Genomic DNA, 56868 nt, shown 5'->3' with positions numbered 1-56868 from the left:
TAGGATTTCAGGCCGCGGGCTAGGCGCCGCGGCGAAGGTCGGCGCCGAGCCCCAGGTCCGCGGTGCGGACCGGAAGCCCGGACTCGAGGGACGCGTTGCCCGCGATGCCGACCGACACGGAACGAAGTCCGTCCAAATAGCCGGAGGGGCGTCCCAGCGGGTCCTCGCCGGGGCCGTTGAAGAGATCGGACAGGAGGAGCTCATCGCCGCCGCCGTGGCCTCCTTCGCCGTTGACGATGGGCACCTCGTACGCCGCCTCCCAGTGCCGCTGGACCACCAGTCGTTCACCGTTGCGGCGGACCGCGTCCTCTTCTTCGACGGGCGTCGCCGACGGGTCCACCACGGTCTTCTTGTCCGTGCTGTGCAGGACAGCGGCGCGTTCCACCACTTCAAGTTCCGCCCGGCCTTCGGTTCCGTTGACAGCCACCCGGTAGCCTTCCCAGGGGCTGTGCGCGTTGAGCGAATAGCTGAGGACGGGACCGCCCTGGTAGTCCACCACCAGCGCGAGGTTGTCTTCGATGGTGATTCCGGCCGTGAAGACGTCCTGGTCGCGGCGGTAGCCGTCGAAGTGTTCGTTGTCCAGGAAGAGCGCCTTGAGGCGTTCGTCTTCCCGCAGGTCCAGCGCGAAGGGGTCTTTTTCGGCCGGCCCTGTTCCGGCGGCGGAAGCACCGGCGTCGGGCGTTCCCCGTTCCGGGCGCGGGCCCAGGCCGCGCTCAGCGGCGTTCTTGTCGCCGTAGAACTTCAGGCCGCCCGAAGCGAAAACGCGCTCCGGGACGTCGTCGATCCACCAGTTGACCAGGTCGAAGTGGTGGGATGCCTTGTGGATCAGCAGGCCGCCGGAGTTCTTCTTTTCGCGGTGCCAGCGGCGGAAGTAGTCGGCTCCGTGGACGGTGTCCAGCACCCAGCTGAAGTCGATGGAGGTGACCCTGCCGATCACGCCGCTCTGGATAATTTCCTTCAGGGCGCTGTTGCGCGGCGAGTAGCGGTAGTTGAAGGTGACCACAACATTCCGGCCGGTTTCTTCGACGGCCCTGGTGATCCGGCGGCAGCCTTCGGCATCGATGGTCAGCGGCTTTTCCACCACCACATCGGCACCGGCTTCCAGGCCTTCCACGATGTAGTCGGCGTGGGTGTAGTCCGGCGTGGTCACCACAACGCGGTCAATGTCGTTGTCCCGGATGAACGCCGTCAGGTCGGCGGGATCAAACGCTGCGACGGGACCGGGAGCCCCGAGTTCCTGGATGAGCTTCTGGTAGAACTCCACGCGGCCGGGGTTGACGTCGGAGAAGGCCACGAGTTCGGCGGTGTCCGAGTGCTTGCCGAAGATCGCGCGGATGTACATTTCCGAACGGCCGCCTGTGCCGATCAGCGCGATGCGTGCTTTGCGGACCGGCTTGGAGGAGGCGGCGTCGGCAGTGGTGTCGTCGGCGGCGACGGTACCGCCCGGACTAACGGTGTTGGCTGTATTGGCCATTGCGGTGTAAACCCTTTCGGAAGGCAGGAATCCGGCCGCTTGACGGTCGGTGGCGGTGCGGTGAGAATGATGAGAAAGCGTTTTCTCGGAACGTTATAAGCTTTGTATCAAGACTCTGGCGGTCACGTCAACCATCGTCCCGAACGGGAATGCCCGTAGCGGAAGACGGCGAAGGAGTCGGAGAAGCCCGGAAAGGGGCCACTTTGGGCAGGAGAGCCACCACCCGGCGAATCGGCATTGCCGACGTCGCCCTCAAGGCCGGCGTTTCACACGCGACCGTTTCGCGTGTGATGAACGGCAACTTCACCGTTGACCCCACCATCGCCGAGCGCGTCAGGGCTGCCGCCACCGAACTGAACTACCAGCCGAACCCGGTGGGACGCAGCCTGGCGCTGGGAAAGACGGACACCATCGGCATTGTGGTGCCGGACCTCTCCAACCCCACCTTCCAGGCCATCCTCCGCGGCCTCAGCATGGCCGCCGCCCAGGACGGCTACCGGGTCCTGATCGCCGACTCCTCCGAAGTGTCCAGCGAGGAGGCCATCCTCGCCGGCGAGGCCCGCCGCCGCTGCGACGGACTGGTGCTCTGTGCGCCGCGCATGGGCGACGCCGAACTGGAAGAGCTCGCGCCATCACTCCAGCCCATGGTGCTGATCAACCGCACCACTGTGGACACCCACACGCCCAGCCTCATGGTGGACTACGGCCAGGGTATCCAGGAACTGGCCGAACACCTCGTGGGCCTGGGCCATACGCGGCTTGTTTTCCTGGCCGGACCGGAGCGGAGCGCGTCGAACGGCCTACGCCTCGTCGGACTGGAAAAGTTCACGGCGGCCCACCCCGAGATTGAACTCACAATGCTCGACGGCGGCTCCACCTTCGAAGCGGGGCACCAGTCGGTTGATGCGGTTGTTGCCAGCGGCGCCACCGGAGTTTTGGCCTTCAACGACCTCGTCGCCATGGGCCTGCTCAGCGGGCTCCACGAGCGCGGCGTCAGGGTTCCGGAGGACATTTCCGTCACAGGCTTCGACGACATCCCCTTCGCCCGCTACACCACTCCCACGCTCACCACGGCAGCGGTTCCCATCACCGAGCTCGGCCAGCAGGCGTGGCACCGGATGCGGGATCTGATCCGCCACGTCCCCTCGGACGCAGCCGCCGAACGACCCACGGTGTTTCAGCCCCGGCTCGAAGTCCGCGGCAGCACGGGCCCGGCGAAGGGCTAGCCTCTCCTCGGGAGAGTTTTTGTCCAGATAATGGCACCTGGGACCCCTTTTGGGGCCATTATCTGGACGAAAACTCTCAGCCGGACCTAGGCCACGGGCGGCGCAAGCAGCACATCAATCAGCTGCGTCAGCCCGTCCGCCATGTCCACGTCTTTGTCGTAGAGCCACTGCAGCTGCAGGCCGTCAAAGGCGGCCACCACCAGCCGCGCCAGCTTCGTCGCCGGCACGTCCCGGCGCACTTCCCCGGCATCCTGGCGGCGGCCAATGTCTTCGGCCAGGTCCGTCACCACCTGGGCGTATCGCTCCTGGAAATAGGGGTGGGAATCGTGACCCGGATCATTCGCCGTCGCTGATGCCACCGCATACAGCGTGGTGAGCCCTGGCTCCTTGCGGTTGCGCTCAGCGATCGGCGCCATCAGCTGCAGGCCCACTTCCTCGTGTGCACCGGCGGCCAGGCTTCGCCGGTCCCGTTCGGCCAGCACCGCCGTCAGCAGCTCCTGCTTGCCGCGAAAGTAATGGAACAGGGTGGCTTCCTTGACCCCCACCAGCTCGGCTACGCGTTTGAGCGCCGTACCCTCGAAGCCTTCCGTGGCAAAAACATCCGTGGCCGTCTGGATTATCTGTTCGCGGCGTTCGGCTCCCTTTGCGTACTGGCCGCGTGGCTTCGACGTTGACATTGAGACAGTGTATTTCACTTCTTTGAACAAAAATCTAGTCAGACTTGGTTTTTGTCGCTACCATCATTGTCAGGACCCAATGGAGGGTCACTTTTCGTCAGGAGGCAATGTGGCCGTCAAGACCATTCCCCAGGATTCCGCTGCTACTCCGGCCAGCGGAACCCTGCTCAGCAGCATTTCAACCGGCAGCACCACGAACACCGCCACTCCAGGAGGCTTAGCACCAGTCGGGACATCCTCGACGGCACCGTCCACTGCGCCCCGCGCCTACGTCATCGGAATGCCCATCGCGAGTGCCGGCCTCTGGATGGCCGTACTGGCGCCGGCCCTGGTGGTCCTCGCCATCAAGGTTTCCGAGATCACCACGCCGGACACCCGGGCAGGCGCACTGAGCCTCGTGGCAGGAGTCGGCGCCCTGGTCGCGCTGCTCGCCAACCCGTTCTTCGGCAGGCTCAGCGACCGCACCACGTCACGGTTCGGCATGCGCAAGCCCTGGATCGTCGGCGGCTCCCTCGTAGGGCTCGCGTCGCTGTTCCTGCTGGGTTCAGCCACCGGAGTTGCCGGGGTGCTGATGGCGTGGGTGGTGGCCCAGCTCGGTTTCAACGCCGCCCTGGCAGCGCTCGTGGCAACGCTCCCCGACCAGGCCGCCCCGGCTGAGCGCGGGCGCCTCTCCGGCCTGATCGGCATGACCCTTCCCGTGGGCCTCGTTGCCGCGGCGTTCTTTGCGCAAATGTTCGACAACGCGCTGCAGATGGCCGTGGTGCCCGGCATCGTGGGGACCGGGCTTGCCATCGCCTTTGCCTTCACGTTCAAGGACCGGGTCCTGACCGAGAAGCCTGCACCGCTGAACCTCAAGGAGGTCCTGGGGTCGTTCTACTTCAACCCGCGCACCTACCCCGGCCTGGGGTGGGCCTGGCTCACCAAGTTCATGGTCTACATCGGGTACTGTGCCGGGCTGCTCTACCTGCCGTACTTCTTCACGGACCACCTCCACGTGGCTGAAACCCAGGTCACCAGCCTGGTGTTCCAGGCCACCCTCGTCAGCTCGGCCGGCACTGTTGCCACCAGCCTCCTGGGCGGCTGGATCAGCGACCGCATCGGCAAGCGCAAGGGCATGGTGATCATCTCCGCCCTGATCATGATGGTGGGCCTGATCGTCATTGCCACCAGCAGCACCACCGGCCAGGTCCTGGTGGGCCAGGCGATCGCAGGACTGGGCCTTGGATGCTTCAGCGCCGTGGACGTCGCCCTCATCACCGACCTCCTGCCCGGCAGCCAGGGCGACAACGCCAAGACCTTCGGCGTCTTCAACATCGCCCAGGCACTCCCCCAGTCCCTTGTGCCCGCCGTCGCCTTCCCGGTGATTGCGTTCGGCGGCTACCCCGCCCTGTTCCTCGGCGGTGCGGCCATCGGCATCATCGGCGCCGTCCTCGTTATCCGCATCAAAGGAGTCAAGTAAATGAACCCCGCACTCTCGCCTGCCGTCCTGGTCCCGGCGTCGGATTCCCAGGATGCCGAAGCCCGGATCCGCGAACTCGCCCAGGGCCTCACCCTCGAGCAGCAGGTCCAGCTGCTGACCGGAGCGGACGTCTGGGCCACCCATGCCATCCCCGACATCGGGCTGAGCCGGGTGGTCATGTCGGACGGGCCGTCCGGCGTTCGCGGTGAAGACTTCGATGAGCGTCACGACTCCGTCTCCCTGCCGTCGTCGTCCGCTTTGTCCGCCACCTGGAGCGTCGAAACGGCGCGCCGCTACGGCCAGGTCCTCGGCCAGGAGGCGCGCCGCAAGGGCGTGCACGCCGTCCTCGGCCCCACCATCAACCTGCACCGCTCCCCGCTGGGCGGCCGGCACTTCGAATGCATGAGCGAGGATCCGCGGCTGACCGCAACCATGGCCGCCGGGTATGTTGCCGGCGTGCAGTCCATGGGTGTCGGCGCCACCCCCAAGCACTACCTCGCCAACGAGGCCGAGACGGACCGTTTCACCGCCGACTCGGTAGTTGACGAACGTCCGCTGCGCGAGCTCTACCTGGCGGCCTTCGAGGACGCCATCACCGAGGCCCGCGCCTGGCTGGTGATGAGTTCCTACAACTCCATCAACGGCACCACGGCGAGCGAAAACAAGCTGCTCGAAACCCCGCTGTCCACGGAATGGGGATTCGACGGCGTCGTGGTTTCCGACTGGACCGGGGTCCGCTCCGTCGACGCAGCGAATGCGCACCAGGACCTGGAGATGCCCGGCCCGGTGGGCCATTGGGGCCCCAAGCTGCTGGCAGCCGTGAACGACGGCCGGGTCAGCCGCGAGGCCATCCTGGAAAAGGTCACCCGCATCCTGCGGCTGGCGGCCCGCGTGGGTTCCCTCGAGGGGTTCACCCCCGCGGTGACGGAACTTCCCGCCTCGCTGAACGGCGCCGCCGTCGCCCGTGAAGTGGCTGTCCGCGGCGCCGTACTGGTCCGCAACGAAGGAGGCATCCTGCCGCTGGACGCCAGGAAGCTTGGCAGCGTGGCGGTGATCGGCCACAACGCTGAGGAAGCGCGCACGCAGGGCGGCGGCAGCGCCACGGTGATGCCCAAATACACCGTCTCGCCGCTGCAGGGGCTTCGGAAAGCACTGCCCGACGACGTCGACGTCACCTATGTCCGCGGCGCGAAGGTGGCCGAGGGGCTGCAGGCATTCCCCCGTACGTCGCTCCGCAACCCCGTGTCCGGTGTGCCCGGACTCCGCGTCACGTTCCTTGCCCCGGACGGCTCGGAGATTTCCGGCGAAGACCGCCTTGCCTCGCACCTGATCTGGTTCGGCATCGGAATTCCCGACGGCGCCGCCTCCATTCGGATGGAAACGGACTGGACGGCCGAAACGGCCGGCGTCCACCACCTCGGCGTCGGGACCGTGGGCCGGATCCGTCTCGCGCTCAACGGCATCGAAGTGTTCAACAGCGAGATCGAGGACGACACGGACGTCCTGGGCGCCGCGCTGTTCGATCCGCCCAAGACTGTCCATGCCATCGAAACGGCTGCCGGCCAGAGCGTGCGCATCGAAGCCGAGTACCAGCTGCCGAAGGAGCAGGCCATCCCGTTCACCGCCATCCTGCTCGGCGAGGAAACCGTGGTTGCCGATCCGCAGGCCGAGATCGACGCCGCAGTGGAAGCCGCCCGGGCAGCCGACGTGGCAGTTGTGGTGGTGGGGACCAACGCGGCCATCGAATCCGAAGGCTTCGACCGCAAGGACCTGGACCTCCCCGGCCGCCAGAACCAGCTGGTGGAGGCTGTCGCCGCGGTGAACCCGCGCACGGTGGTTGTGGTGAATTCAGGCTCACCCGTCCTCATGCCGTGGCTGGACAAGGTGGGCGCCGTGCTGCTCGGCTGGTTCGGCGGCCAGGAATTCGGCACCGCCATCGCCGACATCCTGCTGGGCGCCGAGGAACCGGGCGGACGCCTGCCCACCACCTGGCCCGCCGCGCTGGCGGATGTCCCCGTCCTCAACACCACGCCGGTTGACGGCAAGGTGGCCTATTCCGAGGGGATCCACATCGGCTACCGGGCCTGGCTCAAGCAGCAGGCAGCGGGCGGAGCGGCCCCGGCCCTGCCATTCGGCTTCGGCCTGGGCTACACCACCTTTGAGCTGGGCACCGCCCACGCACCGCAGTCGGTCCCGGCCGGGCAGGACGTGGTGGTTCATGTTCCGGTCCGCAACACCGGCACACGCACCGGCCGCGAACTGGTCCAGGTGTACCTCGACCGCGCCGACAGCGCCGTGGAACGGCCGGTCCGCTGGCTCGCCGGCTACGCCGGAACACACCTGGCACCGGCAGGCACGGACAGCGTCGAAGTGCGCATCCCGGCGAAAGCCTTCGCGCATTACGACGGCGGATGGCAGTTCGAGCAGGGCACGTTCCGCCTGCTGGTGGGCCGGCACGCGGCTGACGATTTCCAGGTACTGGAGATCGAACTGCGCTGACGCCCCCACCCCTCCTTCCCCTTCCGAGTTTTTGTCCAGATAACGTGAGATAAACAGGCCCTTGGGCACGTTATCTGGACAAAAACGCCAGAGGGCTAAGGCCGGGCAGGGTCCGAATCCTTCGGATCCAGCCCGGCCTCTTTGTAATAACCCTCGATATGGGCTGCCACGAGCCCGGCTGCCCTGCCGCCGTCGTGGTGGTTAATGGCCGCGAGGATCTCGCGGTGCTCGGCGCGGAGCCGGTCGGCAGTGGCCTCCCAGTCGGGAAGGTTGGCCGTCAGCCTACCGGCGTAGCTTTGGATCGCTTCGCGCAGGGAGCCCATCATGGCACTGACCACGGCGTTGCCGGCAGCTTCGGCGAGGGCCAGGTGGAAGCGGACGTCGAGGGCCAGGAATTCGTCGGTGTCCGGGCACGCCTCCATCTTTTCCAGCAGCTCGGCGGCCTCTGCCAGCGCCGGGGAGTCCGTTCGGGCCCGGGCAACCGCCCAGGATTCAAGCAGGACGCGGGTCTGCACAATATCCGCCACGGGCAGGTGCGAGGTGGCCACGTGGAGTCGCAGCGCCGATCCGAGCGCCGCCGTCGGGTCGGCGATGACCACCGTGCCGGCATCGGGACCGGATCCCACCCCGGCGCGGACTACCCCCATGGCTTCCAGGACGCGGATCGCCTCACGGACAGAGGTGCGCGAGACCTGCAGATGTTCGGCCAGCATCCGCTCCGCCGGCAGCCGACCACCCAGTGCCAGTTCGCCGCTGGAAAGCTGGTTCTCGATCCACTGCAGGACCAATTGATGGGTACGCATGGGCCAATGGTACTTGATGTGGTTGGACCACATCCCTTAGAGTGTGGTTAGACCACAGGCCACCTGTCCAGAGCCACCCCAGCCCGATGCCCCGGAGGCAGCAATGACGCACACTATCCAGCCCAACAACCCCGAGGCCACCCCGGCCCCTGACACAACGGACGTTCCGTCCACGGCCGCCGGCGCCGCACCCGGAGTGTCCATAACCGGCGCAACGTTGTCCGGCGCAGTGAACCGGGCCGCAGCAGCAGTCCCGGCCGCGCTCAAGCGCCGCGTGCCGAAGTACTCGGACCTCGCGCCGCTGATGCAGTTCAAGAAGCCCGAGTTCAGCCGCGCCGCGAAGCTGCAGCGCGCCAGCACCATCTGGGAGCTGCGGGACATGGCCAAGCGCCGCACCCCGCAGGCACCGTTCGATTACACCGACGGCGCCGCCGAAGCCGAAATCACCCTGCGGCGCGCCCGTGAAGCCTTCCTGGACATCGAGTTCCGGCCGGGCATCCTCCGGAACGTCTCCAGCATCGACCTGGGCACCGACATCCTGGGTAAGCCGTCCCGCCTGCCCGTCGGCATCGCGCCCACCGGCTTCACCCGGATGATGCAGTCCGAAGGTGAGTACGCCGGTTCGCAGGCCGCTGAGGCCGCCGGCATTCCCTACACGCTCTCCACCATGGGCACGGCGTCCATTGAGGATGTCGCCCAGGCGGCACCCAACGGACGCAACTGGTTCCAGCTGTACCTGTGGACGGACCGCGACCGCTCCCTCGAACTGATCGAGCGCGCCGCCAAGGCAGGAAACGACACCCTGATGGTCACTGTGGACACCGCCGTCGCCGGCGCCCGCCTCCGCGACGTCCGCAACGGCATGACCATCCCGCCGGCACTGACCATCAAAACCGTGCTGGATGCGTCCTACCGTCCGGCCTGGTGGTTCAACTTCCTCACCCACGAGCCGCTGACGTTTGCGTCGCTCTCGCGGTACACCGGCACCGTGGCGGACCTGATCAACTCCATGTTCGACCCCACCCTGACGTTCGAGGACCTGGACTGGCTGCGCGAAACCTGGAAGGGCAAGCTCGTGGTCAAGGGGATCCAGACCGTGGAGGACGCCCGCAAAGTAGTGGACCACGGCGCCGACGGCGTGGTGCTCTCCAACCACGGCGGACGCCAGCTGGACCGTGCGCCCATCCCGTTCCACCTGCTGCCCGGCGTCAAGGAGGCCTTCACCAAGGACAACTCCGACGCCGCCATCATCCTGGACACCGGCATCATGAGCGGGGCGGACATCATTGCCGCGCTGGCCCAGGGCGCCGACTTCACGCTGATCGGCCGCGCGTACCTCTACGGCCTCATGGCCGGCGGCCGGGCCGGCGTGGACCGCGCCCTCCAGATCCTGGAAAAGGACATGACCCGCACCATGGCGCTGCTGGGCGTCAGCAAGCTCTCCGAGCTCACCCCGGACCACGTCCGGATCCTCGGCAGGTAGGCCGGGCCCGTTTTCGGAGACCCGCCCAACTGACTAGCAGTTAACGCTCCCAAAACGCGTTTTCACAGCGTTAACTGCTGGTCAGTTGGGTGAAGCCGGGCTACTTCTTGCGGCCGAACTTGGGCAGGTTCGCGATGAGGTCGGCGGCTTTTGTGGCGGCCCGGCCCACGGTGCGGCCGATCTGCTGCGGGACGGTGTCATCCCCGGCCGTGGCCACCGGAATCGCTACGGCCGGGCTCAGCTGACCGCCTTCCGAGGCACCGGGCACTGCTGCTGACCCGGACGGACGGACTGTGCCCGCAGCCGCGGCCACCGGCGACGGCGTGGCCGCTTCCGACGCCTGCACGGTTTTTTCCTCCAGAATCTGGGCGGCCGGTGAGCTGACGACGGCGGCACGCGGCCCGACGTCGAACGTCTCCAGCCAACTGGCGACGCCGGCAAGCGGTTTGGGGTTCAGCGCGTAGTAGCGCTTCTGGCCCTGGGCGCGCATGCTGACCAGATCGGCCTCGCGAAGCACTTTCAAATGTTTGGAGATGGTGGGCTGGCTGGCGTCCAGTTCCTCAACCAGCTCCCCCACTGCTTTGTCCCCCGAGCGGAGGGATACCAGAATGTCACGCCGGGTTGCCTCAGCAATGACGGCAAATACGTCGTCTGTCACCATGGGATCCACCCTAGCGACATATACGCCGGATGGCATCCACTATTTCCTCCTGCGCACAACGGCCATTGCCCCGCACCTGCCGCAGTGCTACAACGGACTCACGGTTGCCCCGGGCTGTCCGGCTGCGGCCGCTCAAACATGAGGGGTGGGTGGCCATGGATTTCCTGCGCCAGCAGCTGTTCAACATCATCGCGTTTGTGTTTTTGGGCTTGTTTGTGGCGGTCTGGGGATCCGTGCTGCTGCGCGTCGGGTTCTGGGTGCCCGACGGCAGGACGGTCGCTCCGCCCCTCAACGGAGCCCTGGTGACTGCGGCGGGCGTGCTGGCCACGTCCCTGAGCTCCCTGACCGCATCGGCCCTGGGGTTCACCATTGCCGAAGTCCGCCGCGATGAGGAAGCCCGCCGTGACCTGAAACCTGGCCAAGCCGGCGCCACCGTTGCCTTCAACCCGGCCGAGGTCACGGCCCGGCTGTCCGGCCGGATCGTGGCCGCGGTGGTGGTTTACCTGGCAGTGGGGCTGCTGGTCCTGCTGCTCTGGCTGGTCAAGGGAACGGCGTCAACGGACCTCATCGGCGCCTTCGCCTTGTCACTGCTTGGCTGGCTCATCGGCGCCGCCGGGGTGGTTTTCCAGACGGAAAAGCCACTCGCCTAATTGAACCCGGTGCTAGTCGAACCGGGTGCTAGTCGAACCAGGGGTCCAGGCCGTACAGCGGAAACACTTCCTTGCGCGTGGCCATCACGGTTCGGTCCACCTCGTCGTTGGGATCGAAGCCGACCTCCCAGGAGCGCCACCACAGATCAACGTCGTCGCCCATCAGCGCGGGCGCCGTCACTCCATAGATGGCCCCGTACTTGTCCTGGACGTACTGCCGCCAGTCCTCGGGAACGGGCGTCCGGAGCGGCACGGGCCTGCCCGCCGCAACGGCAATGAGGTGGCTCCAGGAGCGCGGCACCACGCTGATCACGTTGTAGCCCCCTCCGCCGGTGGCAATCCACCGGTTGCCGCAGTAGCGGGCCGCGAGATTCCCGACGGCGGTGGCCGCCTCACGCTGACCGTCCACGCTGATGTTGAGGTGCGTCAGGGGATCGAGCCGGTGCGAGTCGCAGCCGTGCTGGCTCACGATCACCTCGGGCTCGAAGGCGCCGATCAGCTGCGGAACCACGGCATGGAACGCCCGCAGCCAGCCGGCGTCGCCCGTTCCGGCCGGAAGGGCCACATTGACCGCGCTGCCCTGGGCGTTGGGGCCGCCGATCTCGTTGGCGAAGCCCGTCCCGGGAAACAGTGTCAGTCCGGTTTCGTGCAGGGAAATGGTGAGGACCCTCGGGTCATCCCAGAAGATGCTCTGCGTCCCGTCACCGTGGTGGGCGTCAACGTCGATATATGCCACCCGCTGCACACCGCCGTCGAGCAGTTTCTGGATGGCCAGGGCGGCATCGTTGTAGATGCAGAAGCCGCTGGCCCGCTCCCTCGCGGCGTGGTGCATGCCGCCGCCGAAGTTGACTGCCCGGACAGCGCTGCCGTCCAGGATCGCGCTGGCCGCCATCAGTGAACCGCCGGCAAGCCGCGCGCTGGCCTCATGCATGCCGGCGAAAGCGGGGTCGTCCTCGGTGCCCAGGCCCCGCTCCAGGTCGGGGACGCCCGGGTTCAGGCTGACCTGCCGGACCGCAGCCACGAATTCGGGGCTGTGGACGGTGCAGAGTTCGTCGTCGCCGGCCACTTCCGGGGCGGCCACGGTGACGTGCCCCAGGTCCAGCAGGCCAAGGCTGCGGGCAAGGCGCGCGGTGAGCTCCATGCGTTCCGGTGCCATCGGATGCCCGTGGCCGAAGTTGTAGGCAGTCATGGCCATGTCCCACACCACCATCGTTGGCAGTGCGGGCTGCGTGAGTCCGGGCAGGAATGTCATCAAGGACAGGCTACCTGAGCCGGGCACCCGGATTTCCCGGTCATCGCGCGGAATATAGTGGTTTACTACTGAAGGAAGCCGATTCAACCGAGGAAAAGCCGCACATGACGCAAAGCCAGCCGAGGTCCCAGAGCCCGGCTAACTGGCATCCCGGCATGCCGGAGCGTGAGGGCCTGTGGATTTTCACGGGAATCCGCGACTTTATCGACAACATCGCCAACACGTCGCCGGCACGGCTGGCGCTGACCGCGTTCGGTGTCGTCATCGTCTTGTTCACGGGGCTTCTGTCCCTGCCGGCGTCCTCTGCCTCCGGCGATTTCACTCCCCTGCACCAGGCGCTCTTCACCGCGGTGTCCGCGGTCTGCGTCACCGGCCTGACCGTCGTTTCCACCGCGGTGCACTGGTCCTTCTTTGGCCAGCTGGTCATCCTGATCGGCATTTTCGTCGGAGGCCTGGGCACGCTGACGCTGGCCTCGCTGCTGGCGCTGATGGTCAGCAAGAAGCTAGGCGTCCGCGGGAAGCTGATTGCCCAGGAAGCCATGAACAACGCCGGCCGCCTTGGCGAAGTGGGCACCCTGCTGCGGATCGTCATCACCACCTCCGTGGTCATTGAGGCTGCCCTCGCCGTTGCCCTGGTCCCCCGCTTCCTTGCGCTGGGAGAGAGCCTCGGCCAGTCGGTGTGGCATGGCGTCTTCTATGCCATTTCGGCCTTCAACAACGCCGGTTTCACGCCGCACTCGGATGGCATCGTCCCGTACGAGACCGATCTCTGGATCCTGGTCCCGCTGATGCTCGGCGTCTTCCTGGGCAGCCTGGGTTTTCCCGTGGTGATGGTGCTGCAGCAGAACGGGCTGAACTGGAAGAAATGGAACCTGCACACCAAGCTGACCATCCAGGTGTCGTTCATCCTCCTGGCGGCCGGAACGGTGCTGTGGGGGCTCATGGAGTGGGAGAACATGCGGACCATCGGTTCCATGGACATCGGCGACAAAATCACCCACTCGCTGTTCGCCTCCGTGATGACCCGGTCCGGCGGCTTCAACCTGGTGGACCAGAACCACATGGAATCCACCACCATGCTCCTCACCGATGCCCTGATGTTCGCCGGCGGCGGTTCGGCCTCAACGGCCGGCGGCATCAAGGTGACCACCATCGCCGTCATGTTCCTGGCCATCGTGGCCGAGGCCCGCGGCGACGCCGATGTGAAGGTTTACGGCCGCACCATCCCGCAGGGAACCATGCGGGTGGCCATCTCGGTGATCGTCGCGGGCGCCACGCTTGTCTCCGTCTCAGCCTTCATGCTGCTGCACATCAGCGGGGCGTCCCTCGACCGGGTGCTCTTCGAAACCATCTCAGCCTTCGCCACCGTGGGCCTCAGCACGAACCTCAGTGCCGAGCTGCCGCCGTCGGGCGTTTATGTCCTGTCCGCGCTGATGTTTGCCGGACGCGTGGGCACCGTAACCCTCGCCGCTGCGCTGGCCCTGCGCCAGCGCAGCCAGCTGTACCACTACCCGGAAGAGAGGCCCATCATTGGCTGATTCCTCAGGCGCCGTAAATCGCCCCGCCCACAACGCCCCCGTGCTGGTGATTGGACTGGGCCGCTTCGGCTCATCCACCGCCGAACAGCTGGTCAAACAGGGTCGCGAGGTCCTGGCGATCGAACGCGACCGCAACCTGGTGCAGAAATGGGCCCCCGTGCTCACGCACGTCGTCGAGGCCGACGCCACCAACATCGACGCCCTGCGGCAGCTCGGCGCGCAGGAGTTCAGCTCCGCCGTGGTGGGGGTGGGCACGTCCATCGAGTCCTCGGTGCTGATCACCGTGAACCTTGTGGACCTCGGAATCCAGCACCTCTGGGTCAAGGCGATCACCCCGTCCCATGGCAAGATCCTGACCAGGATCGGTGCCAACCACGTGATCTACCCGGAGGCCGACGCCGGCGTCCGTGCCGCGCACCTGGTGTCCGGACGGATGCTGGACTTCATCGAGTTCGACGACGACTACGCGATCGTGAAGATGTATCCGCCGCGGGAGACTGTCGGGTTTACCCTCGAGGAATCCAAGGTCCGTTCCAAGTACGGCGTGACCATTGTGGGCGTGAAGACCCCGGGCGAGGACTTCACGTACGCCCGCCCGGAGACCAAAGTGTCATCGCGGGACATGCTGATCGTGTCCGGCCACGTGGACCTGCTGGAACGGTTCGCCGCCCGCCCGTAGCCGGGGGCCCGAGTTTTTGTCCAGATAATGGCACCAAAGCGGTCCCGAAAGGGCATTATCTGGACAAAAACTCGTAGGGTCCGCTCGGTGAGCCGTCAGCCCAGTTGCTTCGTGATTTCGGCTGCGCGGGCGGCCGCGGCACGGGCGCCGGCGGCGATGATCGCCGGCAGGCCCCGTTCATCGAACGTTGCTATGGCGCGTTCCGTGGTGCCGTTGGGGCTGGTCACGGCCTTGCGCAGGGCGGCGGGATCCGCGCCAGGCTCGGCCAGCATCAGGCCGCCTCCGGCAACCGTTTCCCGTGCCAGCAGCAGCGACAACTCCGGATCGAGTCCGAGCTCGACGCCGGCGGCAGCCATCGCCTCGGCCAGGTAGAACACGTAGGCCGGCCCCGAACCGCTGATGGCGGACAGCGCGTCCACTTGTTCTTCGGGCACCTCCACCACAGTGCCGGCACCCTTGAGGATGTCCTTGGCCAGCTGCAGCTGTTCGGCCGAGCAGTTGGTACCCGGCGAGACGGACACGACGCCGCGGCCCAGCTTGGCAGGGGTATTGGGCATTGTGCGGATCACCGGCTGGCCGGCTGGCAGCGCGGCTTCAAGCTGCGCGATGGACACCGCGGCGGCAACGCTGACCACGATGGCTTTCGGGGAAAGCGAACCGCTGATTTCCCGCGCGAGGTCGGCAATTCCCACGGGCTTGACGCCGAGAATTACGACGTCGGCGCCGGTGGCCGCCTGCTTGTTGTTCTCAGGCTCCTCCTCGCCGGCAATGGCCGTGATGCCTGCGTGGCGCTCGGCAAGTTCGGCGGCACGCTCCGCGCGCCGGACTGTGGCCACCACGTCCGCCGGGTCGGTTCCGGCCTCCAGCATGCCGCTCATGACGGCCTCGTTCATGGATCCACAGCCAAGGAATGCGATTCGGTTGCTCATTGGTCCATCATTGCAGTTCGGCGCTCGTTGTCGCATCCGGAGCCTGCAGACCGGACGGCCTCCAGCCGAGCGGCGGCAGCGGACGGGGACAGCCCCGCCCCCATTCACAGCTGGCTCACATGCTCGGCGCAGCTTCCTCACAAAGTCGGCCCCTAACGTAGTTATTACCTCATTGAGGGTGCGAGTGATGCGGCAAGCATGGGGATGTTTGCCCGGCACCGGTGGTCTGCAGCAGGTTTCCCCCATTTTCCTGCGAGGCCGCCGGTGCTTTCTCATTTAAGTCCCGGCGCAGCACTGCGTCCGGCCAGACCAGGCAGTGCCGGGCAGCGGACGTCTTGCCAGCCAACGCACAGGGAAAACTCCCGGAACACCCAAAATGGGTCTGTACCTTGGAAGGTGCCTCACAGGTGCGAGTGATGACAGCCTGTTCTTCGGAACCGGCGGAGCGCCGGGCGGCTGCGGAAGGGTTCCCCCAATTCCTTCGGCAGGACCGCCCGGCGTTTTCTCTTTAACGCGGCCGATCCGCCGCGGGCAGACCGAGGAGCCTGCCTTCCAGGAAACGCCGCTCGGCCGCGTTGCCTGCCAGCCCCAGCGCCATGAGGTATTCCTCCCTGGCTTCGGAGAAGCGGCCCAGGCGCCGGAGCAGATCAGCGCGTACGGAATGGAACACCCCGTAGCCTGCCAGTTCCAGGGTGTCCACCAGCCCGAGGCCTGCCTCCGGGCCGTGCACTTCGGCCACGGCCACCGCGCGGTTAAGGGCCACCACCGGGCCCGGCGACGCGTGCAGGAGCTGATCGTACAACCGCAGGACCTGTTCCCAGTCCGTTTCCTCTGCCGACGGGGAATCGCTGTGCACCGCGTTGATGGCGGCCTGGAGCTGATACGGTCCCGGCTGGTTCCGGCGAAGGCACCGGCGGACCATTGCCTGCCCCTCGAGGATCAGGTCCTTGTCCCACAGCTGCCTGTCCTGGTCCGCCAAAAGCACCATGCCGCCGTCGGGCGTCATCCTGGCTGCGTGCCGAGATTCGATAAGCAGCAGCAGCGCCAGAAGCCCCTGGGCTTCGGGTTCATCCGGCATCAGGGCCACCAGGAGCCGGGCCAGCCTGATAGCCTCCCCGCAGAGCTCGCCGCGGACCAGTGCTTGGCCGGAGCTCGCGCTGTAGCCCTCGTTGAAGATGAGGTAGACGACGGCGAGCACCGCTGTGAGGCGCTCCGGCAGCTCCGCGCCGCGGGGAACACGGTAGGGAATCCGGGCATCCCGTATTTTCGCCTTGGCCCGGACCAGCCGCTGGGCCATGGTCTTTTCCGGCACCATGAAGGCGCGCGCTATCTCCGCGGTGCTCAGGCCGCCCAGGAGGCGGAGAGTCAGCGCCACGCGGGCCGGGTTTCCCAGGGCGGGGTGGCAGCAGGTGAAGATGAGCCTCAGCGTGTCATCGCGCACGCCGGCCTCCTCTCCCAGCTCATCCATCAGCAGCTCCTCGGGCGCCGCTCCGGAGGCATCACCGGTGCGGGCATGCAGCAGGGCTGCTTGGGCGTATTTGTCGTCGCGGGCGGCGTCACGCCGGAGCCGGTCGATGGCCCTGTTGCGGGCAGTGGTGATAATCCATCCGGCCGGGCTGGGCGGGACGCCGCTGGAGGGCCAGCGTTGCACCGCCGCCGTGAACGCGTCCTGGACGGCGTCCTCGGCGACGTCGATGCTGCCGAATACCCGGACCAGCACTGCCACGGCGCGGCCGTATTCCCGGCGGAAGATCCGGGCTATCTCGCCGCTGGAAGCCTCCGAGGCGGAACCCCCGGCAGCGGAACCGCGCCCCGTCATCCGGACGTCTCCGAGGGCTTAGTGCTGGAAGGGGCGGACTTCGACCGGCAACGTCACGATCTTGGCCAGTCGGCGGGCCCAGTTCAGGGCGGCGTCGAGGTCGTCCACGTCGATGACAGTGAAGCCTCCCAGGTGCTCCTTGCCTTCGGTGTACGGGCCGTCGGTGACAAGCACGTCGTCCCCCTGCGGCCGCAGGACGGTGGCCGTGTCCGCGGGATGGAGCCCCGCGGCGAAAACCCAGGCGCCGGCCGCCTTCATCTCCAGGTTCAGGCCTTCCAAACCGCGCATGATGGGCTCCAGGAACTCCCCGTCCGGGACGGGACCGTCAGGCTGGTAGATGCTGAGCAGATACTGTGACATTTGGTTTTCCTCCTTGAGGATCCGGCCGGCGGGGTGCCGGCCTCTCACCTCCTATACGAACGGCTCCCGCCCGTATCGACACACCTCCCCCGCCCCTTTGCGGAGAATCCTGCTACGCCTCGCGTGCACCGACCAGCGGGTGGCTCAGGTGCTGGCGCGCGAACTTCAGGGTTTCGTTAAGCCACAGTTCGCGTTCCCCCGCGAACTTTGCCCGCCGGGTGGAAATTTCCGCCACCACCACGCCGTCGAATCCGCTGCCGGCCAGATGCTGCAGCGCTTCCGCACAGCCCTGGTTGCCGCGGCCTGGAATCAAGTGCTCGTCCCGGCCGGAACCGGATCCGTCCGTGAGGTGGATGTGCCTGAGTTTGCTGCCGAGAGCCTTGATCGCCTCAACACTGTTGGCCCCCGCGGTGGCGGCGTGCGAGAAGTCCCACGTGACGTCGTCGTAATCCTGTCCCAGCGGGTCCCAGTGCGGCAGGTAGGCAACCGTCTCCCGGCCCCGCACGCGCCACGGGTACATGTTTTCGACGGCGATCCGCACCTGGTACATGTCGGCGAGCTGGCGGATGCCTGCCGGGAAGTTCTCCGCGTAGTTGTTCTGCCAGCGGAACGGCGGATGGACCACCACGGTCCCGCAGCCCACTTCACGCGCCATCCGGCAGGACATTTCGATCTTGTTCCATGCCGAACCCCAGACCTTCTGGGTCAGCAGCAGCGTGGGCGCGTGGATGGACACGATCGGCTGCCGGTAACGGTGGCTGAGCTCCAGGAGGGAGTGCGGGCTCTGGCTGGTGGCGTTGTTGGTGACCATCACTTCCACGCCGTCAAAACCAAGGTCCTGGGCCACGGCGAAAGCATCGTGCACGCTCAGCGGGTAGACAGATGCGCTGGACAGCGCCACCGGGATCACGCGTTTTTCCTCCGGGGAACGTTCGACGGCGGTGCTCATCTCAGTCAGCCCTCCCGCCGGAGACGGTGGCAGCGGCCGGGGTGGAGTCGGGGCCAGCGACGCTGGCCGGGGCGGTTGTGGTCGCGGCAGCGGGGGCCGCAACGGGAGGCAGCACCACCTGGTGGGCCGGTTCCAGGGGTCCTTCAAAGATCAACTGGTCCAGCCTGCGGAGGATCAGTCCTTCCCGGAGCGCCCAGGGGCAGATCTTGACCTTCTTGAATGCGAAGAGTTCCAGGGCTGCCTCGGCCACGAGGGCTCCTGCGAGGAGCTGGTTGGCCCGGGCTTCGGAGACACCGGGGAGGTGCAGCCGGTCTTCGGTCTTCATGGCAGAGATCCGCTGCGCCCAGATGCCAAGGTCCGTGGCGCCCAGTTCGCGCTTGACGTAAGGTCCGGCCGCGCTGGGGGCTGCACCGGCGATCCGGGCCAGGGAACGGAAGGTTTTGGAGGTCCCGGCCACCACGTTGGCCCTGCCCAGATCGTTGAAGCTTCGCACGGCAGGCTTGAGGGTTGCCCGGATGTAGCGGCGGAGCTCTTTGACGCTCTTCGCGGTGGGCGGGTCTTCCTGCAGCCAGTCCCGGGTGAGGCGGCTCGCGCCAAGCGGCACGGACGTGGCCAGCTCAGGGAGCTCGTCCTGGCCCAACGCCATTTCGAAGGATCCGCCGCCGATGTCGAGGTTCAGGATGGGCCCGGCGCCCCAGCCGTACCAGCGCCGGACGGCGAAGAACGTCATGGACGCTTCTTCGCTGCCGGTGAGCTCCTGGAGCGTCACGGTGGTTTCGTGCTTGACCCGGGCCAGCACCGCAGGACCGTTGGTGGCTTCGCGGATGGCGGAGGTACAAAAGGCCAGCAGCTCCTGGGCTTTGTGTTTGGCCGCGAACTCCCACGCTTCCAGGACGAATTCAATGAGTTCGTGCTGGCCGGCATCGTTGATGTTTCCATCGGCGTCGAGGAACTGCACCAGCGAGAGCGGACGTTTATGCGAGGCGAAGGGCACCGGCCGCGCGCCGGGGTGCGCGTCAACCAGGAGCAGATGGACAGTGTTTGAACCGATGTCGAGGACGCCTAGACGCATTCTGCCATTATTCACCGATGGCTAGCCGCCGGCGCAACTGCGTCGGCGGCTAGCCTCTCCAAGTCGGAATGAAACTGCAGCTACTCGGCTGCCGGAGTGCCCGAATCCTCTGCGGGCTGGTCGGCACGCTTGAAGTCGCGCCGGATGTTGGCGACACCTTCGGGATCGATTTCGAAGCCGAAGGCGCTGCCCGGGTTGATCACCATGCCAAGCTCATCCCCGAGGTTGCCGATGATGGCGGCTCCCTGGGTGCCCAGGACGTTGGGGGCGGCGTCGAGGAACTGCTGGTCCACCCGGCTCGGGTGCGAGAACACGGCCAGCACGGGCTTGCCCTCGGCGTTGGACAGCACCAGGGGTTCCACCTGTGCGTCCTCGCCCTCAAGCGCATCGGAGCTGATGATGTAGACCTCGTTGTTGAGGAAGGACAGGATGACGTCCACCGGGTTGGCATCCGGCTGGTCACCTGTGGCGAGCTTCTCTTCGAGGTCGTTCAGGGGCTGGATTTCCTCGGGTACAGGCTGTTCAGTCATACATCTACTCGACCACGTTTGCCGGGCGGGACGCAATTCCGCTGTTGCCGGGCTTCGACTTCGTGGGTGCGGGCCGGAGGCTGCGTTCCGGAACACAGGCCCCGGCCGGCAGCCGCGATCTCATCCACCCAGGAGCCGCAGAAGGCGCCCTTTCATGCCCTGTTCGTCGAACAGGTCCTTCCAGCCGATGCGCAGGATCCGCCACCCTTGTTCGGTCAACAGCTTCTCCCGTTCGCGCTCTTCATAAATCACTTGGGCTGTCGGTTTGTAATCGAAGTACTTTGACTTTCCATCGAACTCCAGGGCAGCCCGAAGGTCAGGCCATGCAAAGTCGAATCGGTAGGTGCCGCGGATCGTTTGAACCGGAAATTGGAGCACAGGGGCGGGGAACCTCAGCCGCGCGATGAGGTCTCTGGCCAATGACTCGCCGGGCGACTCCGACAGTGGGTGGGCAAAAGCCAGGGCCCGGCGAAAACCGGCAACGCCCCGGGCTCCGGCCAGTCCGGCGCAGGCCGATTCCAGTCGGCGCCGGTCGCATCCGCTCCGCAGCCCGTGATCCAGGAGGATCAGGACTTGCCGGTAGTTGAGCATCAGGGCGCAGTCCAGCACGGTCCGGTCTAGCGACGTCACGGGCAAGCCATCTATCTCCAGACGGTCTCCGGGCAGAAGAGGACTCGAATGGGCCCTGACGTCGGCAGCGTGCGATCCCCGGGCGGCATGGTACGGAATGGTTACGTGTATCAGGCTGTCGGCTCGCCACAAATACAGCCGATGCAAGCGAGCTGCGGACGTGTGGCTGAACGTCAGTCCGTCAGCAGAAGCCGGCAGGGTCCGCTTGCTGTACGCGGTAAGTCGGGTCCGCTCCCTGTCGCCGTCCGAGAGGCCATTCCAGAAACTTCCGCGGGCCATGACGCCCGTGCGGACCCTGACAAGGGATCCTGCCCGGAGGTGCTCATTGATTCGCCGCTTGCTGAGCCCCTGCGCAAGTAGCTCGTCCGTGCGCCACATGATCTCGCCTCTGGGAAGCGGAAATGCAGCGGGGGCGTGATCCGGCGCCAGGGAAAGAGGCACCCTTCGGTTGGAGCCGGAACGTGCACCGGCCTCCTCCGGCAGGGGAGGCACTATGGCGGCCGCGGGTGAGCTCTGTGAGACCCGGCCATCCGCCGACGAGGTCCCGATTTCGGCCCACATGTCAGCGAGCGGATCAGTTGCTTCATGCGGGCGGGTGTTTGCCTGATGGGTCATTCCATCAGCTTCCACTGGCGGCCGACGCCTTGGAATCGCCCGGCCGGGCCATGTGGAAAACCCTGGACGCGGGTGCGGGCCGGAGGCTGCGTTCCATAACACAGCCGCCGGCCCGCACCCACGGTCTCGATGCACTACTTCTTGGCGACAGCCTTCTTCTTCGCCGGGGCCTTGCGCGCGGCAGGACGTTTGGCCGGGCCCTTGGCGCGCTTCTCCGCCAGCAGTTCCACGGCCTGCTCGCGCGTCAGTTCCTCCAGCGAGGTGGACCGCGGAACAGTGATGTTGGTGATCCCGTCGGTGATGTAGGGGCCGAAGCGGCCTTCCTTCACCACGATGTTCTTCTCCGACACCGGGTCCGGACCGAACTCGGCGAGCGGCGGGACGGCCGCACGGGCTCCACGCTGCTTTGGCTGGGAGTAGATCTCCAGTGCCTGCTCGAGGGTGATCGTGAAGATTTCCTCTTCGGAACCTATGGAACGCGAGTCCGTGCCCTTCTTCAGGTACGGGCCGAAGCGGCCGTTCTGCACGGTGATGACGTTGCCTTCGGCGTCCTCGCCGAGCGCGCGCGGCAGGCTCATGAGCTGCAGGGCCTCGTCCAGGCTGACCGTGTCCACGCTCATGGCCGCGAAGAGCGAGCCGGTGCGCGGCTTGGCCTTGACGGGTTTCTTCGGCGGCTTCGGCTTACCGTTCTTGTAGTACTCCACCGGCTGGTTGGCCAGCTGCTCGTCCGTCATCTCCGGGATGATTTCCGTGACGTAGGCACCGTAGCGGCCGTTCTTAGCGACGATCGTGTGGCCCGTGTGCGGGTCTTCGCCGAGGACCCGTTCCTCCGGCGCTGCAGTCTCCATCAGCTCTTTGGCCTTGGCGGCCGTCAGCTCATCCGGAGCCAGGTCCTCCGGGACGTTGGCGCGCGCCGACTCCACCACCTCGCCGGTCTTCGGGTCGACCGTGGGGACCGAGCTCTCTAGGTAGGGGCCGAACTTGCCCACGCGCAGGGTGATGCCCTCGGCGATCGGCACGGAGTTGATTTCCTTGGCGTCGATTTCGCCAAGGTTGTTCACGATGCTCAGCAGGCCGGGGTCGGAGTCTTCGCCGTAGTAGAAGTGCTTGAGCCAGGCGGGTCCGGCTTCCTGGCCGTTGGCGATCTTGTCGAGGTCCGCTTCCATGTCGGCCGTGAAGTCGTAGTCCACGTAGTCGTGGAAGTGCTGCTCGAGCAGCCGGATCACGGAAAAGGCGATCCAGCTCGGTACCAGGGCGGAGCCCTGCTTCCGGACGTAGCCGCGGTCCTGGATGGTGGAGATCGTGGAGGCATAGGTGGACGGGCGGCCGATGCCCTTCTTTTCCAGTTCCGCAGTCAGGGACGCTTCGGTGTAACGCGGCGGCGGTGAGGTCTCATGGCCGACGGCAACGATCTCCGAGGCCGTGAGGGCGTCGTCCTTGGCCACATTGGGAAGGCGGCGCGCTTCCTCGGAGTCGTCGTCCCCGCGGCTTTCGTCCTTGCCTTCCTCGTAGGCGGCGAGGAAGCCGGGGAAGGTGATGACGGTGCCGGACGCCGAGAACTCGGCGTCGCGGCCGTCCGCAGCCACCGCGCCGAGGCGGATGGTGGCCGTGGAGCCCTTGGCGTCACCCATCTGGGAGGCAACGGTGCGCTTCCAGATGAGCTCGTAGAGCCGGAATTCGTCACCCGAGAGCTGCTTGGCCACTTGCGCCGGGGTGCGGAAGGAGTCGCCGGCGGGGCGGATGGCCTCGTGGGCTTCCTGCGCGTTGGCTGCCTTGCCGGTGTAAACCCGGGGCGACTGCGGCACGTACTCCGGACCGTAGAGCTCGGCGGCCTGGCGCCGGGCGGCCGTTACGGCTTCATCACTCAGCGCGGACGAGTCCGTACGCATATAGGTGATGTAGCCGTTTTCGTAGAGGCGCTGGGCCACCTGCATGGTGCTCTTCGAGGAGAACCGCAGCTTGCGGCCCGCCTCCTGCTGCAGCGTGGAGGTAGTGAACGGCGCCGCCGGACGGCGGGTGTAGGGCTTGGTGTCGACGGAGCGGACACGGAATTCCGCGGTCTGCAGTCCCGCTGCCAGCGACGTGGCAAGTTCCTCGTTCAGGTGCGTGACGTTGCGCGAGGTGAGTTCGCCGTCGTCGTTGAAGTCCCGGCCGCTGGCCACTTTGGCGCCGTCGACGGCGGCGAGCTTCGCCTTGAAAGACGACGTCGCGCCGTTGCCGGCACCGAACTGGCCGGTGAGGTCCCAGTAGGACGCGGCCTTGAATGCCATGCGTTCCCGTTCGCGGTCAACCACCATGCGGGTGACCACGGACTGTACACGGCCGGCGGACAGGCCGCGGGCCACCTTGCGCCACAGCACCGGGGAAATTTCGTAGCCGTACAGGCGGTCCAGTACGCGGCGGGTTTCCTGGGCGTCCACGAGGTCCTGGTCGACATCGCGCAGGTTGCCCATGGCGCGCTGGATGGCTTCCTTGGTGATTTCACCGAACGTCATCCGGTAGACCGGGACCTTGGGCTTGAGCACTTCCAGCAGGTGCCACGCGATGGCCTCGCCCTCGCGGTCCCCATCGGTTGCGAGATAGAGGGCGTCAGCGTCCTTGAGCGCCGCCTTGAGCTCAGTCACCTTTTTCTTCTTGTCCGGGGACACCACGTAGTAAGGCTTGAAGTCGTGTTCGATGTCGACGGCGAACTTGCCGATCGAGGTCTTCTTGAGTTCGGCGGGGAGCTCGGACGGCTGCGGCAGATCACGAATGTGACCGATGGAGGCCTCAACGATGAAGCCCTCGCCCAGGTACTTGGCGATGGTCTTGCTCTTGGCCGGAGACTCCACAATCACGAGTTTCTTGCCGGTTTTGGCCTTGCTTGGCACGGTGCTCCTACAGAAAAAGGTTGGCTCGGGCAGATGAGCCCATACTCGCCTAGTTCACCATATTTTGGAGGATGATGCGCATTCATGTGGAAAACGGGTGCCGGGGATCACTTACGGTCGTCCGGAATCAGGGACCACATTGTGGCCATTCGCTCGGCACCCTCGGGGACCTGGTCCGGGTCCTCAAGCTCGTATTCCCTGAGCAGTCCGAACACCCTCGCGGTCAGCTCCGCCCGCTGCGCCGGGGTCAGGTACAACAAGTCGCTGGACAGCACCACTACACCGGGCGCCTCGATCGATTCGTTGTTATTCCGGCGCTCGTCGCGGACCCTGGCGTATGCATCGACCCTGCGCCGAAAGGCATCCAGTTCGAGGTCCAGAACGGCAAACTCGGGACTGGCCACGCCGCCGCCTGAGTTGATGGTGAAGTCCGTTCCGGCGGCCCGCCACCGGCGCTCCCTCGCGTCACCCGCAGTGGCGGCAGGCTCCACGATGCCCCACTTCTGCAAGGCCCGCAGGTGGTAGCTCATGGCACTCGGTGTCAGGCCCGTCTGGGCGGCAAGCTCCGTTGCCGTCCGGCTGACCTGCGTGGAATACAGTTCCGAGATCACTTCCAGGCGTGCGGCGTGGGCAAGCGCGCGGATTGCCTTGGGATCGGTGATCTCCACTTTCTTTTCCGGCCGGACCCTGCGCTTGGCGCCCTCTGGCGCGGCCGGCGCCGGTTCCGGGGTCTCTGCATTCACACCTTCATTCTATCGACCCGCCGGCAGGTCTGAAAGAAACGCTTGACATCCCCGTTCGCCGGGGAGTAGCTTCGCGGACATGGGGGACACCGCCGGGCCATCGCCTGCCTTATTACAAGTAAATTCAGCCCTCTGGCGAAACCGCGATTTCCTGTTGGCGAGCAGCGCCCGGTTCATGGCTGCCGCGGGCATGGGTGCCGTCGTGGTCAGCGTGATGCTGCATCTGCAGGCCGCCACTGCGGCCGGCACGGTTTCCTTTGCCGGGTCCTGGCTGGTGGCCGCATACCTTCTATGCTCTGCGATGCCGCTGGTGATTCTCGCCCCATGGGCCGGCAGACTGGCGGATACAAGGGATTCCCGGACGCTCGCGACGGCGGCTTCCGCCGGAAGTGCCGCCGCCGTTGCAGGCATGGGCCTGAGTATGCACTACCTGGAAAACCACATTCCCGCGCTCTTTGCGCTGACACTTGTGCTGAACGCCTGCCAGGCTGTGGCCGGGCCGACGTTCCAAGCCTTGTTGCCCCGGATCGTCGGTGAAGAGCGCACACCCCGCGCCGTGGGCACCATGCAGGCAACCATCATGATCGCGGGAATGGCCGGGCCTGCGGCAGGTGGACTGCTGAGTGGCTGGGGCGGCTCCCTGCTGGTGTTTTCCGTAGCGAGCGCCTGCTATGTCCTGATGGGGGCAGGTGCGTTCCTGATCCGGACCAGGAGGGGCACTGCAGCCGAACGGGCCGGGCGGAAGCAGCCCGCTTTGATGGACGGTCTCCGGCTTATCCGGCGTGACAGCCTCGTATGGGCACTGGTGCTCGGCGCGCTGTTCTTCATTGCCGTAGGAGAGGCAACCAACGTCCTTGAGGTGTTCCTGGTACGCGGCGAGATGGGCGCCTCCGAAACGCAGTACGGACTGCTCGTTGCCGCTTTTGCGCTGGGAATGGCGGTGGGCGCCGCCCTCGCCGGCCTGATCAAGACACCCCCGGTGCGCCTCCGGATCCTGCTGGGGTCGATGGCCTTGACGTCCGCAGTGCTCGCAGTTATCGGGCTGGTGCCCACCTTGGACATCATGTTCGTCGCCTACACCGGGATGGGGGTGGCCTGCGGTGTCCTCAATGCCTGTTTCGGGGCGATCGTGATCCTCAGGATGCCCGAGGAAGGCCGCGGCCAGGCGATGTCCATGATCGGCGGCCTGACCCGCGCCATCACTATTGCAGCGTTGGCGTTCGGCGGGCTCCTTGGGGCCCTGCTTCCGGTCCGGACCGGTTTCCTGTTGATCGGCGGGACCGGAGCGGTGGTGTCCCTGGCGATTGCCATCACCGTGCTGTGGCGCTTCGGTTCACAGGATTTGGCTCCGGGCGTCCCGGACGGTGCCGCCCACACCGCAGCCGCAACGGCCCCGGACGGTTCCGGCCCCGCACCTGCCGCGGCTGCAGGTTCAGGCCGGCAAGAGGAACCCGTCGCGGACCAGGTTCCGGACTTCGGTGAGGAGCCCGTCCCGGAACGCTTCGCCGTCGAATCCGTCCTCCCCGCCCAGCAGCGCGTCAAGGGCGCCGATGATCTGCCCGGCGGACAGATCGCCGTCGCACGCTGATACGAAGCCGGCGAGCTCGGTGCTCAACAGGTTGGTGCGCCGGAGCCCGGCGCCTTGGCGCAGCAGGATGACCCCGGGGTGTTCCGCACCCGGGCGCTGGTGCCTCTCCTCCGTGACGTCCTCCGCCACCAGCAGGTGGGCGGCGGCCAGATCGTGGGCTGACAGCCAGTCGGCCCGTTCCACCGCTGCACCCAGGTGCGGGCCAATGGGCTGCTCGATGGGGTACATGATCTCCTCGAAACGGCTGATGACCGGCCGTGCGCCGTCAGCGGGCCGCCGCAGGAAGATCATGCCGAAGCCGATCCCCTCCACGCTCCTCGAGGCAAAGTCGTCCAGGTAAGCGGCGTAGGCGTCCTGGTAATGCCGGCGGTCACGGGACTCGGAAGCGTCCTGCAGCCACGTTTCGGCATACTGTTCCGGCCCCACCAGTTCACGCTGGATGAACCAGGTATCCACATCCGGGCCGGCCCAGCTTTGCGGCCTGTCCTGCCATGACGTCCCCGCCGCGACCTCCCAGTTACCCAAAAGCTGGGCTGTTCCGGCCGGCGCGAGGACGGACGGAAGTTCCCGCACCAGTGAGGCGACAATGTCGTCTCCGGGCAGGCCGCCGTCGCGGTAGGTGTACTGGTGGTCCGCCGCCTCCCCCAGGCTTCGGGGCGTGATGACAAACGGCGGGTTGGACACCACCAGGTCGAAGGTCTCCCCCGCCACAGGTTCCAGCAGCGAACCCAGGCGCAGGCTCACCCGGTCTTCCGGCTTCTCCGGGTCGATTCGGAGCACCTCGGCGTTCAGCAGCAGGTTGAAGCGGGTGAACGCAAGCGCCCGGGCTGAGATGTCCGTGGCTGTCACATGGTCTGCGTGGTGCAACAGGTGGAAGGTCTGGATGCCGCAGCCGGTGCCGAGGTCCAGGGCTTTGGACACCGGCCGGCGGATTGTGGTCTGCACCAGGGTGGTGGAAGCCTGCCCGATCCCCAGCACATGGTCGTGGCGGAGGATCCCGGGCTGCTGATGCGCCGCGAGGTCGCTGGCCACCCAGAGTTCGGTGCCGCCGCTGCTGTCTGTGTCGTCCGTGCCTGCCGCAGCCTCACCGCTCCAGCCGTACGGCCGCAGATCGGCTTTTGCCCTGACAGTTCCCGAAGCCGGAACAGTGCCGGTCTCCGCTGTCGTGGAAGGTTCAACAAGTCCAAGCGTGAGGAGACCCTCGGTACGGATCTGCGGAAGGGCGGCGTCGAGCACTTCGGTGCGCTGTGGCACAGCCAGCAGCCAGAGGCGTACGACGGCGGCAAGCGCCGCCGTCTGCGGGTCGCCTTTTGCGGCCTTGTCGGTGGCGATCAACGACGGGATGATCTGGTCGCGGCTCAGCGCGGAATAGGCCGGCCCGCCAAGCAGGCGGGCCACTCCGTCCACGGTGTAACCGACGCTGCCCAGGTCCGCGGCGAGGGCAGACAGCAGCTCCGGGAGGTCGCTGCGTGGGGCGTCGGACGTGTTGCCGGCCGTGAAGTGCATAGCTGTTTCAGTCACCAGGCAAGTCTATGGTTCCGGGCTGCGCCCTCCAGGCCGGGTTCGACCGGCTCAGCGCCGCCGGGGCGGGATTGTCAGCAGCACCACCTATGCTTCAGAGCATGAGCCGCAAAAGTGTGATCTTCGTTGACGCAGGTTTCCTCCTGGCCACAGGCGGGCTGCGGGTCACCGGGAACTCGCTGCGCTCTGCCTTTTCCGTCCAGTACAAGAGCCTGGTGGACGGCATCCAGGGGTTTGTCAGTGAGCGCGACAGCCGGGATCTCCTGAGGATGTACTGGTATGACGCTGCCAAGGACGGCCTGTTCAGCGACGAACACAAGAGGATCGGCCTGCTTCCGGGAGTGAAGGTTCGGCTCGGGCGCATGTCCTACAACGGCGAGCAAAAAGGTGTGGACCTTAAACTCGGGCTGGACCTCGTAGGAGTGGCGCGGAACCGGTCGGCAGACGTCGCCTACCTGCTGTCCGGCGACGATGACCTCGCGGAAGCGGTGGAAGCCGCGCAGGACCTCGGCATGAAGGTGGTCCTGCTGGGAATCGAGAATCAGGGCCATCGGCTGGGGGTCACCGCGGTGGCTGAGCACTTGGCGTTGCAGGTTGACGATATTGCAACCCTGCCGCAGACGCTCCTGGACCGCTGCTTCGCGAAGTCGGCGCCGGTGGCCGAGCTTGCCGCCTACGCCCCCGCTGCGTCCGAAGCCGGCGCTGCAGTCAGCGTTTCCGGCAACGGTGCGGGCCATCTTCGCGGCACGCGGCCTGTCCCCGGACCGGGCGTTGTTCCCGCCGTGGGTTCCGCCGCGGCTCCGGAAGCTGAGTCTGCTGCGGCATCCGCTTCCGCGCCTGCAGGATCCACCGGGCCGGTGGAACCCGCCGCGGCTGCTGCGGGCACGGCAGGGTCGTCCGGCAGGCCGGTCCCGACGCCCGGACCAAGGCGGGTGGTGCAGCCGGACGTGCGTCCGGTGCCGGCAGCCGGCGTTGTGCGCCGGGAACCGGTCTATTCCACGGCAACCGGCGCCCCCGCGGCCCAGAGCCCCTGGTTCGACCTGGTGGAGAGCGCCGAAGCGGTGGCTGTCAGCCTTGCGGATAACTGGCACGGCAGCGTCAGCCAGCGCGAACTCAACGAACTCCTCGCCGAGCGGCCGCTGCTGCCGCCGACGATTGACCGTGTCCTGATCAAGGACTGTGCGGCGAAGGTCGGCGAAGCCAAGACGGACCTCCAGGACATCCGCAAGGCCATCCGGGCGGCATTCTGGCGCAGGCTGGATGAGCTCGTTCAGTAGCAGCGCCGCGGGAATCATGCGCTGCGCCGGTCTGTGTTGCAGGAGGTTGCGGATCGCGCATGCGCCGGGGCACCATGGACCTATGCAGCAGCAACAACGATTTATCAGCCCTCGGCCGCTTTTCGGCCGCACGGGCTTCTTGTTGCGCGCATAATTGCGGCCGCCGGGGTCCGTCCGGTGCAGCGGCTGAGGGTAATTTCCTTCCCCTCCACACAGCTGCCCCAAGGAAACCCAGTGAAGAACTATCTCTCCCCGACAGAACTCAACTCCGCCCTCGCCTTGCGTGACCTGACGGAGCCCGACGCCGGAGCACACGCCATGCAGCGGCTCTTGGCGGACGTGGTCACGGCGCTGGAGCGGCGGTGGGACATCCAGTCCGAAACCCACCGGCTGAACCCGCTGGTGGCCACGGCCGACAACTACGACCGGCTGGGCTACTCACCCGGCGATGTCACCCGGGATTCGCGGTACTCGCGCCATGTCAGCCCGACGGTGATGCTCCGAAGCCACACGTCCGCGGGGATCCCGGCCCTCCTCGACTCGCTCCGGGGTGAGCAGGGCCACTACGACAGGCTGCACGTCCTGCCCGGGCTGGTCTACCGCCGGGACGCCGTCGACCGGACGCATGTGGGAGCACCGCACCAGGTCGATTTGTGGCGCATCAAGGCGCGCGGCCTGCTCGGGTCCGCCGACCTGCAGGCGATGATGGCGGCAGTTGTTGAAGCCGTACTTCCGGCGGCGGAGCACCCCGGCGTGCAGTGGCGGACAACCCCGGCCACGCACAGCTATACGGCGGCGGGCCGGCAGCTGGACGTGCTGGTCACCCTGCCGGACGGCCGCAGCGAATGGCTGGAACTCGCCGAGTGCGGCCTGGTGGCTGCGCCGGTCCTCCGCAGCTCCGGGCTGGATCCCCGGAGGTGGGCCGGCCTGGCCCTCGGCATGGGGATGGACCGGGCTCTCATGCTGCGCAAGGGCATGGACGACATCCGGCTGCTCCGCTCGGAGAACCCGGAGATCCAGGCGCAGTTGCTGGACCTTGCACCCTATCGGCCGGTCTCGCTCATGCCGGCAGTCCGCCGGGACCTCTCAGTGGTTCTGGCGGACCCTGCCGAGGCGGACGTCGAACTGCTGGGCGACCGGGCACGTTCCGCCCTTGCCGACGACGCGGACGTCCTCGCGGCGCTGGAGATCAAGGCCGTGACGCCGACGGCGGAGCTGCCGCCTGCCGCCGTCGACCGCCTCCGCATGACCCCTGGAGACGTCAACGTCCTGCTCCGGCTGGTGCTCCAGCCGCTCGACCGGACGTTGACCGATCAGCAGGCCAACCGGCTGCGCGACCGGGTGTACGTCGCCCTCCACCAGGGAAAAGTGCAGGAGCTGATAGCAGGTTAGGCCGGCGTCCGGACGGGCCCCTTTCAACGGGTAAGTTGGACGTATGCTTTCACGTACCTCCGGGCCCCGACCGCTGCCTGCAGTGGGGCGTGTCCTCGGCACGGCGGCCGCTGGCACCTGCCTGCTGGTTGCCGCCTCGGCGTGCTCCTCAGCCGTTTCCATCGAGAACGCCGACGTTCCGGCTTGGAAGGCCACGGCCCTGCCGACGGCCAGCGGAACCGTGCTCGAGGACGCCGGCAAGATCCTCAACCGCCAGCCGCTGGTCAAGGACGCCGCCGACGTACCGGCCGGAACGTACACCCTGACCATGACGTGCGACGGCGGGGGCAAAGCCTTCTTCACCGTCAGCGCCGGCGGCAAGACACTCGCCGAGGCCGGGGCCGCCTGCAACGGCAGCCGCGAGAGCGCCAAAATAACCGTGCCCTCCGCCGGCACCGTGCAGGTCAGCGCGTCCAGCGTTGATGCTCCACTTATCTACGCCTACCATTTGGCGGCCGGAAGCTAGCCCTATGACTTGCACCGTCCCCACGGGTGCGTATGCTCAGGGACATGTCAGCTCTTTGGGGGAAGCGGATGACGGGCGTCGCCGCCGTCGTTCCGGTTGCGGGCCTGCTCGCAGCGGCGCTGAGCGGCTGTGAATACAACACTGACGGTGATGTGCCCAGGGATGCAGCGTCCGGCCCGCCGTCAAACGCCAGCCCGGACAACCGGGTCACGCCGCCAGGCCCGCAGGACCCGCAGGACCCGCAGGACAATATCGACGCGCTGGCTGAAGTTTTGGGCCCCCGGGACGGGAGCGGGCTGCCCTACGCTTCAGGGCGTGCGGCCTCGTGGACCGAGGAAGTCCCCACCGGCGAATACTTCCTGACGGCGGCCTGCGTCGCGGCGCCGGGCGCCGAACTGGTGGTGCGCTTGGGGAACGCCGAGCCGGAGCGCATGTCTTTCCGGTGCGGAATGGGCAAAGTGATGTACCTGGACCACAAGGGCGGCAGGATCAGCGCTGAAGTTGTGCCGCCGGCCGACTCGCCCTTCGTCTTCACGGGCGTCAAGCTGGATCCGGATCGGGCGCCCCGCGGCCCCTCTGCCGCCGAAACAACGGCCTGGGCGGCCGGGGAACTCGGACCTGTGCAGGCCGGTGAGTTCCGGGGCTATCCGTGGGACGGCAAGTGGCATCACTCCGGTCCAGTTGACGTGCCCGGCATGCTGACGTTCACGTTCGTCTGCGAGGGCCCGGCGACTGTCGACGTCACCGTTCTCCGGCCCAGGGGTGAGGATCTGTTCCAAGGCAGCGGCCTTCCCTGCGGCAGACCGGTTCCCGCAGATATTCAAGTGGGTCCGGAGGGTGTCATGGTGATGGTGGATTCGAACAACCACCCCGTCCAGGCCGCGTACAGCCTGCTGCCGGCTGCCGGGAGCAGGCAGTAGTGGCGGTCCGGGAGCCAAAACGCGCGATGTTCCTGGTCGGTGCCCTGCTCGCCGCCGGCCTGGCCGGGTGCGAATACGCGGACGACGTCGGGCCGGCCCCTTCAGCCGGCGGCCGGACGGGCAGCAGCGCTTTGCCGCTGCCGTCCGCGGACCCGGCACTAATGGCTGAACTGGACCGCAACATGGCCGCCGTCGAACTCCTGCTGGCGGACGTCCCCGTGGGAGCGGGTGGCGCTGCCGGAGCCATCAGCGGGCCCAGCGGAGCCCGAGAAGGCCTGACGTATAACGGAGTCGTGACTGAGGCGGGCGCGTACACAGTCGCCGCCGTCTGTGTGGGTGCGGTGAAGGCGCAGCTGGTGGTCACCTCCCGAGGATCCACCGGAAGCTCCCAGGGCATCGACGTGCCCTGCGGGGACGTGGTCAAGCGGCAGGTCGAGCTGAACACCGGTCCCGTAACCGCCTATATCGTGAGTCCGGACGAGGACCGGGTTCACCAAGCGGCAGTGGGGGCGGTACGGATTCCGGACCCGTCGCCCTGACGTCCGGCGGGGCTGCCGGCGTGCGGCCGGCCGCCTCTGGTTTGGGGGTGGCGGCAGGCCTAGAGTCAGAGTATGCACACCGTGCAGGCACCCCGGGTGCCACGGCGTACGGCCGCGGCGGCCGCCGTCGTGCTTTCCGGTGTGCTGGGCGCGGGAGCGGCGCTCAGCGGTTGCGAGTACGTGTACGACGACGGCCGCGGGCCGCTCCCCACCGCAACGGCGCCCCCCTTCACTGATGCGACGCTCCCCCAGGACCCGCGGCGGAACCTTCCGGTGACCGGTGCGGAACTTGATGCATGGGTTGGGCAGGTCCTTCCGGACGCGGCAGGACAGGTCTTCCACACGGGCTTCGGCCTTCTCAAGGCGGGCACCACACGCGAGGAGAGTACCGGGCAGCTGCCCAGCGGCACGTATTCGCTGACGCTGGCGTGCAAGAGCCCGCGCAGGGTGTCGTTCACCGTCCGCAACGGGGAGTTTGCTCTCGTGGACCTGAGCCTGCGGTGCGGAACGTCGCGCGTGAACGTGATCCATGTGTCCAACGACGCCGTACTCAGCGTGGAAGTGGCGGCCCAGTCCGCAGCAAACTTCGCCTACCGGATCAGCAGGATCTGAACCGGCCGGATCCCGGCTAGGCGGCGCAGCCTTCCGGGCAGCGCAGCGTCTCCGGGCTGGAGGCGCACTCCGTGCAGTAGAGCGTGAGCGTGCGGCAGCTCGGGTTGGAGCAGTTCTCGAACTTACTGGTCGGGGCCGAGCAGCGGACACACTCGCCGATCGTTTTGGCTTCGTCGCTGAATTCGAGGTGCATGCGCTTATCGAAGACGTACAGCGACCCTTCCCAAAGGCCCTGGTCCTTGAAGGTCTCGCCGTAGCGGACAATGCCGCCGTCGAGCTGGTAGACCTCCTTGAAGCCGCGGTTCACCATGAGGCTGGAGAGCACCTCGCAACGGATCCCGCCCGTGCAGTACGTGACGACCGGCTTGTCCTTGAGGGCGTCGTACTTGCCGGACTCAAGTTCCTTGATGAAGTCATGGGTGGTGGCCACGTCCGGGACGACTGCGTCCTTGAATTTCCCGATCCGGGCTTCGAAGGCGTTGCGGCCGTCGAAAAACACCACGTCCTCGCCGCTTTCCTTCTTGGCATCGACCAGCCGGTGCAGTTCCTCGGGCTTGAGATGGGTGCCCCCGCCCACCACACCGTTGGCGTCCACCTTGAGTTCGCCGGGGGCGCCGAAGGATACGATCTCGTCCCGCACCTTGACGCTGAGGCGGGGGAAGTCCTCAGCTCCCCCGTCGGACCACTTGACGTCGATCTCGTGGAAACCCTTGTACTCGCGGGTCGTCTTCACGTACTGCTTGACAGCGTTCAGCTCACCGCCTACGGTCGCGTTGATGCCGTCCTTGGAGATGAGGATGCGTCCGGTCAGGCCCAGCTTTTCGCAGAGGGCGCGCTGCCACAGGCGCACGGCGTCGGGATCGGCGATCGGAGTAAAGCCATAAAAGAGCACAATTCGGTTCAAAGCCACGTATTTAAGGGTACTTGCTGTCTGAAAGCCGCTGAAACGGGGCCTTAGCCTCTATCGGGGCCTCCGGTTACAATTCCATAAGCAAGCCTGCTTACCATGCCATACCCCCTGTTGCTTGCGGCAGGGCTGGAATACTCTCATCACATGAGTCCAGACGCCATGGTTGAAGACATCACCCGCCTCGTGGAAATCTGGGTGACCGGATGGGCCGGTTGCCGGGGCTACGAGACGCGAACGGAAGGCCGCTTTCCGGCCGCGCTGCGCGCGGACACCACGAAGGAATGGGAATATTTCGCCCACGATCCTTCGGACACCGAATTCGCCGAGCTGGCTGCCAAGACAGCGGAAGCTCCGGCCAGGATCCTCACGGTCCTCACCAACGACGTCGCACGATATACCTACCTAGCCCAGCAACAGGGCCTGAACGTCACCTCCGCCTCGCAGACCATGATGATCGTGGACATGGAGACCCAGGACTCCGAGGATCCTTGGCTGTCCGATGATGACCTGAAGCTGACCACCTTCAAAAGGGACGGCGTCCACCACGCCATAGTGCACGCCGGCGATTCCGTGGCAGCCAGCGGCAGGGTGTTCGTGGTGGGTCATACGGCGGTTTTCGACAAGATCGTCACCGAACCGGCCTATCAGCGGCGCGGGCTGGGGAGCTTCATCATGAAGGCATTGGCGGCGCAGGCGTTCGAACACGACGTGGAGAACGGCCTGCTGCTGGCCTCCCTGGACGGGCAGAAGCTGTATTCGCACCTGGGCTGGACAACCCTGTGCCATGTGCTGATGCTGTCGGCGTCGAACGAAGGCGCTGACCTTTCCGTCGGTTGAGACTGCTGCAGCCGCTTGGGCTGCCAAGCCGGGGTTATTGGTGCCGGGGTTGTTGTTGGTGCCGGGCGATTTGAGCCCGGATGAAACAATGTTTAAGTGAACCCCCATGACTCCCTGATACCGCTGCTGGGCCGTGGCCCGGACCCGGAGCAGCTGCGTCATATCCGCACCATTCCGGCCCGCCAGGCCGTGAACGAGCCGTGGCCGGAGTGGGCCCACCCAGACCTCATCAAGGCGTACGGCTCCCTGGGCATTCATGAACCGTACCGCCACCAGATCCAGGCGGCCAACCTCGCCCACGGCGGGGAACACGTGGTGATTGCCACCGGGACCGCCTCCGGAAAATCGCTGGCCTACCAGCTGCCTGCGCTGGATGCGATCCACCGCTCGGAGCTGCGGGTACTCTCCGAGCCGGGCAAAATCCACGACGACGGTGCCGTGGCGTTGTATCTCTCCCCCACCAAAGCCCTGGCCGCCGATCAGCTTGCCGCCATCCGCTCGCTCAGGCTCCCGACTGTCAGGGCCGAAACGTACGACGGCGACACCGACCCGGCGTCGCGGCGCTGGATCAGGGATCACGCCAACGTGATCCTGGCCAACCCCGACATGCTGCACTTCGGCATCCTGCCCAATCACGCCTGGTGGGCGAGTTTCTTCCGCCGGCTCAAGTACGTCATTGTCGACGAGGCCCACAGCTACCGAGGTGTCTTCGGCTCCCATGTGGCCAACCTGATGCGCCGGTTGCGCCGCATCTGCGCTTATTACAGCGCCAATAACTCCCAGCCCGGTCCGGTGTTTGTCGCCGCCTCGGCGACCGCCTCCGAACCGGGAACCTCCTTCGGCCGGCTTATCGGTGCGCCGGTCCGGGCCGTGTCCGAGGATTCCTCACCCCACGGCTCCACCACAGTGGCCTTCTGGGAGCCTGCCCTCACTGAACTGCGCGGCGAGAACGGCGCCAAGGAACGCAGGACCGCCGTTGCCGAAACCGCGGACCTGCTGGCAAACCTGGTGTCCTCCCGCATCCGGACCATTGCGTTCATCAAATCCCGGCGCGGGGCAGAGACCATCTCCGCCATCACCAAACGTCTTCTGGACGAGGTGGATCCCAGCCTCCCCCAGCGTGTTGCCGCCTACCGTTCCGGCTACCTTCCCGAGGAGCGCCGGGCGCTGGAGAGGGCCCTAAGGTCAGGGGAACTCCTGGGCGTCTCCAGCACTTCGGCCCTCGAACTCGGCATCGACATCTCCGGGCTGGACGCCGTCCTGGTAGCCGGCTGGCCCGGCACGAGGGCTTCCCTGTTCCAGCAGATCGGCCGGGCGGGGCGCGCGGGCCAGGACGCTATCGCCGCTTTTGTGGCCAGCGACGATCCGCTGGACACCTATTTGGTGAACCACCCGGAAGCCATCTTTGATGTCTCCGTCGAGGCCACGGTGTTCGATCCCTCCAATCCGTACGTGCTGGGGCCGCACCTGTGCGCTGCCGCGGCTGAACTTCCGCTGGGTTACGCGGAGCTGAACCTGTTCGGCCCCACCTCGGAGAAGCTACTGGACCAGCTCGTCTCCCAGGGTTACCTGCGAAAGCGTCCGGCAGGATGGTTCTGGACCCACCCGCAAAGCGCGGCGGCCATGGTTAACCTGAGGGCGGACGGCGGCGGGCCGGTGAGCATTGTCGACGCCGAGACCGGTTCCCTGCTCGGCACCATGGACTCGCCCCAGACGCACTACCAGGCCCACACGGGTGCCGTGTACGTGCACCAGGGCGACAGTTATGTGGTGGAGGACCTGAATGAGGCGGACCACTGCGTGATGGTGCGCCGCGCCAACCCCGATTACTACACCACTGCCCGTGACGTGACCCAAATCGAAGTCCTCGAGACGCAGCGAACAGCGCAATGGGGCGACGTTGCCGTGCATTTCGGGGACGTAAAGGTGACAACACAGGTGGTTTCCTTCCAGCGCAAGGCGTTGATTTCGAATGAGATTCTCGGCGAGGAGCCGTTGGAGCTCGGAGCCCGGGACCTGTTCACGAAGGCCGTGTGGTTCGTGGTGGACAACCGTTCGCTGACCGGGGCCGGGCTGATCGAAGCCCAGTTCCCCGGCGCACTGCACGCGGCCGAACACGCGGCCATCGGGCTGCTCCCTCTGGTGGCGTCCAGCGACCGTTGGGACATCGGCGGGGTGTCCACGGCCATTCACGCCGACACCGGGGTGCCCACGATCTTTGTATACGACGGGCACCCCGGCGGCGCAGGCTTTGCCGAGCGCGGCTTCGACAAAGCCAAGGTGTGGCTCTCCGCAACCCGTGCTGCCATTGCGGCCTGCGAGTGCGACGCCGGCTGCCCGTCCTGTGTTCAGTCGCCCAAGTGCGGCAACAAGAACAACCCGCTGGACAAGGCTGCGGCAATCACATTGATCGACGTGCTGCTGAAGGACGCTACCGAGCAGCTGACCGGGCAGCCAGCTGGTGCCCGGACCCCTGGTGCACGGGCGGAAGAGCACGCAGCCCCCTTCTGAGCCGGGCTTCCCCGGACCGCCCGTTGAGCCGCCGGCCCGGACCCCGCCTCCTGCCGCGCTCGAAGGCGGTTCATGGTCCGGGGCATGGTGCAGGTCAAGGAGGGGGGCCTGCCCTGGCGTGGCCGGTCGCCACGCCGAACATGCTCCGGTTTAGGAGCTCCGTCCGGACCTCGATGGTATCGCTTCCCCTTTCTGCGCAACTGGTTATTTTCGCCCCTTGCCGGCCGGCAACCTCGGCCGCCACGGAGCACGGCACGCCTTGGCTAATCCCGCGTAGCGCGTCTGCGGCCGCCAGCGCCGCGAGGTCGGCGGCTGCCGCCGCCCTCGAGGCCATCACGGCGGACTGGGCCAACAGGAGCATCAGCGCCATGGTCACCATCACCACCATGCCGAGCCCGGCGGCAAGAACCGTTCCTGATCCGCGCTCAAGCGCACCTTTCGGCTCACCGGCGGGTGCGCCGAGTGGTTCCGGATTCCGCTGTTCGCCGGACCCGGGTTGCTGTTCGCCTGACCCGGGTTTCTGTCCTCCGGGCCCGGCGTTCGGACACACCGGTTGCCGAGCCCCCGTCACGGTCATGAGGCCGCAGCTTCCGGATGCCGATCCGGTGCATGTCCGGACGGTACGGGCCACATTTCTGCCGGACGGAGGCCCGCGGACTCGGCGGTTTCGCCCCGCGCCAAAGCACGGGCGGACAATGTCCACGGGATGATGGACCCGACAGGGCCCGGCACCCTGCCGGAAACCGTGACACTGACCCATTCGCCCTCGCCCACGACGGTTGATGATGCCGAAGCCCCGGCGAGTTGGCGAACGATTCCCTCCACCGCGCCGGCGTCGTCCCCTCGGGCCAGCGCCCTCGCCCCGGCCCGTGCCGCTTCTTCGAGCCGCAGCTGGGTAATCCCGGCCGCCGATCCCCCGAGCAGGAGTGCCAGAAGTAGAAGGACCGCCGGCAACGCCACCGCGAATTCGGCGGTGACAGCTCCACGGTCCTTCCCCGGACCGCCCAATACCGGACCCTGCCAGCCACGGCCGCCGAACTCCTGAGTGGCTCGCAACCGGCGGCGCACCGCCGCCGTCATGGCAGGGCCAGCGCCGTCCGGATCAGGTTCAACAGGAAACCCCGGACTTCGTCGCTGCGAAGGATGAACACCAGGATCCCTGCAAAACCCACGGCCGCGAGGGTGGCAATCGCGTACTCAGCGGTGGCCATTCCCGCCTCGGAGCCCATGAGCCGCCTGTGCGCCCGGCCGGATACAGGCGCCGCCTCACTGGCACCCGGATAGATCTCCAGGACTTGTGCGTCCACATTGCCGCCCTTGGCGGAAGCCTTAGGCTGGGCGAACAGACGGTGGTTGGAGGTGATTGTCATGGCAGTTCCTTTCATCGTGTTCCGGCCGATTTGCCGGTTGCTTCGACTCTTCCGGCTTGTCCAAAGGGAGTTAAGGGACAGGTTCGGCTAAGTGGATAAGCCCGGGAAGTCGCGGCTGTGGAGGAAGACTTGGCCGCCGTCACGCCCTCGTACCGGACCTTGGGTCAGCTTCCGGAGGGAAGCATCGCCAGTAGGACCGGCACCACGCCCAGGCAGACGAAGGCGGGCAGGGAACAGAGCCCCAGCGGGACCACCAGCCTTACGCCAAGTGCGGCCGCGCGCTTTTCCGCCGCCCTGAAGCGTTCCCGTCGCAGCCTGGCTGCCTGGGCGTAGAGAATGGCCGAAGACGGCGCGCCGGTCAGGGCGGCAAAACCCAGTGCCTGCCGCAGAACCAAGAGTTCCGGCGTCCTGACCTCAGAGCTGCGCCACGCTGTTTCCCAGTCGGCACCTATGGCAAGCGCTGACACAACGGGCCGGAGGGAACGGTGATATTCGGCTGAGGCGGAATCGGCGACGAGTTCCAAGGCACGCCCGATCCCCGAACCGGCGTCCAGCATGGCCCCGATCAGCTCCAGCATCATGGCGGTGTCGCGCAGGCCCTCCTCGGCCCGAAGACCCGGACGCTCCGTTCCGCGGTGGGCGCCAGTCCCCCCGTTATCCAGGCTTATCCGGCTCCGCTGGAGAAGTCTCCTGTGCGCGCTGCCGTGTCCCGTCAAGGCCAGGGCCGCGGCAGCGGCCAGTACAAGTGCCACGACCACCGGCGGCATCCATTCCGCCGTCATGGTGTTCCGATGGCCGAGCGGACGAGCCTGGCGGACCAGATCCGGCCGGCCACTGTCAGCGCCACGCCGGCTGCGAGCGCAGCCATCCCGAACGGGGTGCCGAGCAGGACGGACAACGGATCCACGCCAAGGGCGACTCCCAGACCGAGGCCCAGCAGGGGGAGCCACGTCAGGAGGGTAACTGTGGCCTTCGGCCCTGCAAGCGCGGTCTGGCGGGCGGCTTCGGCGTCGTCCTCCACTTCCAGCTGCGCAGCCAGGCGGGTCAGGACGTCGGCCAGCGGGCAACCGCTCGCTGCCGCGATGTCGAAGCATGCTGCGAGTTCGCCCCAGATACGTCGTTCGCGGCCCTGGCTTCCGGTGAATGCAGCGGGCGCTGCCGCCCGGATGGCGTCCGCCACAGGAGAACCCCGCATGGCCGCTGCCCGGGCCGCCGCCAGCATCGACAACGACGCCGGGGTGAGCCCCGCCTCGACACCGGATGCGGAAGGCTCCTCCACGGAATAGACCATCCAGAGTTCATCCCACAGCCGTGAGGTGGTACGGCCTCCTTTAAGCAGCGCGGCCAGTTGCTGGACTACAACTGTCATGGGCACTACCTGGGAATGTTGGCGGGACTTCCCCGCCCGGATGGCGTTCCGGACCTGTGACCCACCGGGCCAGCGACGTTTTCCCGTGACCCCGCGCTCACTACGGGAGCCTCGCCTGCCCTGCGGCTCGGGATACCCGGCGTTCAGTGCTGTGCGGATCCTTCCCAGGCTGCCGCCGGGAGGCCGGACCACCAGCCACGCAGCGAGGACCAGCGCTGTGACGAGAAGAACCATCATTCGCTTTCCCCCGGACCTGCTTCCAGCGGGCCCCCAGCGGTGCCGGCAGCGCCGGAAGCATCGATGCCGAGCCTGCGCGCCAGCTTCGGCCACGAGGGGCCCAAACTGACGGTACCGGGCCGCACAGTCACAGCCGCCGAGACTTCCAGTCCGAGCGGGCCGTCTTCAACCACACCAACGCAGGCCACATGCCGGATGCCGCGGAACCGTTCAACATGCACCACGACGTCCAAAGCGCTGGCAACCTGCAGCCGCACGGCATCCTGGTCCATTCCGGCGAGGGCACCCAACGCAGTGAGCCGGGCAGGCACGGCCGCAGCCGTATTCGCGTGTATGGTCCCGCCGCCCCCTGTGTGTCCGGTGTTCATGGCCGTCAGCAGCTCGCGGACCTCGGCTCCGCGGCATTCCCCGACCACCAGCCGGTCGGGCCTCATCCGAAGGGCCTGCCGGACCAGTTCGGCAAGGTTCACCGCACCGCCGCCTTCGAGGTTTCCATGCCTCGATTCAAGCGAGACCACATGCGGGTGGACCGGGTTCAGCTCCGAAGCGTCCTCGATCAGGACGAGCCGTTCGCCAGGCTGGCTCAGCCCCAGGAGCGTCGAAAGGAGAGTGGTCTTCCCTGACCCGGTGGCCCCGCTGATCAGGAAGCTCAGGCGCCGGGAAACGATGCGTTCCAGCACGTCCTGGACCAGAGAACCAAACATGCCCCCGTCCCGGAGCTCGTCCAGCGTGAACACTTCGTGCCGTCGGATTCGGACGCTCAACAGCGTCCCGGCAGTCGAGATGGGCGGCAGGACCGCGTGAACCCGGTATCCGGCGTCAAGCCTGACATCCACGCACGGGGAACCGTCGTCAAGGCGCCGCCCGCCTGCCGCCACGAGGCGGGCCGCAAGCGAACGGACCTCGCTTTCTGAGGAGAACGACACCGCAGCCTGTTCCAGGCCGTTTCCACGGTCCAGCCAGACGGAGTCCGGGGCATTGACGAAGATGTCCGTCACGGACGGGTCCGTGGTCAGCACCTGCAACGGACCCAGCCCGTTGAGTTCGGCGCTGATCCGTTCGACGGCGGCCAGCGACCCTGCAGTTCCCAGGAGTCTGCCCGTGGCCTGGACCGCCGCGGCTACGCGGGACGGCGTCACGGGACCGGAATCTGCCATCACCGATTCCCTGACCGAATCGAGGAGCCCGGCGTCCAAGGCACTGCTCTGCCGCCGCCTGAGGGCTTCGGCCGGACCCGGAAACCGGGACATCCCGGGCGATCGCGAAGGCGTGCTCACGGGAACTCACCGCCGAGCAGGTCCAAAACCGAGGCAGCGAACCGGCGAACGGTGCGCCGGCGGCCCGTTTCCAACAGGCGGCCGAGCTCCGTGGCGTTGGCCGTGCCTTTTACCTCCGGGACAAGTCCCTGCAGCGGCAGCCCCACCGATTCCGCGATCAGCGGCCCGTCCAGCACGGCCCCCGCTTTGCCCCTGATCACCAGCGCAGTGTCCACCGGGGGAAGTTCCTGCAGCAGCCTGGCGGAAGAAACCGCGGCCTTCAGCTGTGCCGGCGCCACCACCAGGATGCGGTCGCAGTCCCAGGCGAACGTCCGCAGCGGCTCCGTTCCGCGGCCTATGTCCACGAGGACCAGTTCATAGCCGCGCCGCGCGGCATCGAGCACACCGCCCACGGTGGTTGCATCCACACCCTTCTGGCGTTCGCGGCTGCCCGGCCAGGACAGGAAGGAGAACCCTCCTGCCACGGGGAGCGCGTCGGACAGCTGCTGGGGATCGATGCTCCCGCTCGCCCCTGCAAGGTCGGTCCAGCGAAGGCCCGGGGATTCCTCGGCCGCAAGGGAAAGTTCCAGGCCGCCGCCCCAGGGATCGCCATCAATTAAGAGGACCCGGGCTCCCCACTCCGCGGCTGCCTGGGCGATCCAGATCGCAGCGGTGGTGGCTCCGGCGCCCCCGCACCCGCCCGTCACGCCCAGGACGAGCCCGCCGGCTTCCGGTGACCGGGAGCGGCTCAGGTATTCGGCCAGCCATGCGGCGGCATCCGGCAAAACGGCCACGCGTTCGGCGCCCAGGGCCGCAGCAAGGTGCCAGAGACTGTCGCCTTCGCCGCCCAGGCCCACGAGCACGGCCGGTGCCCGCCTGCGGGGCGGCAGCTCGCGGATATCGCTGCCTACGAGTACAACGGCTGCTGTGTCCCAGAACTGGGCCGCTTCGGTGGCGTCGGCTGCAACGCGAAGCTGGCCGCCTGCAGCGGCCACGATCCGTTCAACCTCGCCGCGCAGGAAGTCGAAGCCCGTCACCAGGAGCGTCTCCGCGGACTCGGCCGGAAGCCAGGCTCCGGGAGCCCGCGCTGCCGACGGGGAACTCCTCGCCGCGATGCCACCAGGGTCTGGTGTCCGGGCCCGAACGGGCCGGCTGCCCCTGGCAGCTTGGCGCCCGGGCGCCTGCCGTCCGCGCGTCGGCCGCGCACGTGTCTGCCGTCCTGCTCCCTCGTTGTTGGTCCCGTTCCGTGCCCGGGACTGGTTCGCGCGGGTGGCGCCGTCACCTCCCGGCGCTGCGGCCCGCGGCGAGCGGCGTGCCGCCATGGACGGTTCCGAAGTTCCTGCCGACGCTCCGGACGCCGGAGCGGCACCTCCGCCGGTGGAAGGCACGGGGCCGGGGCCGCTGAACTCCGGCGTGAATTCCGGGGTGGGTTCCTGAAGATGCTGCCTGCTCATCCTGCCACTGTGCCGTCCGGCCGTCACGTCCGACAGACCCCATGTACGCCATGTGGACAACCTTCGGCGCCGAACATCTGTGGAGGGGCAGTGCGCCCGCAGGGCCCGGGCGCGGCGCAGGCAGGGCACTCCACAAGGCAGAATTGGAGCTATGTATCTGCTGCTGTCCGCCCACGCCGACGGCGCAGCCCTCCAGGAACTCGTCGCGGACGGCTCTGCTAGCCCGGCAAACCCCAAACCGCGCCTCGTCAGCACCGGCGAGCTGGCCGGCGTCGTACGTGAACTCGAAAAGCTGCGCCCGCGCTGGATCTGGCACCGGACGCAGGACTGGTACCCGGCCCTCCTGGCGGCGGGGGTCGAGCTGGAACGCTGCTACGACCTCACGCTCTGCGGCGCCATCCTGGCGCATTCCGAGTTCACCGCCCACACTGCCTACGCCCGCAACGCGGAAAAACTCACGCAGGACGACGACTCGCAGCAGCCGCCACGCAGCCTCCAGCCACCGCCCCAGCCGCAACACCAGGGGGCGCTCTTCGAGGACTCCGGACTCAGCCGGGCACCAAGGCATTCACTCGAGGAGCTGCGCACCGAGTACGCCGCCCAGCAGGAAGCCCTCAGCCAGGCGAGCCCGGACGCGAACCGCAGGCAGCGGCTCCAGTTGCTCCTCGCCGCTGAATCAGCGGGCTCCATGATCGCGGCGGAAATGCAGCACACCGGCGTGCCCTGGCGGGAGGAACTGCACGAACAGATCCTGGCGGATTACCTGGGCCCGCGTCCGCCGCTGGGCCACCGGCCCGCCAAGCTCGAGGCGCTGAACAACGAGCTCCGCAGGCTCCTGAACTCGCCGGGCCTCAACCCCGACTCGCCCCAGGAACTGATGCGCGCACTGCACCGGAACGGCATCGAGGTGAAGACCACCCGGCAATGGGAGCTCAAGGAATCCAGCCATCCGGCCATCGAACCGCTCCTCGCCTACAAGAAGCTGGCACGCCTGCATGCGGCCAACGGCTGGGCCTGGCTGGACGCGTGGGTGAACAACGGACGCTTCCAGCCCGAGTATGTGGTGGGCGGCGTTGTGTCCGGGCGGTGGGCTTCCCGGGGCGGCGGAGCACTGCAGATTCCGCGCCAGATCCGCGGCGCCGTTCACGCCGATCCCGGCCACAAACTCATTGTGGCCGACGCTTCGCAGCTCGAGCCGCGGGTGCTGGTTGCCCTGGCCCAGGACTCCAAAATGGCCGAAGCAGCCCGGGACAAGGACCTCTACGCGGGCATCGCGGCGCAAGGATTCGGGGGTGACCGTGCCAAAGCCAAGGTGGCCCTGCTCGGCGCCATCTACGGTGCCACCACCGGAGAATCCGGGCGCCTGATGCCGCAATTGACCCGCACGTACCCGCGGGCCGTCGGGTTCGTGGAACAGGCCGCACGGGAGGGCGAGGCCGGCGGCACAGTCACCTCCAGGCTGGGCCGCAGCAGCCCGCCGCCGTCGGACCGCTGGCTGCAAAGCCAGAAATCCACCACCGCCGAGGAACAGCGCCGGGCGGACGCGGTTGCCCGTTCCCGCGGCCGGTTTACGCGCAACTTCGTGGTCCAGGGGTCGGCAGCTGACTGGGCGGCCTGCTGGCTGGCGGAATTACGACGGCGGCTCCGCGCCATGCGGTCCGGCGGCGGACCCGCCGGCGAGCTGGTGTTCTTCCTCCATGACGAAGTGATGATCCACTGCCCTGACGACTCCGTGGACGCCTGTGTCCGGGCCATCGAGGAGGCAGCTGCGGCCGCCAAGGACCTGCTGTTCGGCCGGATTCCGGTGGAATTCCCGGTGAGCGTGGCAGTAGTGGACTCCTACGACAAGGCGAAATAGCCCTCTACGTCGCGCTTTGTAACCTACCTGTTGGTAGCTTTGTGGACTGTCTCACATCCCGGTTAAGCTCGATTAGCCGGTTCGCAGCAGTGGCAGTGCAGCTCCGATAAAGGACCGGCCGATGCAATGACGCATGGAACTTGGGGAGGCACCACATAGTGGCTGGCACATTTGAAATTGTTAACGCGGAGGAAGAGGCTTTCTACTTCCGGCTCACGGCCGAGGACGGCACGTTGGTGGCGGTTTCGCCACGGTTCAAGACGCTCAAAGGCGTGGTCGCAGGCATCAACGCTGTCCGCGAAAACGCCGCCACCGGGCTGGTGGTGAACCGCTCCCGGAGGGAACTGGCTTCCGGCTAGCGCCGCGGCCCGCTGGACGGGCAACGGGGCCGCACGGGAGTTCATATGTCGATCTGGTGCAAGCGCGTCCGGTCCCAGGGAACGGACCAGCCCAGGTGATCGAATAGTTCGTTCAGGATCATCCCGGTGAAGCCCCAGACCACCACCTTGTTCACCACGAAAGCGGGGCTCAGGAACGACTGGCCGGCCCTGCTGACCGTTGCCATCACACGGTTGTCGGGATCCAGCAGGTCGCGCACCGGGACCCGGAACACCTGGGCCGATTCGCCGTAGTCAACCACCCGGACCGGGGAAGGCGAGTGCCACCACCCAAGGACGGGCGTCACCAGGAAATTCCCGCGGGGCAGCGCCAGCTGCGGCATGGCGCCCAGCACTTCCACCCCGCCCGAGTCCAATCCTGTTTCCTCCTCGGCTTCACGGAGTGCGGCTTCAACGGGCGTCTCGCCCGGGTCGATCCCGCCGCCCGGAAACGCGACTTGGCCGGGGTGATCGTCCAGGGTGTGGGCACGTTCCAGGAGCAGGACATCGAGGTCGGCGGGGGCCAGCGGTTTTCCCGAAGCAGCCGGGATGTTGTCCAGGGCGCCGAACAGCATCAGCACGGCCGCTTTCCGCGCAACGCTGGCATCCACCGTGAGGTCGCGCCAGTAGGGATTGCGCGGCGGGCCGCTCCCGGCGTCGATGGCGGCAATGAGATCAACGAGGTCCTGTCGGGCAGTCATGTCCCCCGCTTTTGTGATTCCATCCGGATTTCAGCAGCCCGGTGTGTTTCAGCCAGCAGCTGGGCGAGGAGGGCTTCCTGCCCGGGTGCGAGCTCGTATTTCAGCAGCTTGGCCGCCTTCTCCGGGTCCGTTTCGCCTGCGCCGTAGCTGGGACACCACGTGGCAACCGCGCACGCACCGCAGGCCGGCTTCCGTGCGTGGCAGACACGCCGGCCATGAAACACCACCCGGTGCGAGAGCATGGTCCAGTCCCGCGGTTCGAACAGCTCCGCCACATCGGCCTCAACGCGGACGGGATCGTCCGAGTCGGTCCAGCCAAAGCGCCTGGCAAGCCGGCCGAAGTGAGTGTCCACGGTGATTCCGGGAATCCCGAAGGCGTTGCCCAGCACCACGTTGGCCGTCTTTCGCCCCACACCGGGCAGCGTCACCAGGTCCTGCAGCCGGGGCGGCACTTCACCGTCGTACTCGTCCACCAGCCGGTTGCACAGCGCCATCACGTTCCTGGCTTTTGCGCGGAAGAAACCGGTGGGTTTGAGGATCACTTCGAGCTCTGCCGGGTCGGCCTCGGCCATGCTCCGGGCATCCGGGTACCGGGCGAACAGCATCGGCGTGATCTGGTTTACCACCACATCCGTTGTCTGGGCGGACAGCACGGTTGCCACCAGGAGCTCAAACGGGCTGCGGAAGTCCAGCTCGGCGTGTGCATAGGGGTAAAGCTCCGCAAGCGCCCGGTTGATCCTGCGGGCACGCCGTTTCAACGCCAGCAGTGATTCACCGGACGTCCGCGGGGTGATGCTGCCCGGCTTCGGAGTGCCGGAAAGTGATGCCACCGGCGGCCGGCTAGCCGCGCTCGATGTTGCTGAGGTCGCGCAGCACGCCCACCCGGCCGTCAGTGTGCTGCACCAGGAATTCGTGCCCGCGGTCTTCCAGTGCAAGAACCCATCCGCCGGGTTCGATCACGAACGCGGGCATCCCTGTCCGCTCATCGACGGCAGTCCGGGGCTGGGCCACGGCGAACCAGAACGCCTCATGGACGGGCTGTTCCTCATGCTCTTCAGGTCGGCTGTAGGGGTCAACTGTGGCACCGATGGGTTCCTGCGACCTCACCTGCGGATTCAGCATCGTCTCAGCGGGAGCCGACTTTGAAGGCACTGCGCCCGTGGCCGCACCGGACCCGGAGTCCCGACCGGCTGCGGGGACGGCAGCTGCCTGCGTGGCTTCGACTGTGGAAGGCACAGCGGCGGCCGGCGTCGGCTCTGCGGCGGAAGGAACGACGTCGGCCGCCTGTGTTGCGGGCGACGTGTCCGTCACCCGGCTGGCGGCTGCAGCACCGACCGCGGCAGCCCCGCCGGCGGCAGCGGCGTTGTTGCCGGCCGCATGGCCCGATGACCCGGCGACACCTGCGGCAGCTGCCGGAACGGCGTCACCCTGCCTGCCACCGAAGTGCGGGGCCGGCTCATGCTGCGGTGTCCCGAACTGCGTGGCACCATGCTGGGTTGAACCGTGCTGTGCGGTCCCGTTCGGGGTGGCCGCAACGGGCGCGTCGGCGCCCGCAGCTCCGGCGTGGGGGCGGGCGCCGTTCGGCGTCGAGCTCGCGGCGGCACCTCCGTCCTCAGCAGCCGCACCGGCCGTCAGCCGCTTCGACCAGCCGGCCAATGTGCTGGAGCCCGGCTCCTTGGCGGCCTTGGGCTCCTTGGGGGCGCTGGGCTTGCGGAACGGTGCGGCGGACTCGCGGGCCACAACATGGGCAGGAACCTCGGCACGGTCCAGGAAGTCACCGGCAAGGAAGGGGATGAAGCGTGCCAGCACAGTGGCAGCAAAGAGCCCGACGGATCCGATCAGTCCAACCAGCAGCACCGGGATGAACTCCTGGGCCGCGGACAGGAAAAAGAACCCCAGGGCGAACGACGCCACCACGGAGGCGAACTGGTCGATGGAGAGGGACCCGATCCGCACCCTGGATTCGGGGCTCAACCGGCGGGCGACGAAAAGGGCGGTCACAATGAGGGGCAGGATGATGCCCAGGCCCAGGAAGAAGAGGTTGCCCAGGTTCCACAGGTTGTAGCGGGTAGCGAACATCGGGATCAGGGACGCGACGAACAGAAGGAGCGTCGAAGCGAAGATCGTCAGGTCACGCACGGTGAACGGGCCGAGGACCGTTTCGTTCCGCTTTCCCGTCAGCCGGCTCTCCGCGGGCTTTGAGCCGTCCGCGCTTGCCGGCCTGCCGGAGTTCTCCTGGCCGGCCGCCTGACCGGGATGCTGATGGACGGCTTTGTGCTGCCCATGGCTTTGCTGGTTCATTCTGTTCTCCTTAGCACGGCGGCGCCCTGGACAGCGCCTCCTAACGGCAGGCAAAAACGGGACCGCGAGCGGTCCTGCAGCCTCCATCGGATGTCACAACTCCATCTCAGCCTAGCCAAGTGACTGGCTGATCACTAGCTGACGGGCCGGAGGCGTGCGCAGCGGAATGCCGCCGGATTCCGCATAGCACATCCGCCTGTTTCCACGGTGAGCGTGCCCCTCACAGACGCGTCCCCCGGCATCCGGCCACCGCACCCCAGGGGTGCGGGATGCCGCGCTCCGGAACCACTCGGCGCTTAATAAACGCCGCTCACGGTTCACTATGTGACGGGGCACACGCACGCCGCGGGGCAGGTATTAGTGTGTATTTCGGAACAGCTCTTTGCGGTACAGCCGTGATCAGCCGCTGCCCGATGTCGCGCATGCGGCCCGGCTGCGGCCGGTGACGGTCCGTCCCGCGCAGCAAAGATCGATGAATGATGAGGTTCACCATGTCCCAGCAGACCCCAGGCTCCACCACGACAACGCCCCCGCAGGGCGATGCCTTCGAGAACCTCTCCCAGGAGGACCGGAAGTTCGCCCCGACTCCTGAGTTCGCCGCCAACGCGGTGGTCACCGCTGCCGACTACGCAGAGGCCGACGCCGACCGTCCCGCATTCTGGGCGAAGCAGGCCCGCGAGCTGCTCACCTGGAGCAAGGACTTCACCCAGACACTCGACTGGTCCAACCCTCCCTTCGCAAAGTGGTTCGTCGGCGGCGAGATCAACGCCGCCTACAACGCGCTGGACCGCCATGTGGAGAACGGGCTTGGGGAGCGGGTCGCCATCTATTTTGAGGGCGAACCGGGCGACACCCGCACGTACACCTACGCGCAGCTGACCGAAGAGGTGAAGAAGGCCGCCAACGCCTTCGAGTCCCTCGGCGTGGCCAAGGGCGACCGCGTGGCCGTCTACCTTCCCATGATCCCCGAGGCAGTCATCACGCTGCTGGCCTGTGCCCGGATCGGCGCCATCCACTCGGTGGTGTTCGGCGGCTTCTCCGCCGAGGCGCTGCGCTCACGGATCGACGACGCCGAAGCCAAGCTCGTGGTCACAGCCGACGGAACCTACCGCCGCGGCAAGCCCAGCTCGCTTAAGCATGCGGTGGACGACGCGTTGTCCCACGAGGGGAACGGCAGCGGCCACACCGTCGAGAACGTGATCGTCGTCAAACGCAACGGCCAGGACGTGGACTGGCACGAAGGCAGGGACCACTGGTGGGCGGATACCGTGGACGCCGCGTCGCCGGAGCACACCGCCGTAGGCCATGACTCCGAGCACCCCTTGTTCATCCTCTACACCTCCGGCACCACGGGAAAGCCCAAGGGCATCCTGCACACCACCGGCGGCTACTTGGCCCAGGGCGCCTACACCCACAAGGCCGTGTTCGACCTGCACCCGGAGACGGACGTGTACTGGTGCACGGCCGACGTCGGCTGGATCACCGGCCACTCCTACGTGGCCTACGCCCCGCTCGTCAACGGAGCCACCCAGGTCATGTACGAGGGCACCCCGGACTCCCCGCACCAGGGCCGCTGGTGGGAAATCATCGAGAAGTACAAGGTGTCCATCCTCTACACCGCACCCACGGCGATCCGGACCTTCATGAAGTGGGGCAAAGAGATCCCGGCCAAGTTCGACCTCTCCTCCATCCGGGTCCTGGGCTCCGTGGGCGAACCCATCAACCCCGAGGCCTGGATGTGGTACCGGGAAGTCATTGGCTCCAACGCGGGGAAGAACGGCGAAAAGAAGGAAAACCCGGCCCCGATCGTGGACACCTGGTGGCAGACCGAAACGGGTGCCCAGATGATCGCCCCGCTGCCGGGCGTCACCGCCACCAAGCCAGGCTCCGCGCAGGTGCCGCTGCCCGGCATCGCCGTGGACGTCGTCGACGAAGCCGGTGAGTCCGTGCCAAACGGGGCCGGCGGCTACCTCGTGATCCGCGAGCCCTGGCCGGCCATGCTGCGCGGCATTTGGGGTGACCCTGAACGCTTCAAGGAGACCTACTGGTCGCGTTTCGAGACCATGTATTTCGCGGGCGACGGCGCCAAGAAGGACGACGACGGCGACGTCTGGCTCCTAGGTCGGGTGGACGACGTGATGAACATCTCCGGCCACCGGCTTTCCACTGCGGAGATCGAATCGGCCCTGGTCAGCCACCCGGCCGTGGCGGAGGCCGCCGTAGTGGGCGCTGCCGACGAAACCACGGGCCAGGCCGTCGTGGCGTTCGTGATCCTCCGCGAGGACGCAGTGGACTCCGGCGACGCGATCGTCCAGGAACTCCGCAACCACGTGAGCAAGGAGATCGGTCCGATCGCCAAGCCCAAGACCATCCTGGTGGTGCCGGAGCTGCCCAAGACCCGGTCCGGGAAGATCATGCGCCGCCTCCTCAAGGACGTCGCTGAAGGCCGGGAAGTCGGCGATGCCACTACCCTGGCGGACAACACGGTCATGGCACAGATCGCCCAGTCGCTCAGAAAGTAACACTCGCCCAGAAAGCAAGAGCCGCCCGGAAGCCCGGTTGACGGCCTTCAGCCGGCCCCGTTTTTCCCGCGTCAGCGCGGAAAAGCGGGGCCGCGCCGCTTTGTGACGATTCAAATACAAAATGCACCCAGAATGTTGTTTCCCGTTCTTTCCTGTTCTCTTTTGAGAGGTTATAGTCAAGGTATGTGAGGTGCCTCACATGCAGCTATTTTTCAAGGGAGAGAACATGGCAGCACAGTTTGATGCGGCGGCAAGTGCTTATCCGAGCCGGCGGACCATCCTCAAGACCGTCGGCGTCGGCGCGGCAGGCCTGGCCGGCATTCCGTTCCTGGCAGCCTGTACGGGCGGGAGCGGGCCGTCGGCGACGGGTTCCGACTCCCCCGGCCTCACTTTCGGTTCAGGATCCTCGGACGATGTCCCCAAGCGGGCGTACCAGGCCGTCACCGATGCCTTCACTGCCAAGACCGGCAAGAAAGTCACCACCAACGTGGTGCCGCACAACGATTTCCAGAACAAGATCAATTCCTACCTGCAGGGCTCCCCGGACGATACCTTCACGTGGTTTGCCGGCTACCGCATGCAGTACTACGCGGGTAAGGGACTGCTCGCTCCGATCGACGACGTTTGGGAGAGCATCGGCGCCAACTACTCCGACGCGCTGAAGAAGGCTTCCACCGGCCCGGACGGCAAGATGTACTTCGTCCCCAACTACAACTACCCGTGGGGTTTCTTCTACCGGAAGAGCCTCTGGGCAGAGAAGGGCTACGCGGTTCCGGAGACCTTTGACGCGCTCAAGGCGCTGGCCACCAAGATGAAGACCGACGGCATCATTCCGATCGGCTTTGCTGACAAGGACGGCTGGCCGGCCATGGGCACCTTCGACTACATCAACATGCGGCTGAACGGCTACCAGTTCCACGTGGACCTCTGCGCTCATAAGGAATCCTGGGACCAGCAGAAGGTCAGCGCAGTCTTTGACACGTGGGCCGAGCTCCTCCCCTTCCAGGACCCCGCCGCCCTCGGACAGACGTGGCAGGATGCGGCAAAGGCACTGGAGGCCAAGAAGACCGGCATGTACCTGCTCGGATCCTTCGTGACCCAGCAGTTCACCGACCCCGCCGTCCTGGCGGACATCGGATTCTTCGCCTTCCCGGAGATCGCCATGGAAGGCCGCGACGCCGTAGAAGCCCCCATCGACGGCCTCCTGCTGTCCAAGAAGGGCGGCGGGAACAAGGCTGCCCGCGATTTCATGGCCTACCTGGGAACTGCCGAGGCCCAGGACGCCTACGCCGCGGTGGACTCGTCGAACATCGCCACGGCCAAGGGCACGGACACGTCCAAGTTCACGCCCCTCAACAAGGCGTGTGCGGACACCATCGCGAACGCAAAATACATCAGCCAGTTCTTCGACCGCGACGCCCTTCCGGCCATGGCCAACAACGTGATGATCCCGGCCCTGCAGAGCTTCATCAAGGACGGCAAGATGGACGTCAAGAACCTCGAAGCACAGGCCAAGACGTTGTACGCCGCCCAATAGTCGCGGCTCCGTCAGCCGCGCATCACAGGCACCCATCCAGGAAGGAACGACGACGGCGGCACAGCCTTCCGCCGTCGTCGCGCCTTCCCGGTAACCGGACCAATCGAGGGAAACATTTCCATGAGCAGCACTGCAAGAGAACTGATTCCGCCGGAATCACGGGAGCCTGAAGACGCTTCCGGAAAGCGGGCCAAGAACCGGCGGGCCAGGGGCGGCCGGGTCCGCCGCCTGTCCCGGCAGGACAAAGTGGTCCTGGCACTGATGGTGGGCATCCCCACCCTGATCGAACTGACCCTGGTATGGCTGCCCATGCTGATGTCCGTTGGCCTCAGCTTCACCCGGTGGAACGGGCTGGACCTGGGGGACATCCGCCCCGCCGGCGTGGACAACTACCAATTCATTTCCCAGGACTACCCGCCGTTCTGGCCGGCGGTGCAGCACAACATGCTGTGGCTCCTGTTCCTGGCCCTCATCGCCACGCCCCTGGGCCTGCTGCTGGCCGTGCTGCTGGACCAGAACATCCGCGGCAGCAAGATCTACCAGAGCATCTTCTTCGCACCGGTGATGCTGTCTCTTGCCCTGATCGGCATCATCTGGCAGCTCTTCTACCAGCGGGACAACGGCCTGCTGAACTTCCTCCTGGGCACTGCCGGGACGCCCCAGGCCGTGGACTGGTTCGGCGATTCCTCCGTCAACATCTGGGCCGCCATGATCGCGGCCACCTGGCGGCACGCCGGATACGTCATGCTCCTCTACCTGGCCGGGCTCAAGGGCGTGGACCCCAGCCTGAAGGAGGCCGCCGCCATCGACGGCGCGAGCGCCGTCCAGACCTTCTTCCGGGTGGTCTTCCCGGCCATGCGGCCCATCAACATCGTGATTGTGGTCATCACCATCATCGAATCGCTGCGCGCTTTCGACGTCGTCTACGTCATCAACCGCGGCACCAACGGCCTGGAAATGCTCAGTGCCCTGGTAATCCAGAACCTGGTGGGCGAAGGCCAGGTGATCGGCGTCGGTTCGGCACTGGCAGTAGTGCTCCTGGTCATATCCCTCGTCCCCATCGTCTTCTACCTCAGCCGCACCTTTGGCAAGGAGAACAAAGCATGAGCACCGCCACAGTCCGCGCCCGCAGGAAAGACGCCTCCCCCGCCCCCAGGTCCGGCAGCAGGCCGAAGCGCCATTACGGAACCCACATCTTCCTCACCGTCATGGCGGTCATGTGGCTGATCCCGCTGGGCTGGTCCGTCTTCACCGCGCTCCGCCCGGTGGCCTCCACCAACGAACACGGCTACTTCAGCCTGGCGGGCGACTTCAATTTCGATAACTTCATCCAGGCCTGGACACAGGGCGGATTCGCAACCTACTTCTGGAACTCAGTGATCATTACGGTTCCGGCCGTGTTCCTGACCCTGTTCCTGGCTTCCCTGATGGCGTTCGCCGTAAGCAGGGTGAGCTGGAAGTTCAACATCACCCTGCTCATCATGTTTACTGCCGGCAACCTCCTGCCGCCGCAGGTCCTTGCCGCGCCGTTGTTCGAGATGGCCAAACACTTCGAGGTGCCCTACTCCTTCAGCGATTCCGGCAACATGCTGAACACCTACATCATCGTCATCGCGGTCAACACGGCCTTCCAGATGGGCTTCTGCACGTTCGTCCTGTCCAACTACATGAAGGCGCTCTCCGCCGACCTCACCGAAGCAGCCCTGGTGGACGGTGCCGGAATCTGGCGGCAGTACCGGGAGATCATCCTTCCGCTGTGCCGGCCAGCCTTCGCCGCGCTGGGGACGCTGCAGGTCATCTTCATCTACAACGACTATTTCTGGCCGCTGCTTTTCATCCAGAGCGGCAACCGGCTCCCGATCACCACCGCCATCAACAACCTCCAGGGCCAGTTCCTGAACAACTACAATCTCCTGGCGGCCGGCGCGGTGATCACGGTCATCCCCACACTCGTGATCTACCTGCTCCTGCAGCGGCAGTTTGTTGCAGGGCTGACTCTTGGTTCTTCCAAGGGGTAGACCATGATGGAAGCTGACGGGGACAGCACTCCCCCAGCCGCAGCCCGAAAGGAACTCCATGCTCCCCGCAGCACGCCACCAGGCAATCGTGGACGCCGTCCAGCGCGAGCGGGTGGTCCGGGTCTCGGACCTCGCCCAGCAGCTGGGTGTGTCGCTGATGACCGTTCGGCGGGACATCGAGCTGCTCGAGGAGGGTGGCCAGGTGGAGCGGATCCATGGCGGTGCCAAGCTCCCCGGCGATGCCAGCACGCATGAGCCCGGCTTTGAGCAGAAGTCAACGCAGCTCACGGCGGAGAAGAGGGCCATCGCCCTGGAGGCGGCTTCGCTGGTCCACGAGGGGATGGCGGTGGGGCTGGGCGCCGGAACAACCACATGGGCGCTGGCCAAGGAACTCGTCAACGGCCCGCGCATCACAGTGGTGACCAACTCCATCCGCATTGCCGATCTTTTCCATCTCGGCTCGTCCTCCGGGGCTGGACGCTACGGTTCCACGGTGATCCTGATCGGCGGCGAGCGCACGCCGTCGGACGCGCTGGTTGGACCCATTGCGACGGCGGCGCTGAAGCAGCTGCATCTGGACCTTCTGTTCCTGGGCGTGCACGGCATGGATCCGGATGCCGGTTTCACCACGCCCAACCTGCTGGAGGCCGAGACGGACCGCGCGTTCGTGGCGGCATCACGCAAGGTGGTGGTGGTGGCCGACCACACCAAGTGGGGCACCCAGGGCATGAGCACCATTGCCGGGTTCGAGGAGGCGGACGAGGTCATCAGCGACGCCGGGCTCAGCGCCGACGCGCGGCGGATCCTGCAGGAGAGCGTCAGCCGGCTGCGGATCGCCAACGCGGGATAGCCGCCGCTAAGGGCAGCCGCAGGACTGCCTGATCAGCAGCCGGGTGGGGAAGACGTGGTGGCGAGGCGGCTCGCCGCGGCCCGCTCCCACCAGCGCGCGCACCGCGGCTTCCGCCATGTCGCGCACCGGCTGTTCAACGGTGGTCAGCGGCGGCCACGAATATTCAGCCTCCACTGATCCGTCGAAGGAGGCCAGGGCAATGTCCCCCGGAGCGGAGAGTCCGGCTTCATGGAGGGCCCGGAGGATGCCCACGGCCTGCATGTCCGAGCTCGCAAAGATGGCGGTGGGCCGGTGCCCCGACGCCAGCAGGCGTTTGCCGGCCGCGTAGCCTCCATCCCGGGTGAAGGCGCTGCGCGCGATGGTGCCCTCGGGCAAACCGGCGGCTTTGAGTGCCTGCAGCCAGCCCTGCTCGCGGTCGTCGGCCTCGTTGGCCGTGGTGGTTCCCATGGCCAGGCCGATGTTGGTGTGGCCGTGCCCGATGAGATGTTCCACGGCAGTGCGGGCGCCTGCGGCGAGGTCCACCCCGACGCTGGTGACCCCCGCGGGCCTCTCGCTATGGCTGAGCAGGACCGATGAAATCTCCGCCGATTCAAGGTCCGCAAGGTCGGGTTCGGAGAGGACGCTTGCCAGCACCACCCCGTCCACCTGGCGGGCGGCCAGGTTCCGGATGTTCCGGCGTTCCTTGGCGAGGTCGCCGTCGGAATTGGTGAGGAACAGCGCGTAGCCGAGTGCGCCCGCAGCATCCTCCACCGCGTGCGCCAGCAAGGAGAAGAACGGGTTGCTGTTGTCGGGAATGATCAGCCCGATGGTCTCACTGGACCCGAGCTTCAGCGCCCGTGCCGCGGCATTGGGGCGGTAGCCCAGGACGCGGATGGCGTCCTGGACCTTCGCTTCCGTGGCCGGCGCCACCCGTTTCGGGCCGCCGTTGACCACATAACTGACCACAGCCGTACTCACGCCCGCATAGCGGGCAACATCCTTGCGGGTTACCGGGCCTCGGGTGGGGTGCGTTGCGGGAATGGTCATGGAATACATGCTAGCTATGCACCCTGCGGAGCATCGCCAAAATCGCGGATTGGCAGCCGTTCGCCGTTCTGCTGGGCCGAGGCGTGGGCCACGATCCCGGGAAGGGTGAAGCGCGCGGCCACCCAGGCGTTGACGGGCGGAAGCGTCCCTTCGTTGACCGCCGTCACGAAGTCGTCCACCAGGAACTGGTGGCTTCCCTCGTGGCCGTTCGGGGCACCGAGGAATTCCTCCGGCAGGCGTCCGCGGTCGTGCACAGGGGCAAGACCGGAAATGAAGGCGTCACGCAGTTCGGGGGCAACGTCGGCCAGCGACGGGTCATCCAGCGGGATGCTGGGCCGGGTTTCCACCTGCTCGGAGATGTCGTGGACGTTTTCCTTGTCCTGCCACACCGTCACTTTGGCAAGCTGCTCAAAGCTCGCCTCGGTGCCGAAGAAGCGGAAGCGTGATTCACGGATGTGCGAC

Annotated in this window: 50 protein-coding genes and 1 pseudogene (1 of these 51 only partly in view); 23 read left to right on the top strand and 28 right to left on the bottom strand. The window is 66.7% G+C overall.

The window, feature by feature from the left end; all coding sequences use genetic code 11:
* Positions 1–19 precede the first annotated feature (19 nt).
* Positions 20–1474 (bottom strand): Gfo/Idh/MocA family protein, encoded by a 1455-nt coding sequence (locus ACFVWT_RS00780; protein WP_390244351.1) that lies wholly within the window; start codon positions 1472–1474, stop codon positions 20–22.
* A gap of 203 nt (positions 1475–1677) precedes the next feature.
* Here ACFVWT_RS00780 and ACFVWT_RS00775 point away from each other — a divergent pair, with 203 nt between their 5' ends.
* Positions 1678–2700: a LacI family DNA-binding transcriptional regulator gene (locus ACFVWT_RS00775; protein WP_390244349.1), complete on the top strand. Its 1023-nt coding sequence runs from the start codon at positions 1678–1680 to the stop codon at positions 2698–2700.
* Between the two features lie 86 nt (positions 2701–2786).
* Here ACFVWT_RS00775 and ACFVWT_RS00770 read toward each other — a convergent pair whose 3' ends face one another.
* The gene (locus ACFVWT_RS00770; RefSeq protein WP_390244347.1) at positions 2787–3377 is read right to left on the bottom strand and encodes a TetR/AcrR family transcriptional regulator; all 591 of its coding nucleotides are present in this window, start codon (positions 3375–3377) and stop codon (positions 2787–2789) included.
* 109 nt (positions 3378–3486) lie between these two features.
* On the opposite strand from ACFVWT_RS00770, the gene ACFVWT_RS00765 reads away from it, so the two are divergent.
* On the top strand, positions 3487–4836 hold the full coding sequence (locus ACFVWT_RS00765; protein WP_390244345.1) for an MFS transporter: 1350 nt from the start codon (positions 3487–3489) through the stop codon (positions 4834–4836).
* The gene (locus tag ACFVWT_RS00760) at positions 4837–7335 is read left to right on the top strand and encodes a beta-glucosidase (protein ID WP_390244343.1); all 2499 of its coding nucleotides are present in this window, start codon (positions 4837–4839) and stop codon (positions 7333–7335) included.
* A 95-nt stretch (positions 7336–7430) separates the two neighbouring features.
* Here ACFVWT_RS00760 and ACFVWT_RS00755 read toward each other — a convergent pair whose 3' ends face one another.
* Positions 7431–8138, bottom strand: coding sequence for a FadR/GntR family transcriptional regulator (locus tag ACFVWT_RS00755; protein ID WP_390244341.1), 708 nt, complete (start codon positions 8136–8138; stop codon positions 7431–7433).
* Between the two features lie 103 nt (positions 8139–8241).
* Between ACFVWT_RS00755 and ACFVWT_RS00750 the strand changes: the two genes are divergently transcribed.
* Complete coding sequence (locus ACFVWT_RS00750; protein ID WP_390244339.1) at positions 8242–9621, top strand: alpha-hydroxy-acid oxidizing protein; 1380 nt, start codon at positions 8242–8244, stop codon at positions 9619–9621.
* Between the two features lie 100 nt (positions 9622–9721).
* On the opposite strand, the gene ACFVWT_RS00745 is transcribed toward ACFVWT_RS00750, so the two are convergent.
* On the bottom strand, positions 9722–10282 hold the full coding sequence (locus tag ACFVWT_RS00745; protein ID WP_390244337.1) for an ArsR/SmtB family transcription factor: 561 nt from the start codon (positions 10280–10282) through the stop codon (positions 9722–9724).
* Between the two features lie 155 nt (positions 10283–10437).
* Between ACFVWT_RS00745 and ACFVWT_RS00740 the strand changes: the two genes are divergently transcribed.
* Positions 10438–10932 carry a hypothetical protein gene (locus ACFVWT_RS00740; RefSeq protein ID WP_390244335.1) on the top strand — a complete coding sequence of 165 codons (495 nt, stop codon included), beginning with the start codon at positions 10438–10440 and terminating at the stop codon, positions 10930–10932.
* 28 nt (positions 10933–10960) lie between these two features.
* Here ACFVWT_RS00740 and ACFVWT_RS00735 read toward each other — a convergent pair whose 3' ends face one another.
* The gene (locus tag ACFVWT_RS00735; protein WP_390244333.1) at positions 10961–12184 is read right to left on the bottom strand and encodes an acetoin utilization protein AcuC; all 1224 of its coding nucleotides are present in this window, start codon (positions 12182–12184) and stop codon (positions 10961–10963) included.
* 104 nt (positions 12185–12288) lie between these two features.
* On the opposite strand from ACFVWT_RS00735, the gene ACFVWT_RS00730 reads away from it, so the two are divergent.
* Together ACFVWT_RS00730 and ACFVWT_RS00725 are read left to right on the top strand one after the other, a co-directional pair.
* The gene (locus ACFVWT_RS00730) at positions 12289–13722 is read left to right on the top strand and encodes a TrkH family potassium uptake protein (protein WP_390244331.1); all 1434 of its coding nucleotides are present in this window, start codon (positions 12289–12291) and stop codon (positions 13720–13722) included.
* Complete coding sequence (locus ACFVWT_RS00725) at positions 13715–14401, top strand: TrkA family potassium uptake protein (protein WP_043437835.1); 687 nt, start codon at positions 13715–13717, stop codon at positions 14399–14401. The genes ACFVWT_RS00730 and ACFVWT_RS00725 overlap by 8 nt, the downstream gene beginning before the upstream one ends.
* 95 nt (positions 14402–14496) lie before the next feature.
* Here ACFVWT_RS00725 and proC read toward each other — a convergent pair whose 3' ends face one another.
* The 9 genes from proC to ACFVWT_RS00680 all read right to left on the bottom strand — a co-directional run bounded on the left by proC (position 14497) and on the right by ACFVWT_RS00680 (position 24918).
* Positions 14497–15330 carry a pyrroline-5-carboxylate reductase gene (proC, locus tag ACFVWT_RS00720; protein WP_390244329.1) on the bottom strand — a complete coding sequence of 278 codons (834 nt, stop codon included), beginning with the start codon at positions 15328–15330 and terminating at the stop codon, positions 14497–14499.
* 508 nt (positions 15331–15838) lie between these two features.
* Positions 15839–17149, bottom strand: a complete 1311-nt coding sequence (locus ACFVWT_RS00715; RefSeq protein WP_390244327.1) for an RNA polymerase sigma factor — start codon at positions 17147–17149, stop codon at positions 15839–15841.
* 18 nt (positions 17150–17167) lie between these two features.
* Positions 17168–17509, bottom strand: coding sequence for a YciI family protein (locus ACFVWT_RS00710; protein WP_390244325.1), 342 nt, complete (start codon positions 17507–17509; stop codon positions 17168–17170).
* Positions 17510–17621: 112 nt separating this feature from the next.
* Positions 17622–18458 carry a sugar phosphate isomerase/epimerase family protein gene (locus tag ACFVWT_RS00705; RefSeq protein ID WP_390244323.1) on the bottom strand — a complete coding sequence of 279 codons (837 nt, stop codon included), beginning with the start codon at positions 18456–18458 and terminating at the stop codon, positions 17622–17624.
* Between the two features lies 1 nt (position 18459).
* Entirely contained in the window at positions 18460–19530 is a 1071-nt protein-coding gene (locus ACFVWT_RS00700; protein ID WP_390244321.1) for a Ppx/GppA phosphatase family protein, read from the bottom strand.
* 80 nt (positions 19531–19610) lie between these two features.
* Complete coding sequence (locus ACFVWT_RS00695; protein WP_390244319.1) at positions 19611–20060, bottom strand: SseB family protein; 450 nt, start codon at positions 20058–20060, stop codon at positions 19611–19613.
* 120 nt (positions 20061–20180) lie between these two features.
* A complete protein-coding gene (locus ACFVWT_RS00690; protein WP_390244317.1) occupies positions 20181–20690 on the bottom strand; it encodes a hypothetical protein in 510 nt (169 codons plus the stop codon).
* Between the two features lie 749 nt (positions 20691–21439).
* The gene (topA, locus tag ACFVWT_RS00685) at positions 21440–24175 is read right to left on the bottom strand and encodes a type I DNA topoisomerase (protein ID WP_390244315.1); all 2736 of its coding nucleotides are present in this window, start codon (positions 24173–24175) and stop codon (positions 21440–21442) included.
* 107 nt (positions 24176–24282) lie between these two features.
* On the bottom strand, positions 24283–24918 hold the full coding sequence (locus ACFVWT_RS00680; RefSeq protein ID WP_390244313.1) for an ArsR/SmtB family transcription factor: 636 nt from the start codon (positions 24916–24918) through the stop codon (positions 24283–24285).
* 79 nt (positions 24919–24997) lie between these two features.
* Between ACFVWT_RS00680 and ACFVWT_RS00675 the strand changes: the two are divergent.
* Positions 24998–26242 (top strand): annotated as a pseudogene (locus ACFVWT_RS00675) (MFS transporter); the annotation flags it as partial.
* A 108-nt stretch (positions 26243–26350) separates the two neighbouring features.
* On the opposite strand, the gene ACFVWT_RS00670 reads toward ACFVWT_RS00675, so the two are convergent.
* Complete coding sequence (locus ACFVWT_RS00670) at positions 26351–28012, bottom strand: methyltransferase (RefSeq protein WP_390247018.1); 1662 nt, start codon at positions 28010–28012, stop codon at positions 26351–26353.
* Positions 28013–28128: 116 nt separating this feature from the next.
* Here ACFVWT_RS00670 and ACFVWT_RS00665 point away from each other — a divergent pair, with 116 nt between their 5' ends.
* From ACFVWT_RS00665 to ACFVWT_RS00640, 6 genes are all read left to right on the top strand, one after another.
* Positions 28129–29304, top strand: a complete 1176-nt coding sequence (locus ACFVWT_RS00665; RefSeq protein ID WP_390244311.1) for an NYN domain-containing protein — start codon at positions 28129–28131, stop codon at positions 29302–29304.
* Positions 29305–29538: 234 nt separating this feature from the next.
* Positions 29539–30696 (top strand): hypothetical protein, encoded by a 1158-nt coding sequence (locus ACFVWT_RS00660; RefSeq protein WP_390244309.1) that lies wholly within the window; start codon positions 29539–29541, stop codon positions 30694–30696.
* A 43-nt stretch (positions 30697–30739) separates the two neighbouring features.
* The gene (locus tag ACFVWT_RS00655) at positions 30740–31201 is read left to right on the top strand and encodes a hypothetical protein (protein ID WP_390244307.1); all 462 of its coding nucleotides are present in this window, start codon (positions 30740–30742) and stop codon (positions 31199–31201) included.
* Between the two features lie 44 nt (positions 31202–31245).
* Entirely contained in the window at positions 31246–32121 is an 876-nt protein-coding gene (locus ACFVWT_RS00650; protein WP_390244305.1) for a hypothetical protein, read from the top strand.
* A complete protein-coding gene (locus ACFVWT_RS00645; RefSeq protein ID WP_390244303.1) occupies positions 32121–32660 on the top strand; it encodes a hypothetical protein in 540 nt (179 codons plus the stop codon). The genes ACFVWT_RS00650 and ACFVWT_RS00645 overlap by 1 nt, the downstream gene beginning before the upstream one ends.
* Positions 32661–32732: 72 nt before the next feature.
* Positions 32733–33272, top strand: a complete 540-nt coding sequence (locus ACFVWT_RS00640) for a hypothetical protein (protein WP_390244301.1) — start codon at positions 32733–32735, stop codon at positions 33270–33272.
* A gap of 16 nt (positions 33273–33288) precedes the next feature.
* Here the strand turns inward: ACFVWT_RS00640 and ACFVWT_RS00635 are convergent, their stop codons facing one another.
* Positions 33289–34182 carry a rhodanese-related sulfurtransferase gene (locus ACFVWT_RS00635; RefSeq protein WP_390244299.1) on the bottom strand — a complete coding sequence of 298 codons (894 nt, stop codon included), beginning with the start codon at positions 34180–34182 and terminating at the stop codon, positions 33289–33291.
* Positions 34183–34326: 144 nt separating this feature from the next.
* Here ACFVWT_RS00635 and ACFVWT_RS00630 point away from each other — a divergent pair, with 144 nt between their 5' ends.
* Positions 34327–35019 (top strand): GNAT family N-acetyltransferase, encoded by a 693-nt coding sequence (locus tag ACFVWT_RS00630; RefSeq protein ID WP_390244297.1) that lies wholly within the window; start codon positions 34327–34329, stop codon positions 35017–35019.
* Positions 35020–35115: 96 nt separating this feature from the next.
* Positions 35116–37530, top strand: a complete 2415-nt coding sequence (locus ACFVWT_RS00625; RefSeq protein ID WP_390244295.1) for a DEAD/DEAH box helicase — start codon at positions 35116–35118, stop codon at positions 37528–37530.
* 94 nt (positions 37531–37624) lie between these two features.
* Here the strand turns inward: ACFVWT_RS00625 and ACFVWT_RS00620 are convergent, their stop codons facing one another.
* The 7 genes from ACFVWT_RS00620 to ssd form a co-directional block, all read right to left on the bottom strand.
* Positions 37625–38107, bottom strand: coding sequence for an Rv3654c family TadE-like protein (locus tag ACFVWT_RS00620; protein WP_390244293.1), 483 nt, complete (start codon positions 38105–38107; stop codon positions 37625–37627).
* Positions 38104–38586, bottom strand: coding sequence for a TadE family type IV pilus minor pilin (locus ACFVWT_RS00615; protein ID WP_390244291.1), 483 nt, complete (start codon positions 38584–38586; stop codon positions 38104–38106). Before ACFVWT_RS00615 ends, ACFVWT_RS00620 begins: the two co-directional genes overlap by 4 nt.
* A 20-nt stretch (positions 38587–38606) precedes the next feature.
* Positions 38607–38900 carry a DUF4244 domain-containing protein gene (locus ACFVWT_RS00610; protein WP_390244289.1) on the bottom strand — a complete coding sequence of 98 codons (294 nt, stop codon included), beginning with the start codon at positions 38898–38900 and terminating at the stop codon, positions 38607–38609.
* 164 nt (positions 38901–39064) lie between these two features.
* A complete protein-coding gene (locus ACFVWT_RS00605) occupies positions 39065–39682 on the bottom strand; it encodes a type II secretion system F family protein (protein WP_390244287.1) in 618 nt (205 codons plus the stop codon).
* Positions 39679–40506, bottom strand: a complete 828-nt coding sequence (locus ACFVWT_RS00600) for a hypothetical protein (protein WP_390244285.1) — start codon at positions 40504–40506, stop codon at positions 39679–39681. Before ACFVWT_RS00600 ends, ACFVWT_RS00605 begins: the two co-directional genes overlap by 4 nt.
* Positions 40503–41756 carry a TadA family conjugal transfer-associated ATPase gene (locus ACFVWT_RS00595; RefSeq protein ID WP_390247016.1) on the bottom strand — a complete coding sequence of 418 codons (1254 nt, stop codon included), beginning with the start codon at positions 41754–41756 and terminating at the stop codon, positions 40503–40505. The genes ACFVWT_RS00600 and ACFVWT_RS00595 overlap by 4 nt, the downstream gene beginning before the upstream one ends.
* 23 nt (positions 41757–41779) lie before the next feature.
* On the bottom strand, positions 41780–43216 hold the full coding sequence (gene ssd, locus ACFVWT_RS00590) for a septum site-determining protein Ssd (protein ID WP_390244283.1): 1437 nt from the start codon (positions 43214–43216) through the stop codon (positions 41780–41782).
* 151 nt (positions 43217–43367) lie between these two features.
* Between ssd and ACFVWT_RS00585 the strand changes: the two genes are divergently transcribed.
* Positions 43368–45074: a bifunctional 3'-5' exonuclease/DNA polymerase gene (locus ACFVWT_RS00585; protein WP_390244281.1), complete on the top strand. Its 1707-nt coding sequence runs from the start codon at positions 43368–43370 to the stop codon at positions 45072–45074.
* Positions 45075–45232: 158 nt separating this feature from the next.
* A complete protein-coding gene (locus ACFVWT_RS00580; RefSeq protein WP_390244279.1) occupies positions 45233–45433 on the top strand; it encodes a YegP family protein in 201 nt (66 codons plus the stop codon).
* A 41-nt stretch (positions 45434–45474) separates the two neighbouring features.
* Here ACFVWT_RS00580 and ACFVWT_RS00575 read toward each other — a convergent pair whose 3' ends face one another.
* From ACFVWT_RS00575 to ACFVWT_RS00565, 3 genes are read right to left on the bottom strand one after another with little or no spacing between them, the layout of a single operon-like run.
* The gene (locus ACFVWT_RS00575; RefSeq protein WP_390244277.1) at positions 45475–46152 is read right to left on the bottom strand and encodes an NUDIX hydrolase; all 678 of its coding nucleotides are present in this window, start codon (positions 46150–46152) and stop codon (positions 45475–45477) included.
* Positions 46149–46982, bottom strand: coding sequence for an endonuclease III (gene nth, locus ACFVWT_RS00570; RefSeq protein WP_390244275.1), 834 nt, complete (start codon positions 46980–46982; stop codon positions 46149–46151). The genes ACFVWT_RS00575 and nth overlap by 4 nt, the downstream gene beginning before the upstream one ends.
* Before the next feature lie 10 nt (positions 46983–46992).
* Complete coding sequence (locus ACFVWT_RS00565; protein WP_390244273.1) at positions 46993–48453, bottom strand: hypothetical protein; 1461 nt, start codon at positions 48451–48453, stop codon at positions 46993–46995.
* A 491-nt stretch (positions 48454–48944) separates the two neighbouring features.
* Here ACFVWT_RS00565 and acs point away from each other — a divergent pair, with 491 nt between their 5' ends.
* The 5 genes from acs to ACFVWT_RS00540 all read left to right on the top strand — a co-directional run bounded on the left by acs (position 48945) and on the right by ACFVWT_RS00540 (position 55380).
* Positions 48945–50975 carry an acetate--CoA ligase gene (gene acs, locus ACFVWT_RS00560; RefSeq protein WP_390247014.1) on the top strand — a complete coding sequence of 677 codons (2031 nt, stop codon included), beginning with the start codon at positions 48945–48947 and terminating at the stop codon, positions 50973–50975.
* Between the two features lie 226 nt (positions 50976–51201).
* Complete coding sequence (locus tag ACFVWT_RS00555) at positions 51202–52512, top strand: ABC transporter substrate-binding protein (RefSeq protein WP_390244271.1); 1311 nt, start codon at positions 51202–51204, stop codon at positions 52510–52512.
* Positions 52513–52632: 120 nt separating this feature from the next.
* Positions 52633–53619, top strand: coding sequence for a carbohydrate ABC transporter permease (locus ACFVWT_RS00550; RefSeq protein WP_390244269.1), 987 nt, complete (start codon positions 52633–52635; stop codon positions 53617–53619).
* Complete coding sequence (locus ACFVWT_RS00545) at positions 53616–54530, top strand: carbohydrate ABC transporter permease (RefSeq protein ID WP_390244267.1); 915 nt, start codon at positions 53616–53618, stop codon at positions 54528–54530. Before ACFVWT_RS00550 ends, ACFVWT_RS00545 begins: the two co-directional genes overlap by 4 nt.
* Positions 54531–54588: 58 nt before the next feature.
* Positions 54589–55380 (top strand): DeoR/GlpR family DNA-binding transcription regulator, encoded by a 792-nt coding sequence (locus ACFVWT_RS00540; protein ID WP_390244265.1) that lies wholly within the window; start codon positions 54589–54591, stop codon positions 55378–55380.
* A 6-nt stretch (positions 55381–55386) separates the two neighbouring features.
* Here ACFVWT_RS00540 and ACFVWT_RS00535 read toward each other — a convergent pair whose 3' ends face one another.
* Together ACFVWT_RS00535 and ACFVWT_RS00530 are read right to left on the bottom strand one after the other, a co-directional pair.
* Entirely contained in the window at positions 55387–56406 is a 1020-nt protein-coding gene (locus ACFVWT_RS00535; RefSeq protein WP_390244263.1) for a LacI family DNA-binding transcriptional regulator, read from the bottom strand.
* Between the two features lie 14 nt (positions 56407–56420).
* On the bottom strand, positions 56421–56868 hold the 3' end of the coding sequence (locus ACFVWT_RS00530; protein WP_390244261.1) for a Gfo/Idh/MocA family protein. Its footprint extends 755 nt past the window's final position; 448 of the gene's 1203 nt are visible here — the last part of the coding sequence; its start codon lies off the right edge, out of view — the gene reads right to left on this strand; its stop codon occupies positions 56421–56423.

Origin of the sequence: Arthrobacter sp. NPDC058288, from assembly GCF_042880995.1 — a bacterium.
Classification (GTDB): domain Bacteria; phylum Actinomycetota; class Actinomycetes; order Actinomycetales; family Micrococcaceae; genus Arthrobacter.
This window is presented reverse-complemented; position numbering and strand designations above follow the sequence as displayed.

Excerpts from the sequence above, each read along its gene's own strand:
- ACFVWT_RS00780 (WP_390244351.1), bottom strand. The coding sequence starts at position 1,474 with ATGGCCAATACAGCCAACACCGTTAGTCCGGGCGGTACCGTCGCCGCC.
- ACFVWT_RS00770 (WP_390244347.1), bottom strand. The coding sequence starts at position 3,377 with ATGTCAACGTCGAAGCCACGCGGCCAGTACGCAAAGGGAGCCGAACGC.
- ACFVWT_RS00760 (WP_390244343.1), top strand. The coding sequence starts at position 4,837 with ATGAACCCCGCACTCTCGCCTGCCGTCCTGGTCCCGGCGTCGGATTCC.
- ACFVWT_RS00755 (WP_390244341.1), bottom strand. The coding sequence starts at position 8,138 with ATGCGTACCCATCAATTGGTCCTGCAGTGGATCGAGAACCAGCTTTCC.
- ACFVWT_RS00750 (WP_390244339.1), top strand. The coding sequence starts at position 8,242 with ATGACGCACACTATCCAGCCCAACAACCCCGAGGCCACCCCGGCCCCT.
- ACFVWT_RS00745 (WP_390244337.1), bottom strand. The coding sequence starts at position 10,282 with ATGGTGACAGACGACGTATTTGCCGTCATTGCTGAGGCAACCCGGCGT.
- ACFVWT_RS00740 (WP_390244335.1), top strand. The coding sequence starts at position 10,438 with ATGGATTTCCTGCGCCAGCAGCTGTTCAACATCATCGCGTTTGTGTTT.
- ACFVWT_RS00735 (WP_390244333.1), bottom strand. The coding sequence starts at position 12,184 with ATGACATTCCTGCCCGGACTCACGCAGCCCGCACTGCCAACGATGGTG.
- ACFVWT_RS00730 (WP_390244331.1), top strand. The coding sequence starts at position 12,289 with ATGACGCAAAGCCAGCCGAGGTCCCAGAGCCCGGCTAACTGGCATCCC.
- proC (WP_390244329.1), bottom strand. The coding sequence starts at position 15,330 with ATGAGCAACCGAATCGCATTCCTTGGCTGTGGATCCATGAACGAGGCC.
- ACFVWT_RS00715 (WP_390244327.1), bottom strand. The coding sequence starts at position 17,149 with ATGACGGGGCGCGGTTCCGCTGCCGGGGGTTCCGCCTCGGAGGCTTCC.
- ACFVWT_RS00710 (WP_390244325.1), bottom strand. The coding sequence starts at position 17,509 with ATGTCACAGTATCTGCTCAGCATCTACCAGCCTGACGGTCCCGTCCCG.
- ACFVWT_RS00705 (WP_390244323.1), bottom strand. The coding sequence starts at position 18,458 with ATGAGCACCGCCGTCGAACGTTCCCCGGAGGAAAAACGCGTGATCCCG.
- ACFVWT_RS00700 (WP_390244321.1), bottom strand. The coding sequence starts at position 19,530 with ATGCGTCTAGGCGTCCTCGACATCGGTTCAAACACTGTCCATCTGCTC.
- ACFVWT_RS00695 (WP_390244319.1), bottom strand. The coding sequence starts at position 20,060 with ATGACTGAACAGCCTGTACCCGAGGAAATCCAGCCCCTGAACGACCTC.
- ACFVWT_RS00670 (WP_390247018.1), bottom strand. The coding sequence starts at position 28,012 with ATGCACTTCACGGCCGGCAACACGTCCGACGCCCCACGCAGCGACCTC.
- ACFVWT_RS00665 (WP_390244311.1), top strand. The coding sequence starts at position 28,129 with ATGAGCCGCAAAAGTGTGATCTTCGTTGACGCAGGTTTCCTCCTGGCC.
- ACFVWT_RS00655 (WP_390244307.1), top strand. The coding sequence starts at position 30,740 with ATGCTTTCACGTACCTCCGGGCCCCGACCGCTGCCTGCAGTGGGGCGT.
- ACFVWT_RS00650 (WP_390244305.1), top strand. The coding sequence starts at position 31,246 with ATGTCAGCTCTTTGGGGGAAGCGGATGACGGGCGTCGCCGCCGTCGTT.
- ACFVWT_RS00640 (WP_390244301.1), top strand. The coding sequence starts at position 32,733 with ATGCACACCGTGCAGGCACCCCGGGTGCCACGGCGTACGGCCGCGGCG.
- ACFVWT_RS00630 (WP_390244297.1), top strand. The coding sequence starts at position 34,327 with ATGAGTCCAGACGCCATGGTTGAAGACATCACCCGCCTCGTGGAAATC.
- ACFVWT_RS00620 (WP_390244293.1), bottom strand. The coding sequence starts at position 38,107 with ATGACCGTGACGGGGGCTCGGCAACCGGTGTGTCCGAACGCCGGGCCC.
- ACFVWT_RS00610 (WP_390244289.1), bottom strand. The coding sequence starts at position 38,900 with ATGACAATCACCTCCAACCACCGTCTGTTCGCCCAGCCTAAGGCTTCC.
- ACFVWT_RS00605 (WP_390244287.1), bottom strand. The coding sequence starts at position 39,682 with ATGACGGCGGAATGGATGCCGCCGGTGGTCGTGGCACTTGTACTGGCC.
- ACFVWT_RS00600 (WP_390244285.1), bottom strand. The coding sequence starts at position 40,506 with ATGATGGTTCTTCTCGTCACAGCGCTGGTCCTCGCTGCGTGGCTGGTG.
- ACFVWT_RS00595 (WP_390247016.1), bottom strand. The coding sequence starts at position 41,756 with ATGTCCCGGTTTCCGGGTCCGGCCGAAGCCCTCAGGCGGCGGCAGAGC.
- ssd (WP_390244283.1), bottom strand. The coding sequence starts at position 43,216 with ATGAGCAGGCAGCATCTTCAGGAACCCACCCCGGAATTCACGCCGGAG.
- ACFVWT_RS00585 (WP_390244281.1), top strand. The coding sequence starts at position 43,368 with ATGTATCTGCTGCTGTCCGCCCACGCCGACGGCGCAGCCCTCCAGGAA.
- ACFVWT_RS00575 (WP_390244277.1), bottom strand. The coding sequence starts at position 46,152 with ATGACTGCCCGACAGGACCTCGTTGATCTCATTGCCGCCATCGACGCC.
- ACFVWT_RS00565 (WP_390244273.1), bottom strand. The coding sequence starts at position 48,453 with ATGAACCAGCAAAGCCATGGGCAGCACAAAGCCGTCCATCAGCATCCC.
- acs (WP_390247014.1), top strand. The coding sequence starts at position 48,945 with ATGTCCCAGCAGACCCCAGGCTCCACCACGACAACGCCCCCGCAGGGC.
- ACFVWT_RS00555 (WP_390244271.1), top strand. The coding sequence starts at position 51,202 with ATGGCAGCACAGTTTGATGCGGCGGCAAGTGCTTATCCGAGCCGGCGG.
- ACFVWT_RS00550 (WP_390244269.1), top strand. The coding sequence starts at position 52,633 with ATGAGCAGCACTGCAAGAGAACTGATTCCGCCGGAATCACGGGAGCCT.
- ACFVWT_RS00545 (WP_390244267.1), top strand. The coding sequence starts at position 53,616 with ATGAGCACCGCCACAGTCCGCGCCCGCAGGAAAGACGCCTCCCCCGCC.
- ACFVWT_RS00540 (WP_390244265.1), top strand. The coding sequence starts at position 54,589 with ATGCTCCCCGCAGCACGCCACCAGGCAATCGTGGACGCCGTCCAGCGC.
- ACFVWT_RS00535 (WP_390244263.1), bottom strand. The coding sequence starts at position 56,406 with ATGACCATTCCCGCAACGCACCCCACCCGAGGCCCGGTAACCCGCAAG.